We start from the raw sequence: 55,264 nt of genomic DNA, 5'->3' as shown, positions 1-55,264 counted from the left end.
ACCGCCACGTCCGTGGCGCCGTTGGCGCGCAGGTAGGCCGCCAGCAGCGCCACGATCTCGGGGGAGACGGTGTTGGAGCGGTCCCGCACCGAATAGCCGAGCGTGAACGCCGTCCGCACCGCCACCCGGCCGCCGGAGGCGCGCACGCGCTCGCCGAGCCCGGCGGCGTCCAGGATCCTCGTGAGCCGCTCGGCCAGCTCGCCGCCCTCGGCGACGTGCACGTCCCCGCCGGTGGCCACGCTGCCGCGGTGCGGCCCCGGACGGCGCGCGGCGGGCAGGAACCACGGGCTGACCGCCGCCAGGCGCGCCGCCAGCTCCTCCGGCGCGATCACGGGGGTCTCGTCGTGGGCGAAGGCATCGGTGAGCACCGCGAAGATCTCGCGGTGGCGGGCCTCGTCGGCGCGGATCCGGTCGAACTGGGCGCGCTCGGTCTCATCGGCGGCCAGTTCGACCAGCCGCTCGTAGCAGAGCTCGGCGCTGCGTTCCAGGGCGATGTTGAGGCGGCAGTAGCGGCCGAAGTCCTGGTACTCCAGCTCGTGGCGCAGCGCCGCCGGGACCTGCCCGGTGGCCCTCGCCGCGAGCGTCGCCGCCGAGGCGATCGCCCATCGCGCCGCCGCGCGCGCCGGCGTCCGGTGATGCCTGGTCGCCGCGACCCAGCCCGAGGCCACCCCCTGCGCCTGCCGCGCGAAGATCCGCAGCCGGTGGCCCTTGGCCGCCAGCAGCCGCCCGCGGACGTAGAGGGTGTGCAGCTCCTCGTCCTTCCACGCCCAGATCAGCGCGTGCCGCACCAGGTCCCGCACGGCCGGATCGACGCGCAGGCGCGCGACCCGCTCGACGATGAAGGCGTCGTCATAGGCGATCGCGGCGATCTGCTCGCGCTCCAGGGCCAGCAGCATCAGGCGCGAGCGCTCCCGGGCGGGCGGCATGCGGGACCACGCCGCGAGCATCGCGGCGGTCTCGGCTATGAGGGGGTGGTCGGCAGTGGGCATGGCGCCTTCCGGGGTCGGGCACCTGGATTCTTACACGGCCCGGCCACCCGCCGGGACGATCGGTGATCATCGTGCCCGACCCATCCCCCGACCCTCCACAATCGACTGACCCGGATGTGCCGTTTTCGCCCGGACGCACGCCTGGGTGAGATCCACCTGACGGTTTTGGGGTTCATTTCCAGTGTCAAATCCTGTACACAGATCGAGATGACTGTCTGACAGACAGGTACTCGGCCACCCCACCGTGAGCAGAGCATCTGAAAGAGAGGACATCGCCGTGTCTCCCCTCGACCGTTCCAGCGACCGCGCGATATACCGGCAGATAGCCGATGACCTGCGCGCCGACATCAGAACCGGGGCTTTCGGACCGGGAGACCGGCTGCCCTCGGAGAGCGACCTCGTGGCCCGGTACGGCGTCAACCGCCGCACCGTGCAGCACGCGTTCGGGCTGCTCATCGCCGAGGGACTCGTGTACTCAGAACACGGCAGCGGCAGATTCGTGCAGGGACGGCCGCCGGTGCGGAGGCTGGCGTCCGACCGGTTCGCGCGGCGGCACCGGCGGGCGGGGCAGGCGGCCTTCACCGTCGACATGGAGCAGGCGGGGCGGGTCTACGACCCCAGGAACGACGTGGAGATGCTCGATCTGCGCGTCGGGGCGCCACCGGACCGCATCGAGGACCGCATAGGCGACGGGCCGGTGCTGATCCGCTCGCGGCGCTACATCGTCGAGGGCCTGCCGTTACAGCTGGCGACCTCCTACGTCCCGCTGGACGTCGCGGAGGGCACCGCGATCATGTCGGCCGACACCGGGCCCGGCGGCATTTACGCGCGCATCGAGGAGAACGGGCACCGGCTCACCCGCATCACCGAGGACGTGACGGTCGAGGTCGCCGCCGAGGGCGTGCAGCGGCTGCTGCGGCTGCCGGTGGGCGCGCCGGTGATCCACCTGGTGCGCACCGCCTACGCGGGGGAGCGGGCGGTCGAGGTGTGCGACACGTTCATGAACGCCACCGCGTTCGAGCTGTCCTACGAGCTGCCCGCGCGTTAGAGGTACGCGTCGGGTGTGGTGAAGCCGTAGCCCGCCTTCTTGAGCGCCTCGATGACGCGGGGCAGCGCCGTGGCGTCCAGGGTCGAGCCGTCGTCGGGGTTGGCGCCCAGGTGCATCAGCACGATCTCGCCGGGCCGCAGCGCGTCCATGACGCGCTTGCGGATGGCGTCCTCGGTGACGCCGCCGGAGGTGCCCTTCCAGCCCAGGGAGTCGACCGTCCAGCGCACCGGCACGTACCCGGCGGTGTTGACCAGGTGCACGCACCGGTCGTCCCGGTCGCCGTAGGGGAAGCGGAACCACGGGTGCGGGTCGCCTCCGGCGGCGCCGATGGCGCGTTCGGCCGAGGCCAGCTCGGCGCGGATCTGCTCGTCGGACAGCTGCGTGAAGTGCGGGTGGGTCATCGAGTGCTGCCCGAGGGTGTGCCCGGCCAGGACGATGCGCCGGACCGCGTCGGGGTTGGCGCGGGCGAACTCGCCGGTCAGGAAGAACGTGGCGTGGATGCCCTCGTCGGCCAGGGTCCGCAGGATCGGGTCGAGGCCCTGCGCGCCCGCGCCGCCGTCGAAGGTGAGCGCGACCTTTTTATCGGTGGTCGGCAGGACGGTGAGGTCCTGCCCGGCCAGGGCGGGCGGGAACGGCGCGGCCGGTGGCCTGGACGAGCCCGGTGAGGCCGACGGTGACGGCGAGGGCGACGGGGACGCGGTGGGCGAGGGCGAGGCGGTCACCGGTGGCGCGGTACCGGACCCCGTCGAGGTCGGCGCCTGCGCGGCGGGCTCGGTGGGGCGGCCGCGCGCGACCAGGTAGATGAGCCCGGCCAGGGAGATGGCGATGACGGTCGCGACCACGGCGACGACCGTCCACTGTCGGCGGTTCATGGGGGCCGTCCCAGGGCGAGGGTGAGTTGCCGACTCCATTGGAGCACGGGGTGACCCCATGATCGCGGATCTTCCCACCTCGGCCGTTCGGACAGACCTTCGGTGACGTGTCATTCACCGGTTGACGTGCGCCGCCGTCGCTATCTAGCCTTGCTTGATATATCCCACCGGAGTACTAGACAATACCAGAGAGTGAGATCTCGATGAGCTCGCGCAGATACCGTCTCGGCGCGGTGATCGCCTCCGTCCTCCTCGCGGCGGTGGCCCTCACCGCCTGCGGTGGGAGCGACGACGCCGGGAGCGGCGCAGGCGGCGAGGCCGCCACCCTCAAACTCGGCTACTTCCCGAACATCACGCACGCGCCCGCCCTGGTCGGCGTGAAGAACGGGATCTTCGCCGAGAAGCTCGGCGCGAACACCAAGCTGGAGACCCTCACCTTCAACGCGGGACCCGCCGCGATCGAGGCCCTCTTCTCCGGCGCCATCGACGCCACCTTCATCGGCCCGAACCCCGCCATCAACGGCTGGTCGAAGTCGAAGGGCACCGCCCTGCGCATCATCGCCGGATCCACCTCCGGTGGCGCCGGGCTCGTCGTCCGCGAAGGCATCAACACCCCCGCCGACCTCAAGGGCAAGAAGCTCGCCACCCCCCAGCTCGGCAACACCCAGGACGTCGCCCTGCGCGCCTGGCTCAAGGCCAACGGCCTCACCGCCGACACCCAGGGCGGCGGCGACGTCTCCATCCAGCCCACCGCCAACGCCGACGCCGTCACCGCCTTCGCCTCCGGCAACATCGACGGCGCGTGGGTGCCCGAGCCCTACCTCTCCACCCTCGTGCTGAAGAACAAGGGCAAGGTCCTGGTCAACGAGAAGGACCTGTGGCCCGGCGGCCAGTTCGTCACCACCCACCTCATCGTCCGGGCCGAGTTCCTGGAGAAGTACCCCGAGACCGTCAAGAAGCTCCTCGACGGTCACATCGCCGCCGTCGACTACACCGTCAACAACCCCGCCGAGGCGCAGAAGGCCGCCTCCGCGCAGCTCGAAGCCCTGTCCGGCAAGAAGCCCGACGACGCCGTCATCGCCGCCGCCTGGCAGAACCTCACCTTCACCGTCGACCCCGTCGCCACCTCGCTCGCCACTTCGGCGCAGCACGCCCAGGACGTCGGCCTGCTCGACCCCGTCGACCTCAAGGGCATCTACGCCATCGACCTGCTGAACGAGCGCCTCAAGGCGGCGGGCAAACCCGAGATCAACGTGGGAGCCCTCGCGCCATGACCCTGACAATTCAGGGGACCGCCGGGACGGACGCCGCCTCCACCGAGGTGGCGGTCCGTCTCGACGGCGTCTCCAAACAGTACGGAAAAGGAGCCTCCGCGCTCCTCGCCCTCGACGACGTGTCCCTCTCGGTCGACCGGGGCTCGTTCGTCTCCATCCTCGGGGCCAGCGGCTGCGGCAAGTCCACGCTGCTGTCCCTCGTCGCCGGACTCGACCCGCTCACCTCCGGGACCATCGACACCGGCGGCCACCGCGTCTCCCTCATGTTCCAGGAGGCCGCGCTCTTCCCGTGGCTGACCGTGGCCGCCAACGTCGAGATCGCCCTGCGCATGCGCGGCGTCGGGCGCGCCGAGCGCAAGAAGCGCGCCGCCGAGCTGCTCGACGTCGTCCGCCTCGGCGGCTTCGGCAAGAAGCGGCCACACGAACTGTCCGGCGGGATGCGCCAGCGCGTCGCCCTGGCCCGCGCCCTCGCGCAGGACGCCGACGTCCTGCTCATGGACGAGCCCTTCGGCGCGCTGGACGCCATGACCCGCGACATCCTCCACGACGAGCTCGAACGCGTCTGGCGCGAGCAGCGCCTCACCGTCCTGTTCGTCACCCACAACGTGCGAGAGGCGGTACGGCTCGGAGACAGGGTCGTACTCCTCTCCAGCCGCCCCGGGCGCGTCATCGAGGAGTACCCCGTCGGACTGGCGCGCCCGCGCCGCATCGACTCCACCGAGGTCGCCGAACTCGCCGGGGCCATCACCGACCGCCTGCGAGAGGAGGTGTCCCGGCATGGCCGCGCATGACACCGTCACCGGGCTCGACGCCCTCGAACTCGGTCCCGCCCGCGACAGCGGCTTCGCCGACGCCGCCCGCCGCGTGTGGCGCGCGACCTGGCCGAAGGTCCTGGCCATCGCCCTCGTCATCGGCGTGTGGCAGATCGTCGTGCTCGCCGAGTGGCGGCCGATCTTCGTGCTCCCCGCGCCCCTGACGGTGTGGGAGGAACTGGTCGACGTGGTCCCCACCGGCGAGTTCTGGGACGCCGTGGCCCTCACCATGGGCCGCGCCGCCTACGGCTTCGCCATCGCCGTGGTCATCGGCATGCTCATCGGGGTCGCCGTGGCCCGCTTCGCGCCCCTGCGGGCGGCCATCGGCTCCCTCATCACCGGCATGCAGACGATGCCGTCGATCGTGTGGTTCCCCTTCGCGATCCTGCTGTTCAAGCTGAGCGAGGAGGCGATCCTCTTCGTGGTGATCCTGGGCGCCGCGCCCGCCATCGCCAACGGCCTGATCTCCGGCATCGACTACGTGCCGCCGACCTGGAAACGCGTCGGCCGCGTGCTGGGGATGCGCGGGTTCGCCCTCTACCGCCACCTGATCATCCCGGCGGCCCTGCCGTCCTTCGTGTCCGGCCTCAAACAGGGCTGGGCCTTCGCCTGGCGCAGCCTGATGGCCGGCGAACTGCTGGTGATCGTGCCGGGCGCGCTGTCCATCGGCGTCCGCCTCCAGACCGCGCGCGACCTCAACGACGCGCCCGGACTGCTCGCCTACATCATCATCGTGCTCTGCGTGGGCATCGCCGTCGACGTCATCTTCAACGTCGCCGACAAGTCCCTGCGCCGCCGCTGGGGCATGCTCCAAGCCTGAGACCGGGTCTGGTGAGCCGGGACCACCGGCTCACCAGCGCGGCTAGTCTCGGCCCATGGCCGGATACTCCCCGACGCCGCTGGAGCGCAAGCTCGGCGTCAAGGACGGCGCCACCGTCGCCCTGCCCCACCGGCCCGCGGGCTTCACCCTCGACCTGCCGCCCGGGGCGAGTGTGGTGACCTCCGGCGCCGACGTGACCGTGGCGTTCTACCGCGCGGCCGCCGAACTGCGCGCCGAGGCGCCCGGCCTGGTGACCGCGCTCGCCGACGCCGCGTCCCTGTGGATAGCGTGGCCGCGCAGGGCCGCCGGGCACGTCAGCGAGATCACCGAGAACCTGCTGCGCGAGGTGTTCCTGCCGCTCGGGGTGGTCGACGTGAAGGTCGCCGCGCTGGGCGAGGACTGGTCGGGGCTGAAGTTCGTGCGCCGCAGGGAGCTGCGCGCCTGATCAGCGCGGCTCCCAGGCCCCTTCGGAGCCGACCAGCCGCCGGACCCGCGCGGGCAGCCGCCCGGTGGCCACCTGCGCCAGCGTCACCTCGTCCAGGACGTTCCGCACGGCGGCGCGCACGGCGATCCACAGGTCCGGCAGGTGCGCCGAGGCGCCGTCGTAGGTGACCTCCTCGGGACGCTGCCCCCGCACGCCGGCCAAGGGCCCGTCGACCGCGCGCAGGACCGCGCCCACGCTGATCTCCCCGGGGTCGCGGGCCAGCCGGTAGCCGCCGTCGGCGCCCCGGACGCTGGTCACCACACCGCCCCGGCGCAGGTCGGCGAGCACGGCCTCCAGGAACTTGTGCGGCAGTCCCTCACCGTCGGCGAGGGACTGCGCCGACACCGTCGTGGGGTGCGTGGACGCCAGGGACACCGCCGCCCGGACGGCGTAGTCGCCGCGTGCCGAAACCTGCATGGTCCACATTCTGCCGTCGCGCGGGCGCGGATGTGGACGCGGTCAGGTCCCGAAGTGCGCCTCGGCCAGCGCCAGCTGCGGCGGGGACAGCGCGAGCCCGGCGAGTTCGGCGCGCGTGGCGAGGCGGCTGCGCGTCTCCCAGCCCTCGGTGTCGGTCCAGCCGGTGGGCTCCGGCGTCCCCGCCGGGAGCCGGGCGGAGTAGACGACCTGGAAGAAGTCGGGCGCCGGGTAGGCGTAATCGGCCGGTACCGGGGCCAGGTGCTCGAAGTGCAGGAAGCCCAGCCGGACCAGCGCGCCGGCGGTCACGATCCAGCCGGTCTCCTCGCGGACCTCGCGCACGGCGGTGTCCTCCAGCGACTCGCCGGGTTCGCGGCGCCCGCCGGGGGTGACGTGGACGTCCAGGGGCGTCTCGCACACCACGATCGCGTCCCCGACGCCCACCAGGCAGCGCACGGAGGTGATCAGGCCGTCGGGCGGTTCGGCGGTGGTCAGGTGCGCGGCGACGCGCAGGGGCAGGGGGACGCCGTGCCAGTCCCAGCGCGCCTCGGTGACGGCGGCGGGGGTGGACGCGGCGAGCAGGCGCGCGATCGGGGTCACCGCCGCACCCTAACCGGTCCCCGCGACGCGCCGGGGACCCCGCTAACTCCAGTATTCCTACTTGTTTTGTAGGATTGGTAAGTGCTCTGACCAGCCCTTTTCCGGCGCGTTACCGAACGGAGAACCCGATGACCCGCACCCTGCTCGATCTCGCCGACCTCGCCCGGGAGTACGCGGCGGGTCCCATCGAGCCCCGGTTCGACGCCGAGCGGCGCTGGTTCAGCAGACTCGCGGCCGAACCCGATCACGAGGTGTGGCTGCTGACCTGGCTGCCGGGGCAGGAGACCGAACTGCACGACCACGGCGGCTCCGGCGGGGTGTTCCTGGTCGCGGAGGGCGTGCTGAACGAGGAGATCGTGGTCGCCGACCGGGACGGCGTGGTGCTGACCGGGCGCGACTACGCGCGGGGCTCGGCGCGCCGGTTCGGCCCCAGGCACGTCCACCGCATCCGCAACACCGGCACGGTCCCGGCGGTCAGTGTGCACGTCTACGAGCCGCGCCTGACCGTGATGAACCGCTACGACGTGGCGGGTGGACGATTGATGGCGCTTGGCGCCGACGTAGAAGGAGTCTCGTGGTGACCGGACGCTCGATCGACGCCATCCTCGCCGAAGCCCGCACGCGCCTGCGCCGCCTCGGCCCGCACGAGTCGGCCGCCGCGCACCGCTCCGGTGCGCTGCTGGTCGACATCCGCCCGGTGGCGCAGCGCGCCGAGCACGGCGGCATTCCCGGCGCGCTGGTCATCGAGCGCAATGTCCTGGAGTGGCGGCTGGACCCGCGCGCCGACTCGCGCCTGCCGGAGGCCGATTTCGGGCTGCGCGTGATCGTCTACTGCCAGGAGGGCTACACCTCGTCCCTGGCCGCCGCCGCGCTCCAGGACCTGGGCCTGACCGAGGCCACCGACCTGGACGGCGGTTACGTCGCGTGGCGCGCGGCGGGACTGCCCACGCACGACGACGTGCGGCCCACCGTGGATCAGGCCGCGACGACCCCGCCGCCTCATCCGGCGCGGTGAGGCCGTAGGGCCGCCGATCAAGCCGAATTGATCTCACCTCCGCCTCCGCTGCGGTAAGAACAGCTTGGAGGTGGTACCGCATGAGGGCGTTCCAGCTGATCGAACCCGGCGTGGCCGAGCTGCGCGACGTCGACGTCCCGAGCCCCGGCCCCGGCGAGGTCCTCGTCAAGGTGGCCGGGGCGGGCGTCTGCCATTCGGACCTGCACATCCTGCACGCGCCGGCCTGGCGACCGCTGCCGATGACCATCGGCCACGAGATCTCCGGGCACGTCGCCGAACTCGGGCAGGGCGTGCAGGGCTGGGACATCGGAACGCCCGTGCTGGGCTACCTGTGCTGGGGCTGCGGGCAGTGCCGGACGTGCGCGGCGGGCTACGAGAACTACTGCGAGCGCTACGGGCGCGGCATCACGCCCGGTCCGGGGCTGGGTTTCCAGGGCTGCATGGCCGAGTACGTGGTGTTCCCGGCGCGGTTCCTGGTCGCGCTCGGCGACCTGCTCGATCCCATCGACGCCGCGCCGCTCACCGACGCCGCGCTGACCCCGTGGCACGCGGTGAACCTGGCGCGCGAGCACCTGGGCGCGTCGTCCACCGCGGTGGTCATCGGCGTCGGTGGCCTGGGGCACCTGGGCGTGCAGATCCTGGCGGCCACGACCGGCGCGCGCGTCATCGCCGTCGACCTCGACCCGGCGAAGCTGGAGCACGCCCGGCAACTGGGCGCCGAGGAGGTCATCACCTCCGACGAGGAGGCCGCCGCGGCCGTCCTCGAACTCACCCGGGGACGCGGCGCCGAGGCCGTCTTCGACTTCGTGGGCGCCGGGCCGACGCTGTCGCTGGCCGCCGAGGTCATCGCGCCCTTCGGCCGGATCGTGGTCGTCGGACTGGCTGCCGGGCGGCTGGACTTCGCCGCCGACGGCCCGCCGCGCGGCCTGCCGTGGGGCGCCTCGGTCGTCAAACCGTACGGCGGGACCCGCGCCGACCTGCACGACCTGCTGCGGCTGACCCAGCGGGGCGGGCTGAAGGTCACCGTCGAGCGGCACCCGCTTGAGGACGCCCGGAAGGTCCTGGAGCTGCTGGAGGCCGGGCGCGTGCCGGGCCGGGCGGTGCTGGTGCCCTTATCCACTGTGGACCGATGGGTCGACCCTATGTAGGGTTACGGCACACCTCCGGGAGGTCCACCTTGTTCGAGATCGATCCCCCGCGCCCGATGCGGGTCCTGCTCGTCCTGGCCGCTTTAGCCGGACTCGCGCTCGGCGCGATGGCCGGGTCCCGCGTCGCCGGGACCGACGAGCCGCTGCCGTCGAACGAGGAGATCGCCGCCCTGGCCGAGTTCACCTGGGGCGCGCGCGACTTCAGGCTGTCGGCGGAGTCCGGCTCGGTGGAAGACCGGGCGAGCCAGCGCGAGCACGAGGACTTCGGCGGCCTCCCCGGCTGGGCCCAGGTGCTCGTCGGCGATGACACCCAGGACCGTCGCGTGCACGTCGTATGGGGGCCACCGGCCGAGTACGTGGAGCCTTACGTCGACGCCCCGGAGACCGCCGAGGCCAACGCGTCGCGCCGCGAGGACGTGGCCGCGCGGTTCGCCGCCGACGGCTGGAAGGTCACCCGCACCTCGGATCACACCATCGAGTGCCGCAAGGACACCCTGCTCGTGGAATTCAACGCGTACGAGGTGTACACCCCCAGCCTCTCCGTCTCCCGCGTCCAGTCCGCCTCCTACCCGTGGTTCCTGCTCGGTGGCGCGCTGCTGGGCGGCCTGGGCGCGGTGATGGCGATCCGCGCCCTCGACCGGTTTCGGGCGCGCCACGGCGGTGGCGCCGGGCTCGTCCGCGCCGGCGTGGGCCTGCTCATGCTGAACACCGCGTTCGTGTTCGCGACCGTCTCCGACGACCTCACCGACGGCCACCTCGACGATCCACTGTGGCGCGCGGGCCGCTGGGTGCCCTTCGGGGCCACCATGAACCTCGCCCTGGTGCTGCTGACCCTCGCGGCGCTCGCCGTGTGGCGCCGGGCCCGCAGGTCCACGACCCCCTCGGAGGCGTGATGCCCGCGAAACGCCGTCCGTGGCTCCTGTTCGCCGCCGCCGTCATCGTGGGCGCCGCGCTCGGCTCGATGGTGGGCTCGCGCGTCGCCGGGACCGACGAGCCGCTGCCGCCGCATGAGGTCACCGTGGGGATCGCGCGGATGATCTGGCCCGAGCGCGAGATCCAGTTCTCCGAGGAGCCGGGGGCCTACGACGACCTGTCGAGCCAGGGCGAGCACGAGGACTTCGGCGGTTATCCCGGCTGGGTGCAGGTGATCCTCGGCGACGCCACACAGGACCGGGGCGACGGGGTCTCCTGGATGCACCCGCCCGGCTGGGTGGAGTCCCATGAGATGCCCTACGTCTTCCCCGAGACCCCCGCGGAGAACGCCCGCCGCCGCGACGACGCCGCCGCCCGCCTGGCCGCCGACGGCTGGGCGGTCACCCGGCCCTGGCCCGACCGGGTCGTGGGCCGCAAGGGCACCCTCGTCGTAGAGCTTTTCGCCGACGACGACGGCAACACCCCGAGCCTGGACCTGTACCGGGTGCCGCCGCCGTCCCACGGCCGGCTCGCCGCGGCCGGGGCGATCGTGGGCGCGCTGCTCGGCGCGGCCGGGGCCTTCGCCGTCACCCGCCACCGCCGCCGCTTCCCGGACGGGGAGGCGCCCAGGCTCGTGCACATCGCCCTGGGCCTGCTGATGCTGAACTCCGCCTTGGTGGCCCGGGCGGTCTACTTCGCCTTCGACAACGGCGATCGCCTGAACACTCCACTGTGGCGCTCGGGTCGCTTCATGCCCCTGGGCGCGTGCATGAACGTCGCGCTGCTGCTCCTGGTCGTCGGGGGCGTGCTCATGGTGCGCCGCTACCGGATGAACTCCAGTTCGCGCAGCTGAGCCCGCGCCGAGACGCCGACCTTCTGGAAGACCTTCGCCAGGTGGTAGCCGACCGTGCGCGGGCTGAGGAACATGCGCGCCCCGATCTCCCGGTTGGTCAGGCCCTCCGCCGCCAGCGTCGCCACCGCGTGCTCCTGCGGGGTCAGCGGATCGGCCACCGGGCGCAGCACGGCGTCCCCGGAGGCCCGCAGCTCGTCGCGCGCCAGCGCCGCCCACGGGACCGCGCCCAGCGCGTCGAAGGCGGCCACCGCCCGCCGCAGCGGCTCCCGGGCCGCCCGCGGACGCCTCGCGCGGCGCAGCAGGCGTCCCTCCGCCAGGTCTGCGCGCGCCTCGCCGTAGACGCCCTCCGGCGTCTCCTCGGCGGCCGCTTCGCCCCGCAGCAGCGCCGAGCGGGACAGCGCCAGCCGCGCCCGGTCCCCGGCGAGCCGGTTCCCCAGCGGGAGCGCCAGCGCCAGCGCGTCGGTCGCGTAGGACGACGCCTCGCCCCGGTCGGCGTCCACGAGCGCCAGCAGCGACAGCAGATCGGCCTCGGCGACCGGCTGCCCGGCGTCCCGCGCGAAGGCCAGGCCCTCGCGGGCGTGCGCGACGGCCTCGTCCCACATGCCCAGCCGGTGCTCCAGCTCGGCCAGCCACAGCAGCGGCGTGGCCACCAGCGCCAGCATCCCCGTGGACCGCAGCCGCTCGGTCGCCGTCAGCGCGAACTCGCGCGCCTCCCGCCCACCGCCCCGGGTGATGGCCATCGGCAGGATCCAGCGGTGCGCGCCCGAGCGCGCCACCGGCTCCGGGGCCGCGTCGTAGACCTCCCACGCGGTGGCCGGGACCGGTTTCCCGGCCGCCGAATCGGCCAGCCAGCGCCCGTATCGCCGGGTCGCCGGGTCGGGATGCGCCGCGGCGATGCCTTCGGCCACCGCGATCGCCTCGTCCGGCAGCCCGGCGTGCAGGGCGGCGTCCACGGCCATGAAGGACAGCTCGGCCGCCCGCTCCGGCGGCGAGGCCGCCGCCCCGCGCACCAGCGTGGCGAACGCGGTGGGCTGATGCCCGCCGTAGAGCTCGATGAGGCCGCGCAGCCGCACCGTCTCCCCGTCGTCCACGGTGGACGTCAGGGAGCGCGCCAGGTCCGTGTGCCCCGACTTCCAGGCCGCGTGCGCCGCCGAGGCCGTGCGCCGCGCGCGATCGCCCGGCGAGACCGACAGCCGCGCCGCGTGCAGCAGCGCCGAGACCGCCGCCGCCAGTCCGCCGCGCCCGGCGGCGTCCTTCGCGTCGCGCTCCAGCCCGTCGGCCAGCCGCGCGTCCGGGCGCGTGGCGGCCAGCGCGCGGTGCCGCCGGGCCCGCGCGTGCTCGCCGTACTCGTCCAGGACCCCCGCCAGCGCCAGGTGCGTCTGGCGGCGCTCACCGGGGTCGGCGCCGTGGTACACCGCCGCGCGCGACAGCGGCCGCGCCAGCAGCGCGTCGTCGACCTCCGCGAGCCCCATCCGCTCGCGGGCGGCGGCGACGATCTCGGGCCGCCGCGTGTCATCGGCGGCCGCCACCAGCAGCGCCCGCCGGTAGGGACCACCCAGCGCGGCCACCCGGGCGGCGTACAGCCCCGGCAGCGGGGGAGCCCCGGTGAGGAGCGCCCGCTCGGCGTCGGTGGCCTTCGCCAGCTCGACCAGCGCCAGCGGATTGCCCTCGGCGGTGTCCAGGATCAGCCGCCGCGTCCCCGGGTCCACCTCGCCCAGCAGCCGGACGGCGTCGGCCTCGGCCAGCCCGCCCAGGCGCAGCTCCGGCAGCCCGCGCGTGTCGGCGCCGTGCTCGCCGAGGGCGAGGAGGAAGCCGGTGCGGCCCGTGGCGCGGCGGGCGCAGAAGAGCAGCACGGCGAGGCTGGCCGGGTCCAGGGTGTCGGCGTCGTCCACGATCACCAGCGCGTCCAGCGCGGTCAGCAGATCGTGGACGGCGGCGCAGACCCGCAGGTCGGTGGCCGGTCCGTCGCCGTCGAGGGCCGCGCGCAGCGCCTCGGCGCGATGTCTGGGGAGGGCGTCGACGGCGTCGCGGACGGGCGCCAGCAGCCGGTGCAGGCCGCTGAACGCGATCCCGGTCTCGGCGCAGGATCCGGCCGCGCGCAGGACTCTGCCGTCCCGCGCGGCCCCGGTGAGCAGCGCAGTCTTTCCCGTCCCCGCCTCGCCCCGGATGACCAGCACCCCGCCGGAGGCGGCCACCGCGGCGATCGCCCGCCGCTCGGCCTCGCGTCCGTACATGCGATGACGGTAGGCCGACGTCACTGAGATGCGCCTGAGATCAGTGACCGGTCACGTTGACAGATGACGTATCCGGCGCCTCCGCCGAGGCTGGTGGCATGGATGAGACGAACGGGAAGACCCGCCGCCGCCTCCTCGTCGCCGGTGTCGGCGCGGCGGGCGTCGTGGCGGGAGCGGTGGGCGCGGTCGCGGCGATCCGGGGCGCGCAGGCCCCGGCGGTGGTGGAGCCGGGCGCGGCCCGCCGCTTCGAGAACAAGGTCGTGCTGGTCACCGGCGCGACCTCCGGGATCGGCCGGGCGGCGGCGAAGCTGTTCGCCCACGAGGGCGCCCGGGTCGCCTTCTGCGGCCGCCGCGAGGACCGGGGCCGGGCGGTGGAGAAGGAGATCCGCGACGCCGGCGGCGAGGCCACCTACATCCGCGCCGACGTGCGCGTCGAGGAGGACGTGCGGGCCTTCGTCGAGCAGGCGGTGTCCGTCTACGGTGGACTCGACGTGTGCCTGAACAACGCCGGGATCTCCATCGAGCGCCGCCTGCACGAGCTGTCGGCCGCCGAGTGGGACGACGTGATCGGCACCGACCTGCGCGGGGTGTTCCTGGCGATCAAATACCAGGCGCCGCACCTCATCGAGCGCGGCGGCGGGTCCATCGTGGTCACCTCGTCGTCGAACGCGGTGGTGACCTCGCCGGGCCGCGCCGCCTACGCCGCGGCCAAACGCGGCCTCATCGGGCTGGTCCAGGCCGCGGCCGCCGACTACGCCGAGGACGGGATCCGCGTCAACGCGCTCATCCCCGGCACCACCGACACCGAACTGGTCCGCCGCCTGGCCGGGGCCATCGACCTGCCGGACGCCGCCTGGGCGGTCATGCGCGACGCGTGGGGCACGTCGAACGTGCCCGGCATGGGCCGCATGGCCTCGGCCGAGGAGATCGCGGCGGGCGCGCTGCTACTGGCCTCGGGCGACCTGCCCTACATGACCGGCAACCAGCTCGTCCTGGACGGCGGCAAGACCGGGCGGGCGGCCTGAGCCGTGACCGGTCCCGCCGCCACGTACCCCCGTCGTACGTGGCAGCGGAAGGCGGCCGGGACAGGCCCTAGGCCTGCATGACCAGCCGGGCCCGCTCGAAGCGGCGCCCGGCCAGGTCGGCGCGGCGGATGAGCCAGTAGGCGACCCACTCATCGGCCTCGAACTGCGCGAGGAACGCCCATTCCGCGGCGGCCGCCTCGAACTCGGGACCACCCCAGCCCTCGCCGTCCTCGGCATGGGCGTCCTCGGCGACTAGGTCGTACTGCACCGCCTCCTGGAGCGGGACGGCGTGGCCGCCCACCTGGTGCCCGATGTAGGTGCGGTGCGCGGTGTAGGCCCGCCGGAACGGCCGCAGCGCGGCGGGCGTCTCGCGCGGCGAGGGCCACTCCTCCCGCGAGCCGAGCAGCGCCTCGCGGGAGGCGGGCAGCTCCAGCTCCGGCGCGCTGTCGTCGATCGCGGCGGTCAGCACCGCCTCGGGATCGTCCACGTCGACCTCACCCGGCACGTACAGGACCCGCGCGTCCGACATCTCCCAGTCGTCGCCGGGGAGGAAGAACAGCAGGCTGCCGGTGTCCGGGAAGTCCGCGAGCCCCAGGGCCGCGCACCGCACGGCCGCCGCCAGTGGCCCGGGCGGGGTGGGGACACCGTCGGGCAGCGCCGGCACCCCGCCGAGGACCCCGGCGACCGGCTCCTTCCCGGTCGCGGTGCGGAGGCGGGCGCAGGGACGCAGCAGCGCCCGCCACGGCCCGGCGAGCTCGCCGGGCAGCAGGTCGGCCATCTCGGTGTAGGTCACCCGGCGATTGTGCCTTCCGGGTGCGACAGCGCCTATCCGGCGAGCAGCTCCCGGAGCCGGGCCGCGAAGGCGTGCGGGCGGAACATGTCCCCGTTGTGGGCGCCCGGGACCCCCTGCCACGGCACGCCCAGCCGCGCGGCCAGCTCGACGGCGCAGACGCGCACCCACAGGTCCGCCGAGTTCACCCCGCTGACCGGGACGATGCGCGTCGGCGCGGCCTTGAGGGCCTCGACGTCGACGTGGTGGGCGGCGATGGCGGCGCACTCCTCGCCGAGGAAGTACTCCAGGTCGGCCATGCGCTCGCGCGGGTCCTCCAGCACGACGCCGTCCTCGCGGTCGCGCGGGTCGACGCCGGCGAAGGCGCCGAAGCGGGCCAGCCCGGCCATCGCGCCCGACTCCCGGAAGGCCCGGTCGGCGCCGAGCAGGTCGGCGTCGGCGCGTTCGCGCAGCGCGCCGTCCAGCAGGCCGGTGTCCGGCGGTTCGAGGGCGACGAGGGTGTGCACGAGTTCGGGATGGCGGGCGGTCAGCTCCAGCGCGATGAGCGCGCCGATGCTGGACCCGTAGACGGCGACCGGCACCTCGCCGAGCTCGCTGAGCAGGCGGGCGACGTCCTCGGCGTGTTCGGTGATGGACGCCGTCCCGCCGCTTCGCGGGCTGCGCGCCTGGCCGCGCCGGTCGTGGGTGAGGACGGTGTAGTGGGCGGCGAGCTCGTCCACGAGGGGGGCGAGGGTGTCGGCGTTGGCGTAGCCGCCGCCGAGCACCAGCAGCGGGGGACCGTCGCCGCGGAGCCGGTAGTGGATGGTGGCGCCCGGGACGTCCAGAGAATATTCCATATGAAAGATGATACATCGAAATCCTGATGCATCAAGATGTAGATGCGTCACCGGATGGTGACATCATGGGGGCATGAACGGGCTCGAACTGCTGCTCCTGGGACACAAGCTGAGCGCCATCGGCTTGGCCGCCATGCCCCACGGGCACCTCGCCTCGCTGCCCGTCAGCGCCCGCGCGATCCTGGTCGACATCTTCGACAACCCCGGCAGTGCCATCAAGGAGATCACCGCCCGCACCGGCTACCCGCAAAGCCTGGTGTCGGCCACGGTCGCCAAGTACAAGGGCATGGGGTTGCTCGTCACCGGCACCGACCCCGCCGACCGGCGGCGCACCATCGTCGCCCCCGCCCCCGGCGAACTCGAAGAGGGCTGGCGCGAGGCGGAAGAGACGAGCGTGGACGCCGCGCTGGCCGCCGCGCTGCCGGACGTCGGCGAGAGCGAGCTGGCGCGGATCCTGGCGGTACTGGAGACCCTGTCCGGCGGGCTGCTGAAGCCGCGCTAGTCGACCTCGGTGGCCAGCCTGCCCTCGCGGTGGTGCCGCAGCAGCAGCTCCAGCTGCGCCGCCGTGGTCCGCCCGATGGACAGCTCGGGCAGCTCGTCCAGCGCGAAGTGCCGCACGTCGGTCGTCTCGCCGTCGAGACCGGCGACCGGGTCGGCGTCATCGGTGCGCTCCACCAGGAACAGCAGCTTGTAGACGTGCCAGGGCCCGGTGTGGCCATTGTGGACGCTGCCGTCGTGCAGCGCGGCCAGCTTGGTGGTGCGCACCTTCAGCCCGGCCTCCTCGGCGAACTCGCGCTCGGCGGCCGCGTGCGGCAGGTCCAGGGCGTCCACCCAGCCGCCGGGCAGGCACCAGCGGCCGTCGCGGGCCTCGCGGACCAGCAGGACGCGGTCCTCGCCGTCGAAGAGGGCGGCGCGCACGTCCACCTTGGGCGTGGCGTGGCCCCGGTCCATCTGGATGTCGGCGAGCAGATCGGCGGCGTCGCGGTCGGCGATCAGGGCGAGGATCTCGGCGGTCATCTCCCGCATGCGGGTGTAGCGGGCGATCTCGTACTTGTCGGTGGCGTAGTAGAGGCCGTTCTGCACCATGGCGCCCAGTTCGATGGCCATGTCGTGGAGAGCGCGCACCGGATCCGTCATCAGGCGAGAGTAGCCAGCGGGATCGTTAGGAACACTGGCGGTGGCCATGTTGGATCCTCTGTGATTAAGTGTGAACACGGTGGAACTTCCCTCATTCTCGGAGCCGACCGCACCATGACTCACACGACCTCTCCCGTGGTCCTCACCGCCGGGCACACCTCGCTCGTGCTCGACCTCGACGGCCCCGGCCTGCCGCGCGTCCTGCACTGGGGCGCGCGCGTCGGCGCCGCCGTCGAAGGGCTGGCGCCGGGTACCAGCCTGCTGCCCTCCCAGCACGACAAGTGGATGGGCCGCCCGGCCCTGTCCGGGCACCGCGACGGCGCGCTCCCGCACCTGCGCCTGACCGTCGGCGCGCCACCGGCCGTCGTCCACGACCCCGCCGGCGGCGGCAGCGTCACCGTCGACGCGATGGACGACGCGGCCGGCGTCGACGTCCGCAGCGAGCTGCACCTGTCGCCCGAGGGCATGCTGCGGATGCGGCACACCGTGTGCAACACCGGGCGCGGCGTGTGGACCGCCGACGAGATCCTGTGCCTGCTGCCGGTGCCCGACGCCGCCCGCGAGGTCCTCGACACCACCGGCCACTGGGCCCGCGAGAAGCACCCCCAGCGGCTCGCCTTCGCGCGGTCCACGGTCGCCCACGAGTCCCGGCGCGGCCGGACCGGCTTCGGCTCGCCGCCCTTCTACGTGGCCGGGACCCCCGGCTTCGGCTTCCGGCACGGCGAGGTCTGGGGCGTCCACGTCGCCTGGAGCGGCAACCACCAGCACCTCGCCCAGCGACTCCCCGACGCCGAGGGCGTCCTGGGCGGCGGCGAGCTGCTCACCCCCGGCGAGGTCCGCCTCGAACCCGGGCAGACCTACCGGACCCCGTGGGTCCACTTCGCCTACTCGCCGCGTGGCCTGGACGGGCTGTCGGAGGCGTCCCACGCGTGGCTGCGCGCCCGTCCGCAGCACCCGCGCACCGCTCGTCCCTTCACCCTGAACGTGTGGGAGGCGGTCTACTTCGACCACGACCTCGCCCGCCTCACCGCCCTGGCCGACCGGGCCGCCGAGATCGGCGTCGAGCGCTACGTCCTCGACGACGGCTGGTTCCTGGGCCGCCGCGACGACACCGCCGGGCTCGGCGACTGGATCGTCGACCCCGACGTGTGGCCCGAGGGCCTGCACCCGCTGGTGGAGCACGTGCGCGGGATGGGCATGGAGTTCGGGCTCTGGTTCGAGCCGGAGATGATCAACCCGCGCTCGAAACTCGCCGAGGAGCACCCGGACTGGTTCCTGGCCGCGCCCGGCCGCCTGCCCGACCCCTCGCGCCACCAGCTCGTCCTGGACATCGCCCGCCCGGAGGCCTACACGCACATCCTGGAGCGGATGGACGCGCTGATCGCCGAGTACGCCCTCACCTACATCAAGTGGGACCACAACCGCGACCTGCACGAGGCCGTCCACAATGGAGCAGGCGGCGTCCGGGCGCAGACCCTGGCCGCCTACCGGCTCATCGACGAGCTCAAGCGCCGCCACCCGGGCCTGGAGATCGAGTCCTGCTCCTCCGGCGGCTCCCGGGCCGATCTGGGCGTCCTGGAGCGCACCGACCGGGTGTGGACCTCGGACAACACCGACCCCATCGAGCGCCAGACCATCCAGCGCTGGGCCGGGCTCCTGCTCCCGCCGGAGCTGACGGGCGCCCACGTGTCGGCCCCCGTCAACCACCAGACCGGCCGCGCCACCGGGCTGCGGATGCGCACCGTCACCGCGCTCCTGGCCCACGCCGGGATCGAATGGGACATCACCACCTGCGCGCCCGAGGAGCTGGCCGAGCTCACCGCGTTCATCGGCGCCTACAAGCGCCTGCGCGCCACCATCCACAGTGGAGTCACCGTCCGCGCCGACCACCCCGACCCCGCCGCCAACCTCTACGGGGTCGTGGCCCGGGACGCCTCGCACGCGATCTACGCCTACGCCCAGCTCACCACGAGCGACGGGACCGGCCCCGCCCGGCTCCGCCTGCCCGGCCTCGACCCGTCCGCCGCCTACGAGGTCCGCCTCGTACCCGAGATCCCCGCGCCCACCTGGCGCGGCGCCGAATGGCGGCCCGCGATCACCGCCACCGGCGGCGACCTGGCCGCGATGGGCCTCACCGCGCCCGTCCTGCGCCCCGGCGACGCCTACGCCCTCGAAGTCACCCGCGCATGACGACGGCGGGGGCGCGATGCGCGCCCCCGCCGTCCGTTCACTCCCGCTACTGCGCGATGCGCCACTTCTGGTTCGCCGCGCCCGTGCACGCCCACACGCCCAGCGCGCTGCCCGGGTTCTCACCCGTCAGGCAGCCGCCGTCGAAGGCGACGATCTTGTAGGTGCCGTCCCCATTGGACGTGATCCGCCACTTCTGGTTCGCGCCACCGCCGTAACCCCAGATCTGGGCGAAGTAGCTCGTCCCGTCCACCACCCGCGACCGGTCGGTGTTGGCGTCCAGCGCGCTGCCCGAGGCCAGCACCGGCGTGATCCGGTACGTCCCGTCGCCCAGCGCCGCCAGGTTCCAGCGCGAGGCGTCGTGCCCGTGCTCGCCCTCCAGCTTCACCTTCGTCCCATCGGCGGTCTGCGCGTAATCGACGTCGGCGACGTAGCCGTTGGCCGCGTTGGTGAAGTTCACCCGCGAGGTCGGCAGCCCCGGCGAACCGCCGCCGCCCCGGATCAGGAACAGGCTGTCGGCGATGTTCCAGTGCGAGGACAGGTAACCGCCGGCGCGCGGACGCGGATTGAAGTACGAGTCGTGATTGCAGTCGATCCAGCCCTCACCCGGGTTCGGGCAGTTGATCATCCGCCCCGGCGGGTTCGGGATGCCACCGTCGTCGTAGCACATCAGGTCGCCGTAGATGAAGCAGTGACCGTTGGTCGTGGCGTACGGGGCGTCCCGGTGCACCGCGCCCATCGTGTGCAGCAGCTCGTGGACGTCGGCGTCGGGATTGCCGAAGCAGCCGTTCAGGCCGACCATCGCCCAGCCCGAGTACCAGTTGTTCTCGTTGGCGTCGCCGGTGCGCTGATCGCCCCGGCCACCCCAGCCCAGACCGCAGACGGTGTTCTCCGTCCACACCACGTACTTCCGGTCGGCGCGGCCGTAACCCGCGGCCTCCACCGCGTCGCGGGCCTTCCCGGCGTCCGGGTCGTCCATCGCCGACTGCGGGATGACCACCCGCGTGATGGTCGGCGCGCACGAGGAGTCGTGCACGAAGCGGACCTCGCGGCGCTCGCCCATGGCCTCCGAGGTCTGCACGAAGCGCCCGTTGATGTTGTTCACGTGCTCCACGAACGTCGGGCGCAGCTGCTCCAGGCGGTCGGCCTGCCGGTCGCCGCGGACGTAGAGCAGCTGGACGCGCTTGCCGCTCTGGCCGTCCCCGTCGCAGCGCGGGGGAGTGTTGGTGGGCGCCGACAGCAGCCGGACGGCGGGCGCCGGCAGCTTCTCGTCGGCGATGACGCCGGGGCGGGCGGGCGCGGCTTGGGCCGTCCCGGCCGCGATCAGGGCCGCCAGCGTGGCGGCGGCCAGTGTCCATTGTGATGTGCGCTTGAGGAGTCGCATGCCGGGAAGCCTGCCGGGCGGCCGTGAACACGCTGTCAATGAAGCGTGGACGCCTCCGGCGTCAACCGGATGTCAATCCGTCCGCAACGGCCTGACGGCACACTCGCGGCCGGACCGTAGATCCAAGGGGGGAATCGATGGAATCCGATGGCATTCGCGTGGGCGTGCTCGGCCCGGTGCGCGCGTGGCGGGACGGCGTCCCGCTGCACCTGGGCGGGCCCAGACAGCGGGCCTTCCTGGCCATGCTGGTCTTCCGGCCGGGCTGGGTGCATCCGGCCGAGGAGCTGAGCGACGGGATCTGGGGGGATCTCGCGCCCGCCCGGGTGGGGCAGTCCCTGCGGACCTACGCCTCGCGCCTGCGCCGCGTCCTGTCCTGCGCCGACGTGCCCAACCCGCTGGTGTGCAGCGGCGGCGGTTACGCGCTGCGGCTGCCGGAGACGTCCACGGTGGACCTGTCGGAGTTCGGGGCGCTCACCCGCGCCGCCCGCGAGACGCCCGATCCGGGCGCGGCGGCCGTCCTGCTGCGGCGGGCCCTGGAGCTGGTGAAGGGGCAGGCGATGTCCGGTGTGGACGGACCTTTCGCCGAGCGCCGCCGGGCCGAGTGGGAGGAGCGGCGGCTGTCCACGGTGGAGGAGGTGCTGCGGCTGGATCTGGCCTGCGGCCGCCATCACGCGGCGGCGGCCGAGCTGACCGCGTTCTGCCGGGCGCATCCGTTCCGGGAGCGCGCCACCGGCTACCTGATGACCGCTCTCTACCGGGCCGGGCGGCAGGCCGACGCGCTGCGGGTCTACACCGGCGTCCGGCGGCGGCTGGCCGAGGAGTTCGGGGTCGACCCGGGTCCGGCGCTGCAGGAGACGTATCTGCGGATCGTGCGGGCGGATCCGGGGCTGCTGACGGCGTGCTCGGTCTGAGCCGCCGCCGTCCCAACAGGCGGAATTCCGTGACATGTCGGAACCGCAGCCGATGTCCGGCCGTCAAAGCCCAATCCGGCGTGCGGGACCGTTTCTCCCTGCGGCCTCGCGCTTTTAGGACCCCGCGCCCGACCGTGACGGCCGGGGGCGGGGTCCTGAGGGAACAGGTCTTTGGGGAGCCCGTCCTTACGCGTCCGCCTGCTTGATGGCGGAGACGTCGAACTCCAGGGTCACCTTCTCGGAGACGAGGACGCCCCCGGTCTCCAGGGCGGCGTTCCAGTTGACGCCCCAGTCCTTGCGGTTGATGACGGTCTTGCCCTCGAAGCCGGCGCGCAGGTTGCCGAACGGGTCGGTGGCGGTGCCGGTGTACTCGAACTCGACGGTGACGGGCTTGGTGACGCCCTTGATGGTCAGGTCGCCGGTGAGCTCGAAGGTGGTCTCGTCGATGACCTTCGCGCCGGTGGACTCGAAGGTGATCTGCGGGAAGCTCGGCGCGTCGAAGAAGTCGTTGGCGCGCAGGTGCCCGTCCCGCTGCTCGTTGCCCGTGTTGACGCTGGCGACGTCGACGGTGACCTTCGCGGTGGACTTCTCCGGCGCGGAGAAGTCGAGGAAACCGGTGCCCTCATACTTCTCGAAGAAGCCGCGCACCTTGGTGACCATCGCGTGGCGGGCGACGAAGCCGAGGCGGCTGTGGCTCGGGTCGAGGACGTAGGTGCCGGTCAGGGCGGGGTCGAGAACGATGCTCATTGGTGTCTCCCTCAGGAATCGCACGACTTGCTGTCGTGTCAGCAAACATAGCGGAAGGATGCTGATGCGTCAACATCAGGGGGTAGGATCACATCCATGACCCCCACGAACTGGCTGAACGAGCAGGAGCAGGCCGCCTGGCGCGGCTACCGAGAGATGTACCAGGTCCTGGCCGGGACATTGGAGAAACAACTGAATCGGGACTCCGGGCTCTCCGAGGCCGACTACACGCTCCTCGTCGTCCTGTCCGAGACCCCCGGCCAGCGCCTGCGCGCCCGCGAACTGCGCAACGAGGTCGGCTGGGATCGCAGCCGCCTCGCCCACCAGCTGCGCCGCATGGAGCAGCGCGGCCTCCTCGTCCGCACCGAATGCGAGACCGACGCCCGCGGCACCATGGTGGAGCTCACCGAGCAGGGCCGCACCGCGATCGTGGCCGCCGCCCCACCGCACGTGGAGGCCGTCCGCGCCTACTTCATCGACCTCCTCACCCCCGAGGAGATCGCCACCCTCACGTCCATCACCGGACGCGTGGTCGCCCGGATCCGCGCGGCCGGCGAATGCGACGAGTTCCTGAACTCCTGATCAAGCCCACCGCGTCCGGTGTCGTCCCCGGTGAGCCGAATGGGGAGTTAACCTCCGGACACGTGATTCCCCGGCGGTTGTTGGCTACCGTGCGAGGCGTGTCACTAGTTACGGCCGTCGCCTTCGCCCGCGCGGGCATGCTCGGCCCCTTCGTCCAGACCGCCGCCGAGGAGTACGAGGCGGCCCGCCCCGACGCGCCCCCGCGCTGCTGGGCGCTCCTGCTCGGCGACATCGACGGCGACACGGCGCACATCCACCGCATCCGCTTCGCCCGCAACGTCCGCGAGGATTCCCCCCTCGTCCTGGCCGAATTCGCCGAGACCATCGTCCCCTGCTTCGGCCCGGCCTACGCCAACACCCGCCGCGGCTACTGGTGCGACTCCCGCGACCTCCTCGCCGCCCACCGCGAAGCCGAAGAACAGGGCATGGAGATCCTCGGCTCCATCCACCTCCACCCCGACTGGCACCGCATCGGCCCACCCCACGAACGCGGCCAGCGCATCAGCGAACACCCCACCCCGATGGACGCGTACTTGTTCCATCGCACCGGCTGGCCCGTCAACCTGATCTGCTTCATATCCGCCCTCGGCGACCAGCCCCACTACGCACTGGGCGCGTGGAGCTCGCCGGTGGAAGAGGGCGAGGCGCCGCGGGGGCTTTCGGTGCATGTGCCGGTCGGGGTGTGACGCACCCGCGGGGGAGAGATCGACCGCGCCGGCCTACGGTGGCCCGGTGGCCGTGACCAGACCCGCCGGCGCGTCGAGCGAGGGCGTCCGCAAGAGCATGCGCTCCAACAAGAGTCGGGACACCAAGCCCGAACTGGCGCTGCGGCGGGCGGTGCACGCGATGGGACTGCGGTATCGCGTGTCGGTGCGGCCGCTGCCGAAGCTGCGCCGGACGGCCGACCTGGTCTTCACCCGGCGGAAGATCGCGGTGTTCATGGACGGCTGCTTCTGGCACGGCTGCCCCGAGCACCACACGAAGTCGGCGACGAACGCCGCCTACTGGGCCGACAAGATCGTGGTGAACCGGCGGCGGGACGCCGAGACCGACCGGGTCCTGGCCGAGCACGGCTGGACCGTCCTGCGGGTGTGGGAACACGAGGACACCGCCGAGGCGGCCGCGAAGGTCGCCGCCCTCGTCCGCACGCACTAGTCCGCCCCCGGCAACTCCACCACCACCACCAGCCCGCCCCCCTCCCCGGGCTCCGCCCGCACGTCCCCACCATGAGCGTGCGCCACCGCGCGCACGATCGACAGCCCCAGTCCGGCGCCCGGCGCCCGCACGCGGTCGGCCAGGCGGCGGAAGGGCTCGAAGAGCCCGGGGATCTCGTAGCGGGGCACGACGGGCCCGGTGTTGGTCACCTCCACCACCGCGCGGCCGTCGCGGGTCGCGCTGGTCACGTGGACGCGGCCGCCGGGTTCGTTGTTGCGGACGCCGTTCTCCACGAGGTTCTGCACGAGCCGTTCCAGGAGGACGGGGTTGCCGGTGGTGGCGGCCTCGGCGGTCGCGGTGGTGACCGTGACGTCCTCGGCGGGGGTGGTGGCGGCGATGTGCTCGACGATGTCGGCCATGTCCACGTAGGACCGTTCGTCGAGCTCGCGTTCGGAGGCCGCGAGCAGCAGCAGCCCGTCGATGAGGCGTTCGTGGCGGGCGTTGATGTCGAGGAGGGTCTCGCCGAGGAGGCGGACGTCGGTGCCCTGCGCGAGCGCGACCTCGATGAGCGCGCGGTTGAGGGTGAGGGGCGTGCGCAGTTCGTGAGACGCGTTGGCGATGAACCGGCGCTGCCCGTCGAAGGAGCCGTCGAGGCGCTCCAGCATCAGGTCGAAGGTGTCGGCGAGGTCCTTGACTTCGTCGCGGGGGCCGGACAGGGCGAGGCGCTCGTGGAGGCCGCGGTCGGCGGCGGGCGCGTCGGCGATGCGGCGGGCGGTCTCGGTGACGCGCTGGAGCGGCTGGAGGAGACGCCCGGACAGCAGGTAGCCGAAGGCGGTGGCGACCACGCCGACCAGTAGCAGCGCGATGGTCCCCTGGACCAGCAGCTGCCGCAGCGCGTCGCCCTGCGCCTCGACCACGCCTTGCGAGAAGGTGTCGCCGGTCATGAACGACGGGCCGGACGCGGCGGGCTCCGGCCCGTTGGTGATGGTGTTCTGCGGGCCGGGCCCCAGCAGCTGCTGCCGGACCAGGAAGTAGGTCAGCCCGAGCAGGACGCCGCCGGCCAGGAAGAACAGCCCGCCGTAGACCAGCGTCAGGCGGGCGCGGATCGTCAGGCGCCTCACGGGATCCGGTACCCCGCCCCGGGCTCGGTGCGGATGACGGCGGGCTCGCCGAGTTTGCGGCGCAGCTTCAGCACGGCCAGCCGCACGGCGTTGGTGAACGGGTCGGCGTGCTCGTCCCAGGCCTTCTCCAGCAGCCGTTCGGCCGAGACGACCGCTCCGTCGGCGCGCAGCAGCTCGGTGAGCACCGCGAATTCTTTGCGGGACAGGGGAACGTAGCGCCCGTCGCGGTAGACCTCGCGGCGGTTGGGGTCGAGGCGTATGCCCGCGCGTTGCAGGACGGGCGGCACCGCGGGCCGCGACCGGCGGCCCAGCGCGGTGACGCGGGCGGCCAGTTCGGCGAAGGCGAAGGGTTTGGCGAGGTAGTCGTCGGCGCCCAGGGACAGCCCGGCGACCCGGTCGTCCACAGTGGTCGACGCGGTCAGCATCAGGACGCGGGCGGGCTCCTCGGCGGCCACGATCGCGCGGCACACCTCGTCGCCGTGCACCAGCGGCAGATCGCGGTCCAGGACCACCACGTCGTATTCGTGGACGCCGACGCGCTCCAGCGCCGCCGCCCCGTCCAGCGCGACGTCGACGGCGTGCGCTTCGGCGCGCAGCCAGGACGCCACCGCCTCGGCCAGCACCGGTTCGTCCTCCACCACGAGAATCCGCATGGCCCCATGCTGCCGCAGCGGGCCGTTTCCGGCGCGTTTCCGTTTCCGCTAACGGCGGGGAAACCGCCCGGCGCGTTGGCTGAGCCGCGTCGGCCGGCGAGTGCCCGGCCGCGTTGGAGGACGATCATCATGCGATCGCGCATCGCGCTGGCCCTCGCCGTGCTCGCGGGCCTCATCCTGACCGGCTGCTCCCCGGGCGAGGGCGACACGCCCTCGGCGGAGAGCTCGCCCTCGATGTCCATTGAGGACACGATGGTCGCCTACGCCAGGTGCATGCGGGAGCACGGCATCGACATGCCCGATCCCGAGCCCGGGAAGGGAGTGGACCTGTCGGTGCCCGACGGCATGGACCCGCAGGTGGTGGAGGCGGCCAACCAGGAGTGCAAGAAGTTCATGCCGAACGGCGGCGAGCCGCCGAAACTGAGCGCGGAGCAGCTGGAGAAGAACCGCCAGTACGCCAAGTGCATGCGGGAGCACGGGCTGCCCGACTTCCCCGACCCCGATCCCGAGACCGGCGGGATCTCCCTGAGCGGCCGGCAGTTCGACCCGAACGACCCCGGCTTCCAGGCCGCCGACAAGACCTGCGGCGGGCCCGGCGGAACGCATTCGGAGAAGAACGGATGAGGGGCCGCCGCCGCAGGGGCGGCCGGATCGCCGTGATCGCCACCGCCGTGCTCGCGGTGGGCGCGGCCACCGCCGCCGCGACCGGCTTCGACCTGTTCACCGGGGACGATCCGGGCCAGGCCGCCCCGGACCTGCCCGCGAGTACCGCCACCGTCGACAAGGGCACGATCGTCGACTCCCGCAACGAGAACGGCACGCTCGGCTACGGCGACACCCTCACCCTCGGCGCGCGGCTGAGCGGCACCGTCACCGCCCTGCCGGACTCCGGGGCGATCGTGAAGCGCGGTCAGGCCCTCGCGTCCGTCGACAATGGACCGCTGGTGCTCATGTACGGCGACCTGCCCGCCTACCGCGCGCTGTCGGCGGGCACCAAGGGCGCCGACGTGAAGCAGTTCGAGCGGAACCTGGCCGCCCTCGGCTACGACGGCTTCACCGTGGACGAGACCTACTCCTGGCAGACCGCCCTCGCCGTCCGCGAGTGGCAGAAGGACCTCGGGCTCACCGGCACCGGCGTCGTCGAGCTCGGCCGGGTGGTCTTCGCCCACGGCGAAGTGCGGGTGGACGCGCTCAAGGCCGCGCCGGGCGACCAGTCGGGCCCCGGCACCGCGCTGCTCACCTACTCCGGCACCGAGCAGGTCGTCACCGTCGACCTCGACGTCGCGCAGCGGCGCCTGGCCGTGGCCGACGCCAAGGTCAAGGTGCGCCTCCCGAACGGCCGGACCGCCGCGGCCACCATCGCCGAGGTCCGCACCGTCATCGTCGCCGGGGAGACCGGCCAGGACCCCAAGACCAAGGTCCGGTTGCGGGTCACCGTCGACGATCCCAAGGACGTCGAGGGCCTGGACCAGGCCGCGGTGAAGGTCGGCTTCGCCGCCGAGAAGCACGAGAACGTGCTGACCGTCCCCATCGGAGCCCTCGTGGTGCTCGGCGACGGGCGCTACGGCGTCCAGGCCGTGGAGAACGGCGCGGTGCGCACGATCCCGGTGGAGACCGGCCTGTTCGCCGACGGCCGCGTGGAGGTCAGCGGCGACGGGCTCGCCGAGGGCATGACGGTGGGGGTGGCCGCGTGAGCGGGGTGATCGAGCTGGAGGGCGTCGGCAAGACCTATCCCGGTGGCGTGGCCGCGCTTCGGGACGTCTCGCTGACCATCGGGCACGGTGAGTTCGCCGCGATCGTCGGGCCCTCCGGCTCGGGCAAGTCGACGCTGCTGCACCTGATCGGGACGCTCGACCGGCCCTCCACGGGCGTCCTGCGCGTCGACGGGCACGACGTGTCGGCTCTGCCCGACCGCAAGCTGGCCGCGCTGCGGGCGCACCGGATCGGGTTCGTGTTCCAGCAGTTCCATCTCCACCCTGGACAGTCCGCCGTGGACAACGTCGCCGACGGCCTGCTCTACGGCGGCGTCCCGCTGCGGGAGCGGCGGAGGCTGGCCGCGGCCACGCTGACCCGGGTGGGCCTGGGGGAGCGCCTGGACCACCTGCCGGGCGAGCTGTCCGGCGGTGAGCGGCAGCGCGTCGCCATCGCCCGCGCGGTCGCCGGATCACCGGCGCTGCTGCTGGCCGACGAGCCGACCGGGAACCTGGACTCGGTCTCCGGCGAGGGCGTGATGGCGCTGCTCACCGGGCTCAATGACACCGGCACGACCGTGGTGGTCATCACCCACGACCGGGAGATCGCCGCGCGCCTGCCCCGCTCGATCGCGCTGCGCGACGGGGAGGTGGTCTGAGGTGGACGACTCCAGGCTCCGCCCGGCCGACGTGCTCCGGGTCGGCGGCGCGGGACTGCGCACACGGCCGCTGCGGGTGTTCCTGTCGGCGCTGGGGATCGCCATCGGGATCGCGGCGATGATCGGCGTGGTCGGCATCTCCGCCTCCGGGCGCGCCGAGCTGGACCGGACGCTGGCCGCGCTGGGCACCAACCTGCTCACCGTCGCACCCGGCAGCACGGTCATGGGCGGGACGGCGACGCTGCCGAAGGAGTCGGTGGCGATGATCGGGCGCATCCCGAGCGTCCTGGGCGTCACCGCCGTGGGCCGGGTGAGCGGCGCGAAGGTCTACCGCAACGACCGGATCCCGGCTGCCGAGACCGGCGGGATCTCGGTGCAGGCGGCCAGGCTGGACCTGCCGGAGGGGATCGGGTCCACGATGGACAGCGGGACGTGGCTGAACGCGGCCACCGAGGGCTATCCGGCGGTGGTGCTGGGCGCGCAGGCGGCCCGGCGGCTCGGGATCGGTGCCGCGGGCGAGGGAGTGCAGGTCTACCTGGGCGGCCAGTGGTTCGCGGTGGTCGGCGTGCTGGAGCCGGTGGCGCTGGCACCCGAGCTGGACTCCGCCGCGCTGGTCGGCTGGCCGTCCGCCGAGTCCTATCTGGGCTTCGACGGCTCACCGACGACCGTGTACACCCGGGCCGAGGACGACGCCGTGGAGGCGGTCTGGTCGCTGCTGGCGGCCACCGCCAATCCGATGTCCCCCAACGAGGTCAAGGTCTCGCGGCCCTCCGACGCGCTGGCCGCCAAGCAGGCGACCGACGCCGCCTTCACCGGGCTGCTGCTGGGCCTGGGCGGTGTGGCGCTGCTGGTCGGCGGCGTCGGCGTGGCCAACACGATGGTGATCTCGGTGCTGGAGCGGCGCTCGGAGATCGGGCTGCGCCGGGCGCTGGGCGCCACCCGCGGGCACATCCGCCTGCAGTTCCTGGCCGAATCGCTGCTGCTGTCGGCCCTCGGCGGCGTCGGGGGCGCGGTCCTGGGCATCGCCGTCACGGGCCTGTACGCCGGGACGCAGGACTGGCCGATGGTCGTCCCGGCGTGGGCGAGCGCCGGGGGAGTGGGCGTGACATTGCTCATCGGGGCCGTCGCCGGGCTGTATCCGGCGATCCGGGCGGCCCGGCTGGCACCCACCGAGGCCCTCGCGACCACCTGAAACATTGCCGGTGCGGCCGAACCGGGCCGCACCGGCGCGAACCGTCCATTGTGTACATGATCATGCGGTTGAGTAAACCTGCGATCACGATGAGTTGGTTCACAGTCCGACTTGCGCGGTTATCACCCTTGCCTGTTCACTTGGCCCCCGCAGACTTCGCTCGTCCCATTTGATCAACAGATCAGAAGGAGCACGATGCGATACATCAAGACCGGCGCCGCCACCGCGGCCGCCGCGACCCTGGCGCTGATCGGGCTGGCCACGAACCCGGCCGCGGCGGCGCCTTCCTGGCACGACCCGTCCTGCGCGTCGGTGAGCGGCCCGGGCGCGATCACCTTCAGCAAGGACGACGGCGCGACGCTGGCCCCGGCCACCCGTCCCGGGCCGGTGGTCTACACCAACGGGCTCGCCGCGCTTGAGACGCCGGACACTCTCGTCGCGGTGCAGGAGGTGACGGCCTGGCCCGGGGGCGGGACGACCGTCACCGTCCACCGCTCGACCGACGCCGGATGCTCGTGGTCGCCGGTGGCGACCCTCCCGAGTGGACAGAACGTGCGCGCCACCGCCGCGGGCGGATCGCGGGCCTACCTGTGGTCCGACAGCCCCGTCCGGGGCCTGTACCGGCTCGACGGCACGACCGTCACCACCCTCACCGACCCGACCCCGGCCGGCGCCACCGGCCTGACGGCCGACCCGTACGACCCCGACCACGTCGTGATCGGCGACAACGCCGGGCGGCTCTACGAGACCTGGGACGGCGGCGCGGTCTGGGGCACCCTGGGCGGCAACGCCGGGGGCATCGGCGTCCACTCCGGCTACGACACCACAGTGGACCCCGGAGACCTCGCCCACGCGGTCGTCGGGGCCTCCGGCGCCGCCTACGTCACCTTCGACGGCGGCGTGAACTGGACCCGGTCGGCCGGACTGGACCTCACCCCCGGCGGGCGCTTCGGCGTCAACGTCTTCAGCGTCGCCGTCTCCCCTGTGGACGGTGACGTGGTCTACGCCGCCGCGCTCGACATCGACCAGAACGACGCCCACGACCCCACCGACGGCCGCCACATCTACCGCTCCACCGACGGCGGGCGCACCTTCGCGCCCATCGCCGACCAGGGCGGCGACATCACCATCTACAACGGGCCCAACCTGTTCCCGAGCCCGGTGGACGCCGGAACCCTCTACTTCGAGTTCGGCTCGAACTACGCCGGCACCGGCACGTTCGTGTACAAGTACAGCGCCACCACCGGCGTGGTCACCTTCACCCACAACGACTACCACGGCCTGGGCGCGCTCGCCTTCAACCCGGCGAACCCGGCCACCCTCTACCTCGGCCTCGCCGTCGAGCCGTAGGGATCGCACCAGGACGGCCCGCCCTCACGAGGGGCGGGCCGTCCGCCGTCTCAGCCGAGGACGACCGGAAGCGCGGCCAGCCGCAGCGTCCCCGGATCCGGCAGCCAGTGCGCCGGCGTGTCCGCCGCGCGGGTCTTCGGGAACCGCCGCAGCAGCGCCCGCAGCGCCTCCTCGGTCTGCACCCTGGCCAGCGGCGCGCCCAGGCAGAAGTGCGGGCCGTGCGCGTAGCCCAGGTGCGGGCAGGACTCCCGGCGCAGGTCCAGCCGCTCCGGCTCGGCGAAGACGCGCGGATCCCGGTTGGCGGCGGCGATCGAGACCGTCACCATCGAGCCCGCCGGGATCGTGACCCCGCCGACCTCGACGTCCTCGCGGGCGAAGCGCGGGAACGTCATGAGCTGCGGCCCGCACCAGCGCGTGAGTTCCTCGACCGCGCCCGGCAGCAGCGACTCGTCGTCCCGCAGCGTCTCCCACGCGCCGGGCGTGGTGAGCAGGACGCGCACCGCGTTGGCGATGAGGTTGGTGGGCGTCTGCCCGCCCAGCAGCAGCTGCCAGACCAGCGCGGCCAGCTCGGTGCCGTCGAGTCCACTGTGGGCGAGTGCGGTCAGCACGCCCTCGTGGTGGACGGCCCGCCGCGCGGCGTCCACGATGCCGGGGATCGCGGCGGCGAACGCCGGGCCGTGCCCGATGGAGACCGCCGCGCCCCACTCCCGCCACTGTGGACGGTCGGTGGCCGGGACCCCGACCAGCTCGGCGATCACGTCCGAGGGCAGCGGCCGTGCGAAGGCCGCCAGCAGGTCGGTCTCGCCGGACAGGCCGTCCAGCAGCTCGCCGGCCAGCCGCGCGGCCCGCTCGCGGAAGTCCTCGGCGGCACCGCGCGTGAACGCCGGTGCCACCGCCCGCCGCAGCCGGGCGTGCTCCTCGCCCTCCACCTCCTGCATGGAGCGCATGTAGGGACGGCAGTGCTCGGGGACGTCCGGGCGCATCGCGAAGCTGGCCGGGCGCATCTCCAGCCGCGCGTCGGCCAGGGCGGCCCGGCCCTCGGCGTGCCGGGTCACCGTCCACATCGGAGGCATGCCGGGCGCGTCGAGGGTGACGACCGGGGACAGCTCACGGGCGCGCCCGTGAGCGGCGAACGGGTCGGCGAGCACGCCGGGATCGGTCAGATCGATCGAGGGGAGCAAGCGGGATACTCCAATCACATGATGAGGTCATCTGAATGGCGACGGTATCTTGGACGGGACGCGTCCGCAACCGATGGGAGACCGATGGGCCGCCTGAGCCGCGCCGAGCAGCAGGAGCGCAACCGCGAGCGCGTCCTGTCCGCCGCGCTGGAGGAGTTCGCGCGCCTGGGCTACCGGGAGGCGAAGATCGACGCGATCGCCGAGCGCGCCGAGCTGACCCGCGGCGCGGTCTACTCGAACTTCCCCGGCAAGCGCGCGCTCTACTTCGCGGTCCTGGCCGACCTCGCCGAACGCGTCCCCGACCCGCCCTCCCCGCCGCCGGACGCCACCGTCCGCGACGCCCTCGGCGCCGTCGCCCGCGCCCGCCTGGCCGGCACGCCCGTCCTCGCGCCCGAACGCCTGCGCGCCGACCTGATCCCCGAGGTCCTCGCCGACGAGCGCACCCGCCTGCCCTTCGCGCAGCTGCTCAGGCTGGAGGCGATCCTCCTGGGGCTGACCCTGGAGAACCTCCCGCCCCGCGCGCCCCGCCGCGTCCGCCTCGCCGAGACCCTCCTGGCGACCCTGCACGGCGCCGTGCAGCTGACGGCCGCCCCCGGCTTCATCGAGCCCTTCGACATCGTCTCCGCCTGCGAGCAGATGGCCGGTTTCGTGCTCACCGACCAGCTCGACCCCCCGGTCTGGGCCGAGTTCGCGCCCAAGGCCCTCCCCGCCGACCAGCCCACCGCCCACGAGGACGGCATCGTCGCCGTCCTCGGCCTCCACCGCCTCGAAGCCGTCGAGGACGCCTTCCGCGCCGCCCCCCGCGGCACCGAGGTCACCGTCCTGATCGTCACCGGAGACCCCGGCGAACTCGGCCAGCTCGCCCGCCTCCACCTCGCCGAGCTCCGCACCACCCTCCTCACCGCCGCCCACCCCAAGGCCTTCCCGCCCGTCCGCCTCATCCTGGACCCCGAAGGCCGCCGCGCCACCGAACTCGGCGCCACCGCCGTCAGCGACGCCACCGAGATCGCCGCCCGCGTCCACCACGGCCGCATCGTGTCGATCGCGGAGGGGCGGGGGGCGGTGTGGGCGGTGGCGGCGGGGTGAGCCTCACCCCAGCTCCCGCGGCGCCACCTGATCGGTCGCCCACGCCGCCAGGCGGTCGCGGTCGATGAGCACGACCTCCATCAGGGCCGCGTCGCGCCGGGCGGGCGCGGTGAAGCGGGTGGTGGCGATCAGGACGGCCAGTTCGGCCTTGTGGATCTTGTGCGCGGGACCGGCGAAGGTCTGGACGGCGGGTGAGCCCAGTGGGCGGCCGGGGTGGTGGCGTTTGCACTGGACGACGGTCCAGCGCCCGTCGGGGGCGCGGGCGGTGATGTCGGCGCCCTGGTCACCGGCGCCGCCGCGGACGGTCACCGAGCGGAAGCCGGTCCGGCGCATGAGGCGGGCGACCCACTCCTCGAAGTCGGGGCCGCGCAGGCCGTCGGTGGTGGCGATGTTGCGTTCGCGCTCGGCGAGCCGTTCGGCGGTCAGGCGGCGTTCGCGCAGGACGAGGTAGCCGATGAGGCCGCCGAGCGCGCACACCGCGGCGGCGACCGCGGCGGCCGTCCCGGGGTGCTCGCGCACCCAGCGCGTGGCGGTCGTCAGGACGAGGGCGGCGAGGACCCCTAAGCCCAGGAGCTGGAGTCCTCCGCCGCCGCGTTTGCGTCGTGCCATGACCGGAACGCTATCGGCGGGATGCGACAAAAAGCCGGTTCACGGCAGTGTGCGCCAGTAATCCCAGAACTCCACGCCGATCAGCGCGATGATCACCAGGTACCACAGCACCAGGACGGCCGAGTGCGCGCGCGTGAGCGCGTCGGCCACCGTCCGCAGTGGACGCGGCAGCGGGACGCGCCCGAGGGTGTCGAGGGTGGTGTACCAGAAGATCGGGATCGTCACCGTCCACACGACCATGCAGTACGGGCACAGGGCGCCGATGCGGTACAGGCTCTGGAAGATCAGCCAGTGCACGAAGACCACGCCGAACGTGGCGCCGGCCTGCAGGCCCAGGTGGAACCAGCGCGGCAGGCGCGTCCCGGTCAGCAGGACCACGCCGACGGTCGTCACCACGGCGAACCCGGCGATGCCCATGAGCGGGTTGGGGAACCCGAGGGCCTCCGCCTGCTCCGTCTTCATCACCGAACCGCAGGACAGTACGGGGTTGAGGCTGCAACTGGGCCGGTAGGACGGGTCCTTCAGCAGCGCGATCTTCTCGACGGTCAGGACGAAGGCGGCGACCAGGCCGATCAGGCCGCCGATCGTCAGGACCCACGGCAGCGGGCGCCTCATGAGGCCAGGGCCGCGTCGACGGCGGACTTGAGGGACGCGTAGGACGGCTCCTTGACGTGCTCGCCGTTGAAGTAGACCGTCGGTGTGCGGTCGACGCCGAGGGACCGGCCGTCGGCCATGTCCTTGGCGACGCGCTCGGCGGTGGCGGGGTCGGCGAGCTTCGCCTGGAACGCGGCCATGTCGAGGCCCATCGCGCGGGCGTAGTCCAGGAACAGCGCCTCCTGCGGGGACCCCTGCTCGCCCCACTCGCCCTGCGTCTCGTACAGCTTCTGGTACATGGCCTCGAACTTCCCCTGCGCGGCCGCCGACTCGACCACGCGCGCGGCCAGCTCGCCGTTGGCGTGACTGGGCAGCGGGAAGTAGCGGACGACGAAGGTGATCCGCCCGTCGTACTCCTTCCGCAGCTTCTCCATCGCCGGGTAGAGCGCGCGGCAGGCCTCGCACTCGAAGTCGAGGAACTCCACCAGCGTCGCCTTCCCGTCGGTGGCGGAGGTGAGCTTGTGGCTGTCGGGGCGGACGAGAAGCTCGTTCGACACCACCGGCTCGTCCCCGGCGTTGGCGATCGCGACGATGCCGACGGAGGCGAGGACGGCGAAGACGATCAGGCCGATGGTGATCCTCAGGTTGGTGCTCATGCCGTGGGACCGCGCCGCGGCGACGGGCCCCTTCTTCGCGGCCGGGCGGGTCTTCTTGCCGCCGGCGGGACGGTTCTGCTGCTTCTTGGACATGCGAGATCCCTGCTCAAGGCTGTGGGCGCGCGAAGGCGCGCGGGGACGGGAGACCGGGCGAAGGGCCGTGAGACGACCCGGGCTCGGCTCCTACGTCCGCCAGACGCAGAGCTCGGCGAGCAGCCGGGAGACACCGGCGCCCACCACGGGACGCGAAGACCGGACCGTCTTCGCGGGGCCGATCGCCGGGACCGGCGCCGAGGCGCGCGAGCAGAACTCGCTCAGCTGGACCGCGCCGGTGCTCACACCGCGCGAGGCCTGCTCGGGCCCGTGGTCGGCCGGGGCGCACGGCCCGTCCCCACCACCGGGCGGCGCGATGGCCACCGCCGCGCGACCGGCGTCCGGACCCGCCGCGGCCAGCGCCAGCTGCTCGGCGCAGAAGATCCCCAGCAGCATCGCCGCGATGACGGCGACGGTGAGCAGCGCACGCCGAAGCGCGGTCCGGGGGACCGGTGCGGCGGCGTGAAGGAGGCTCACAAGGCGAGACTGTACCGGGCGGAGCCGTGAGAGCGAAGCCCCGAAGCGACGCCGATCACTGTCCATTGAGGATCCGGGGCCGAGCGCCTACCTTGATTCTACGTATTGTAGAACCATCTGGAGGTCCGATGCGCATCCTCATCGCCGGAGCGGGCATCGCCGGAGCCGCCGCCGCCCGCGCGCTGCTCGCCGACGGGCACGACGTCACCGTCCTGGAGCGCTCGCCCGAGCCCCGCGTCATCGGCGGCGCCATCACCCTCTGGCCCGGCGGCCTGCTGATCCTGGACGAACTCGGCGCCGACCTCACCGGCCTCGGGCAGCGCATCACCGCCGTCGAGACCCGCACCGCCGCCGGACGCGTCGTCGCCACCGCCGACGTCACGCACATGGAGGCGCGCTTCGGCGCGGGCGCGCTGGTCATCCCCCGCGGCGACCTGCTCACCACACTCCTCGACGGCGTGGCCCCCGTCCACTACGGCGCCAGGGTCGCCACCGTCGAGGAGACCGGCAAAGAGGTGCGAGTGACGACCGAGGACGGCGCCGCCCACACCGCCGACCTCCTCATCGGCGCCGACGGCGTCGGCTCGGCCGTCCGGGCCGCGCTCTGGGGACCCGCGCCCCGCCCGGAGACCGGCGTGGCCAGCTGGCAGGGACTCATCCCGTCCCCCGTCGACCTCGGCAGCACCGCGCTGATGATCGTCGGCCGCGACGGCTATCTCGGCCTCAGCCCCGCCGGGAACGGCCTCACCCAGTGGTTCATGGACGCCCCCTGGCCCGCACCGCCCGGCGACCCCCTCGCCCTCCTCGAAGCCCGCTACGGGCACTGGGCCGCACCCGTCCCGGAGCTCTTCACCGCCCTCCGCGACGCCGACGTCCGCCCCTACGCCCACCACCGCCACCACATCGCCCGCATCTGGGGAGCCGGGCGCAGCGTCCTGATCGGCGACGCCGCCCACGCCATGCCCCCCTCCCTGGCCCTCGGCACCAACCAGGCCCTGGAGGACATCTGGGTCCTGCGCCGCGCCCTCCGCGACGACCCCCGCACCGCCCTCGGCCTGTACTCCCTGCGCCGCCGCGCGAGCGCGAAGCGAGCCTCCCGCCTGGCACGCTGGAGCATGTCGGTCTCGGGACCGCTCACGCTGATGCAGAGCGAGACGCAGATGCGGATGGCGGCACGCGGCCCGAAGAACGCGATGACGAAGATGGTGGCGGCGCTGCACAGGGGGATCAGCGAGCGGCTGAAGGCGGGCGAGCCGGCCGAGGTGCGGGTGTGAGAGACCCCGCCCGGTCAACGAAAAACGCCCCGGCCAACGGCCGAGGCGAGAAGCTCCCACCAGCGCAACCACGGGCAGAGGGGGAGTTTGAGGGTGGTGCCGTGGTCGGGGTTCCCCCACCTAGCCAAGGTGGGAGGCGTCAGAATGACGTTTATGCAGCTCAGGGGGAAGCGGGGGGTCATCTTCGCGCGTCAGTCGGACACCGAACCCGGGTCCACGAGCATTGACGCGCAGATTGATGACGGGCATGCCCTCGCCGCGAAGCTGGGTATCGAGGTGGTGGGGGTCGCCGCCGACCCGAACACCTCGGCGACGGAGATCAGCATCCTTGACCGGCCTCAGGCGGGGAAGTGGACGACCCCTGAGGGTATGGCCGCTTACGACGTGGCCATCTGCCGCAAGCTCGACCGGATGTCCCGCAGGGACGATGACGCCGGTTGGCTGACGCACCATTTCAAGCGTCAGGGCAAGCTGTTCGTCACCACGCAGGGCGAGCGGGTCTATGACCCCACCGACCCGTCTACGCGGGTGCTGCTGGCGATCGAAAACGTCCAGTCGGTCAACTACGCCGACGCCACTGCCGCCAACATCCGGCAGGGCCGACGCAAGGGCCGCGAGCTTGGACGCTGGCGGGGCGGTCCGCCGCCGATGGGTTTCAAGACGGCTCCGGTGACGGTGTGGGCCGACCGGGGGCGCGTCCTGGTCCGCGATGACGAGATGGCCGACTACCGGCTTGAGGCGATGGCCTACGCCATCGGTGACCACCCCGACCAGACCGGCGGGCCGTGGTCGTTCGGAGCCATCACCAGGTGGCTCAACCGCAAGAAGATTCCCACCAACGCAGACCGTTCCCTGATCCTGCAAGGCAAGGAACCCAAGGGCACCTTGTGGGATGCCAAGACCACGCGGGAGATGCTGGCCAGCCGCTCCGTCCTCGGACAGCTCATGCACGACGGGGCGGTCATCCGGGGCGAGGACGGCCTACCGATCCAGTTCGCCGAACCGCTGACCAGCATGGAACGGTTCGCCAAGCTGCAAGAGGCCGTAGCCAAGCGCAAGACCGCCTACGGCGACAAGACACAGGTAGCTACGAACGTGTCGGGGCTGGTGAAGTGCCCCGAGTGTGGGGGGCCGGTCAACTCCACCGGCGCGGCCGGACCGGGCAAGCCCCGCCGGTACAAGTGTCACAACTCCACTGGGAAACGCGGGGTGCGCTACTGCTGGTCGGGGCAGGTCCAAGAGGCATGGCTCATGGAGCGGTTCGAATCCACGTTCCTCGACTACTTCGGGGATGACCACATGCCGGAGATCGTGCAGCCGACGACGGTTGACCCCTCGGCGGAGATCGCCGACCTTGAGCGGCAGCTAGACGACCTGCTGGAGCGCTCGGCCGGTAAGCCCGAGATCGTGAAAGCCAGGTACGACAAGCAGATCACGGCCGTAGAGGCCCGCCTCACCGTCCTCGCCGAACAGGCCACGACCTACAGGCCCGGCCCCCGCCGCGTCCTCTCCACGGTGACGTACCGCGAATGGTGGGAGGCTCACCCGTCGTGGGATGAGCGCCGCGCGAAGATCAAGGAAGTCGGCATCACCGCTTGGCTCATCACCAGCGACACAGGGCTCATGCACTGGCTCGCCGACTCAGACCCGAACGTCCTTGCCACCTACCAGCCCGGCACGTACACGATGCCGATCCTCGCCATGAACATCACCGGTGAACCCGCCGAACCCGTATGGGAGATCCGGGACGGACTACCCCACGTCATCGCCACCGGCAAGCCGGTCGAGTGGGCATCCGACCTGGACGGCATCCCCGATGACGACGACCGCACGCCGGAGGAGATCGCGGCCTCGATCGCTGAAAGCATCCGCCAGCGCACGGCCTTACCTGCGTAGATGTGATCTACGCCATTCGCCGGCTGAGGTAGTGGCGTGAGACACGAAGCGGCCCCGGGGATGTTCCCGGGGCCGTCGTCCTTACTTGCTTGCTCGGATGGCGCGGTCTATCGCGCCCCAATCGAACCCGCGCAAGATCTCATCCGTCTTCGCGGTCCGTGCTCCGCCCGCCTTGCCCTTGACGGTCGTCAGCAACTCCCGTCGGCGGGCTTCCTTCAGGTGGCCCCGGATCGTCTCCGGGCGCTTCCCCGCCATGTCGGCAAGTTCCGGCGTCGGGGCGTGGTTCCCCCGCGCTACCGCCTGCTGATACTCGAAAGCCAGCAACGCTAGGTAGCGGTCCGTGACGCCTTCCTTGAGTAGCCATTGCAGCCGCTCAGCGTGTCGCTGACGGCGTTTGTCCGTCATGCCCTCAGCCTTGGGCTGAGCCTTCCGGAACAGCTCTCCGGCGCGTTGGAAGTCCACCCGCCGGAGCACCGTCGAAGACAGGCCGCCGGGGGCCGTCTCGCCCTCGCGGAGACGGAACGACACGGACGCCGGACCCTGCCCAGGGTCGGCCCCCTGAGACCACGTAAGCCACGCCTGCCACGGGCCGATGGCCTGCTTGACGTTCACCTCTCCGTTCATCGGGTTGACGTGCACGGTCATCTCTTCCATGTGATCTACCGTACCAGGCCACGCCTAGGGTAGCCCACCCGGGTTGACAGACCTAGGTGTGTCTCGCCAGGGTGGAGCCATGAACACAACGACCACGGCCCGCCGGAGTCCGGCGACCATGCCGACACACCAGCCGCGCCGCTACGTGCGCACGCTTGAGGGCAAGATGCGCCACCAGGCCCGGCAGCAGCTCGCCGCAGACATCCGACTTGCGGAACGGATCGCTTTCGGGGGTTGGGCGAAATGATCGGGGGTCACACCCGCGAATGCAACGTCAACCCTTTCGAGCTGGATTCCTGTACCTGCAAGCCGAAACTCAAGGCAGAGGCGGAGACTAAACCGGCTCCCCGGTCGGTGGTCGAGTACGAATGGCGGCGAGAGCTATTCAACTGTCCAGAGGTCCCCGGGAACTACAAAGGCGTTCTGCTGGCGCTGGCGTTCTTTGCGACGTTCGATTCCGGCCGGGATGCGCGTGCTTCTCAAGTGTTGCTTGCGGAGTGCTCCGGGCACTCTCGGCGGACCGTACAGCGGGCTATCGCTTTCGGCCGTGAAGAGGGGTGGCTCTATCTGGCCTCGCCCTCAACGGGCGAGGGGACTTGTGACGTCCATTGGCTGACACTCCCGCGCCATGGTCACGGCCATGACCTAGAGGACGCCAAGAGGAGGGCACGGGCGTCAGGGTGACGCACTACCAAGTGTGTTCTTACCCAGTGCGGCCCCACCAAGGGCCGCTTAACCAAGTGAGTTCAAACCAAGAGAGATCTCGGCGGGTCGATTAAGGCCCGTCGAAGACTCCGCCAAGGGGCTACGTCTCCGCCGAGTGAGAGAGGAGAACCGTCGTGTACGACGGCATGGATTACGAGTGGGAAGCCACCGACCTTTGGGAGTCGGCGGAAGTTGCCGAAAGTGTGGAGCACGTTTCCGAGATAGGGGAGCTTGCTCCCTGGGGCGGACCTCCGGGATATGTATCCGCCCCGCCGAGTGTTTACGGTCGGCCAGTCGTGTGCGTTATCTGCCGAGTGTTCCTGCCGCCCCGTGAGCCGGTCTGTGACGAGCTAACGGCCCTGGTCTGTGTTCAGCCCTCGGAGGCCGCTACGTGGCTGCCTACGGCTGCTATGGGGCCTGGGAGGGATCGGGAGGTGTGTAGCTCTCGGGAGTGCTTCAAGGCGCTCCGGGCGAGGCAGGCTCGCCGCCGTCGGGCGGCTCGCCGTCCTGGTGTCCGCAAGGTTGGCTACCGCCAGTTGCCAGACGTGAGGCTTGGTCCGTTCACCATCCGGCAGGGGAGCCCCGGCGAGTGGGATCACGAGCGGGAGGTGAAGGCCCCTCCGGGTGCGCGGGTGTTCAAACCGGCAGACCACAAGCTCACTCCTGATCAGCGCGTGGAGCTGTACCCGTGGGAATGGTCCGGTGACGGGGGTGAATGGGATGAGGTGACGGACCCGGATACGGGGAAGTCGGCAGCGGACTACGGTGTGTCTTGCTATGCGGCTGAGGTTGGAAAGACTGTGACTCGTTCCACTATTCTTGATGTGCCTGTCCGTGCGGTCAACGGAGCGGTTGTGTAGCCTTTATCAGCCTATGTATGGAGGGGTACGGCCGAAGCGGTCCCCGGTTCCTCTCCGCTCCCTAGGGATGCCCCCCCGACTTTGAGTCGGGGGTTTCTCTATGCCCTCTTTAACCATTTAACAGGCTCCCCGGGTTCTCTCTCCTTCCCCGGGGCTTGAGTGCGGCTCCCGGTTTGGTTCCCGGTCGCAGCGCCTCACGGAGCCCCGTTCCGCTCATAACGGGGCTCCCCTAACTGTCCGCCGACCAACGGCGGTAATCGAGATGATTGGAAGATCCGAGATGGATAAGAACATCCCCAACCCTCTGTCTCTCATCCCAGATGAGAACATCCGAGCCGTTGCCGACAGCTTCATGCGCTCCTGGGCTGCGACGAAAGCTGACCTTGAATCGCTCCGGGCTGAGCTTTCCCGCGTCCGCTCGGAGTGCGCTCGACGTCGCCACACGATCCGTGAGCTTAGGGCCGAACTGGAGAGCCGTCAGTGTTCGTGCGAGTAGCGACGGTGGCGGGAGCCCCCGTCTATGAATGGCGCGGCTCCTCCTTCCATGAGCCGATGGAGCCGAGAGAGGGCACCATGAGCCCGCTCCGGATGCCACACCGCCCTAAGGCGCTGGCGGACCGTCCTCGGCGATGTGGCGGGAAGTCGTGACCGCCAACCAGTACAGGCCCTATGAGCCGTACACGTACACGCCTCAGCCGCTTACCGACGCTGAGGTGATGGCCTACGCCGCCCAACGACGTAGGCCCCCCATGCCGACCCTGACCACCAACGACATGGAGTTCTACCGCTCCGTTGGCACGTTCTTGATTGAGGAGACCACCAGCATGACCACCGAAGAGTTTGACCCTGTGACCGTCGAAGAGTTCCGGGCCGCCGCGATCGCGGAGGCAGAGAAGTTCAAGGCGGAAACCGCTCAGGACGACGCGGCCCCCACTGGGCTTCCCCCGGTGACCGGTGAGCCGTCAGAGGCCGTTTCAGCGGCCCCGGAGGAGGACTCCGGCGAGGATGAGCAGAACCCGAACCGTGAGGCTGCCAGGTACCGCACCCGGCTTCGTGACGCTGAGGCCCGGATTGCTGAGCTTGAGTCCGGCAACGCCTCCCGCGCCATGACGGACGCACTGAGCGAGGTCCTTCCGAGGCACGGCGCTGTGACGGTTGACGACGTGATCGCAGCACTCCCCGAGGGGGTGACCACCGAGGCCGCCGTGTCCCTGGTCAAGGTGATCGGTGAGGCTCACCGGAACCCGCTTCTGACCAAGCCTGTCGAGGCCCTTCATAGCGGGGCTGGCCCTGTTGGCGGTCCTGCCTACTACGGCAACGTTTCCCAAGCTTCCGAGATCGAGCGTCACATGTGGTGAACGGCAGCCGGCCGTTCCTCTGTGGACACTCCTTCTCGATTCGATGGCTCCTGACCCTGAGGGTCGGGGGCCGTCTTCGTTAGAGCCCCGTGGGCTCACCTTAGGCCGCTCCTGCGGGGCGGACATGCATGTAACACGCTCTCTACTTTCTCTGACACCTAAGGAATCCGAACCAAATGTCTGTTACCACCACTCCCTCTCAGATCGGCATCAACGACGTTGTTGCCGCCACCCTGACCGCGATCCGCAAGCGCGTCGTGCTCCCGAACCTGATGTACCGCGAGGCTCAGTCCGGCGCGGGTACCGGTGACACCGTGTACGTCCGCAAGCCGTCCGTCTTCAAGGCCAACGACCTTGCGCGCGGCGAGGACATCAAGCCCAACCGCCTCAAGGAAGAGCTGATCCCCGTCAAGCTCGACGTGCACGCGGAGTCGTCGGTCATCCTCGACACGATCGAGCAGTCCACGGAGCTGTCCGTGTTCGCCTCGCAGGTGCTTACCCCGATCGTGAACGCCGTAGTTGACCGGGCCGAGACCCGCTCCGCCGTTGAGATCAACAAGGCGCTTAAGGCGACCGGCGAGAACAAACCGGTTGAGCTGAAGGCGGACGCGGCCATGTCGACGGTGCTGCTCGACGTTGACGAGAAGTTCCAGACCCGCAGCATCACCGAAGGCGTGCGCCTGGTCGTGTCCCCGGCTGGCCGCAAGGCCATCCTGTCCGACCCTCAGTTCATTTCGGCGGAGAAGTTCGGCAACGCCATGCCCGTGCAGCGCGGACAGATCGGCTCCATCCTCGGCATGCCCGTGTTCACCTCCCCGTACGTGGAGGGTCTGGGCGTGGCCTTCACCCGCGAGTACGCCGCGCTGGCCAACGTCATCCCTGCCGCGATGCTCGGCAACGCAGAGTCGGAGGCCCGTCGTGAAGACGGCTACGGCATCCGGGTCTCCATGGGCGAGGTCTTCATGAAGCTCTCTTCCATCGTTGCCGCTGACGTGCTCATCGGCGGGACCGTCCTGGACCCGGCCCGCGCGGTCGGCATCGTCGCCGCCAAGTAGTCCCCTCGCCCCCGCTGGCCTTCCCGGTCGGCGGGGGCTTTCTTTCGTTTGGAGCGACATGGATCTACCGCCGGAGTGCTGCAAGGCCGACCCGGATGGCATCTGCGAGGAACACGCCTACCGGGCGTGGCAGGCCACGGGGAGGAACGTAGCCCCCCACCCGTGCATGCATACCCACTTCTTCTATCCCTGCGACGGATCAACGGCCTACCCTGACTGACGCAACCCGACCGGTCGGCAACCAGCACGGTTGCCGCAGAGGGCAGGCGCTGCTGGGGCGGAGTGACGTGGGCTAGATGCGGGAGCCGATGACTCCCCCTCACTCATTCCCGAACTGGCCCGCACCCCTATTTGCAGAATATGAGTAACCTTGCCTGAGAATTGGGTAAACGCATCAAAGAATCCGACCATTCACTCATTTCTCGACCATTCATGAATGGTTACGAGTCGTCATGAATTGCATTGGTGAATGCGATCACAAGTGATGTGAGGCAATGACTTGGAGCACAAAGGAGGGGGGTGGGGGTGTGACGTGTCCGGCTCGACGGCAGGGGCAAAGCAGACCTGGCGATGTACGGGTTTTCAGATCTCAGCAGCGCTCCTCGTGACGTACGATTTAGGGGCTTGACCTGTGAAAACGCTTCCATGCGACTTCTCGTGTCGTGGCCTCGATCACACCCGAGGCTCGTCCCGGTGATGACGCAACGGCTACTGTGCGTCGCCCTGGTCGTGGGGGTCGGGACCGAGCCATGCGAGTTGTACCGCGTTGGGGTCGTCGTCGTTCTCAGGGTAGGTCAGGACCATTTCCCAGTACTCGACGCCTGCCAGTGGCGGAGTCAGGCCCATGGATAGGGCGTGCCGGGCTAGCTCGTCGGAGTCGATCTCATCGGCGAGGGCGAGGAGTTCGTTTAGCTGCTCGGGTGTGGCTTCGACGGCGTACAGGCCGTCATCGCTGGTTTGACTGGTCACTCTTTCAGTGCCTTTCCTGTCCCCGTGACGCGCTGGCGGAACGTGCGCCCGTTCTCCTGAATGACGTAGACGTAGACGACCGTACCGGCCTTGAGCGTGTGCCGGAAGTTCTCCGTGCATCCCTTGGGGTCGGGTCGTGGGCGGGTGTCGGAGACCCCGCCGCACCTCCGGATGTTCAGGTACACCGCCGCTCGTGTCAGCCCCGAGTCACGGATGGCCTTGGCCATGCGGCCCTCTACGTGCCATGACGTTGTGGTGTTCTCCGGGTTGTTCCACTCCGGTTTGAGGTCGTCCCAGTGGGGGTGATCGTCGGGTGTGTCGGGGGTGTAGGTGTCGCCCATGCGGTTGCCGTGCTCGTCGTAGAGGTGAGCCCTCGCCGAGGTGTTGCCGACGCTGTTGCGCGGCCACCCCACACGGCGGATCGCTTCCTTTGCTTCGGGGTGCTCCCTTTCGGCCCGGAAGTCCCTGAGCTGCAACGGTTCTGGCTCGGGTGCCACCGCAGCCGGCCGTTCCCCAGTGGACGGAGGTTCAGAGGCTCCCAGGGCGGCCCCGGCCCCGATGTCCGTCAAGTACTCCGCGAACGTCTCACGGCCCGCGATGCCGTGTGTCAGCCCCTCTGCGAGGGCTTCCCCCACCTGCTCAAGCCGAGACAGCGACGCGTCTATACGAGCGTTCCCCGTGCCCTCCGTCGCGGAGGACAACTCCGCGCGCGCCAGCCCGTTCTTCTCCTGCGCAGCCCGCAGTAACCCGAACGCCTCAGCGAGGGTTTCCAGCCCACGCCGCGCCTTGCCCATGAATTCCTCAAACGGCCCCACGATCACGCACCCTACGGCCTCTCGGCGACATCTTCGGGCCACAACGGGAAGTGCTGCCCGGCCTCAGGGCACGGCCAGTGTTTCCAGCACACGACGCAGAACAGACCCGACCAGGTGGGCCGGTGCTCGTCATCGTCGGGGACGGGTTCCCGGTCGCCCTCACCCTGCCCCATTCCCGTTCCCTGTCGGCAAGACGGCCTCAGACCTCAGCACCGCGTACGGGTCGATCCCAAGCCCTAGAAGACCCGCTTCGCTGGTCTGGCGGTCCGTACACGGCCAGCCCTCCCGACACTCCGGGTCGGTACACACCATGTAGCCCGCCGACCCGGGCAGCTTCGCATGATCAAGCCACACCCCGTACAACACAGCCGCGTCGCCCAGCCCGCCGTTCACGCCGCGACCCCCACGACCGGAGGGACGACAGGCACCCGCACGTCGGCCCGCTCCACAGCGCACGGCCACGGCTCGCCGTCGTTGGCGCACACATGCCGCCAATGCCCGCCCTCCCCGACGAACCCCACCGGCTCGTGCGGCTTGGCCTCTATCGGGCCGTAGGCATCTCTAGCCGCTGATGAACCTTCCACGGGCCCTCACCCCTCCGTCGTCGGCGTCAGGGGCGACCATGGGCGTCCCCTTGGTGGGGCCGCCCCGCCCGCGCCAGTGAAAGGGGGAAGATCGGCAAGGCGGACAGGGCAGCCCCGTTCGGGTACTCCGGTGTCGTCGGGGCCTTCCGGGAGGGACGACCACTCCGCGTGACGGTGCCGGGTACAGCACGGACGCTAGGGACGGTGTGACGCTGCCGCTATGAGCCATTCCGTGTGTCGTGGTGTCCCATCCTGCCTATCCCAATATGGGAGAGTGCGCGTCTCTGGCTTGGGGCACAAGGGAAGTGTCTGGGTCGGGCATCCTGTGTCGATGTCTGGACCGAACCTCACACGGCGGCAACTAGGCCGACGTCTGCGCACCCTCCGCGAACAGTCCGGGATCTCTCCGGGGGCGATCGCGTCGGAGCCCATCGAACTGATGAGCACTAGCAAGCTCTACCGGCTGGAGAACGGGCAGCAACCCAAGCCCCACTACCCGGACGTGAAAGAGCTGTGCGAGCTGTACGGGCATGGTCCGGCCTCAGAGATCACCAAGGAGCTTGTGAGGATGGCGAAAGCCTGCCTACAGGCCGGGTGGTGGGAGCCGTTCGGGAGCGGCGTACCGGCGTGGTTCCAGCTCTACCTAGAGCTTGAGCAGATCACGCACACCATCCGCGTGTACGAAGTCGCGTACGTGACGGGGCTCTTGCAGACAGAGGCGACGATGCGCGCTCTGTTGGCCGCTAACCCGGCTCTCGACCCGGACACCGTAGAACAGACTGTGGAGGCTCGCCTACGGCGACAACGGCACTTCACCGCCCGCAACCCCGCACCCCGCCTTGAGCTGGCCATTGACGAGGGAGCCCTACGCCGCGTCGTCGGCGGGCCGGACGCCCATGCCGAACAACTCGCCCACCTGCGAGAGGCGAACGCACGCCCGAACATCAGTGTCCACGTGCTTCCCGCCGCGTCTGGCGCGTACGCCGGGCAGGGCCAGCCGTTCACGCTGATGGAGTTCCCCGACCCGCTTGACCCGAGTGTGGTCTACTCCGAAGCGGCGACCGGAGCGCATTACGATGAGTCGGCCGGAGCTTTTGGCCGTAGGCTGGCTACTTTCGGAAGCATGATCGGGCAAGCTGTGCCACTTGAGGAGTTCCAACTATGAAGCCTGGACCATGGCGCAAGAGCAGCCGGAGCGGCGGCAATCAAGGGCAGTGCGTAGAGGCACGTACCGACGTTGTGACCGTTGACGTTCGTGACAGCAAGCTTGGCGACGCGTCCCCCATCCTGGCCGTGGCCCCCGCCGACTGGCGCGGCTTCCTGGCCACCGTCACCCGCTGACCACAGCCACCCAAGCAACCGCCCTCGGCACGAAGCCGGGGGCGTTTCACGTTCTTGATAGGCTTGACCAGCCAAAACAGTTCAGGGTCGCCGTGTGGCAGCCCTGAGGGGGAAGTCTGACTCCGGGTGGAGACGCAGTCTCCCCCTCAAGAAAGAGGAGTGCCCCCGGCAGGATTCGAACCTGCGCACCCGCCTCCGGAGGGCGGTGCTCTATCCCCTGAGCTACGGGGGCTCGGGACTAGACGAGATTACCAGTCGGCCGCCGGGGTTCGCCGCTGGGTATACGTAGCTACGTATACCCAGGACGACGTGGCGCCGTAGTCGTCGTACTTCTCCTTCTCCGACTTGTCGCGCAGCCAGTTGAGGCCCCAGAGGACGGCGGCGACGAAGAGGGCGACGGCGAGGATGGCGATGACGGTGGCGGCGACGCCTTTGCGGGTGATGTGGCCGGTGTAGGCGTGTTTGCGGCGGATGGAGCCGGTGGGTTCGTGCGGCGGTGCGGGGTCTTCGGCGGGTGGGACCGTGTCGCGGGGGGCGTCGTCGTAGCGCGGACGCTCCTCGAAGCGGGACGGCTCCTCGTACCGCGCGTGGTCGTCGTACCCCGCGGGCTCCTCGTACTGCTGCGGCTGCGGCGGCGGTGCCGGGGTGTCCCAGTAGCTGTGCGGTGTCTCCTCCCGGGCCGGTGGGGGTGTCCACTGCCGGGGGATCGCGGGTGCCTGGAGCTGGGGTAGCTCTTCGGTCGCGGATTCGACCGGGGGGCGACGAGGGGGCCAGTCGCCGGGGGGTGAGGGGTGGCTCATGTCGTCTCCTAGGAGGCGGCCGACTGGAGCCTGGTCAGCTGGGCCTCAAGGTCCTGGATTTCACTCCGCTGCCCGTCCTTCATAGCCTGTGCGAGGGAGGTCACGCGGGGATCGTCCGTTCGCTTGAGGATGGCATCGGCCATATGGACACCGCCCTGGTGGTGGGCGATCATGAGCTGCGTGAACAGGACGTCGGCGTCGCGGCCGGTGGCCGCGCGGAGCCGGTCGAGGTCCTCCTTGGTGGCCATGCCGGGCATGAGGCCGTTCTGGAGGCTCATCTCGCCGTCCATCCACTTCATGGCCGGCTCGGAGCCGGTGGGGGACAGACCCCAGTCGGAGAGCCAGGTCTCCATCATGCCGCGCTGGGCCTGCTGGGTCATCGCGATGTCGTAGCCGAAACCGCGGGCGACCTCGTCGCCGCCGTTGCGGAACTCCGTCATGCCCATGTCCACCGCCTGGGAGTGGTGGACGAGCATGTCGCGGGCGAAACCGGCCTCGGGGGAGTCCTCGCCGGGTGCCGTCTCTCTCATGAGGGCGACGCCGACGGCCAGGCCGAGGGTGAGGGCCACCACCGCCGACAGGAGCAGGACGGTCAGCGGGCGGCGCCGCAGAAGGTCTCGCATGGGGGTCCTCTCGTATCGCGTCGCGGCCCCGAGAATAGCGCGGATAACATGACCGGGTGACTCCCGAGATGCTCGCCGAACACGTCCTCACCGCTGCTCAGGCGGCCTTTGCCGCCCTGGAGCTCGACGCCGCCGCGCTGCCGGCGTCCACGACGGTCGAGCGACCCAGGCAGCCCGAGCACGGAGACTACGCCTCGACGCTGTGCCTCCAGCTCGCCAAGAAGGTCGGGCGGAACCCGCGTGAGCTGGCCGAGACGGTGGCCGCCGAGCTGCGCGAGGTCGACGGGGTGTCGGCCGTCGACATCGCCGGGCCCGGTTTCCTGAACATCCGCCTCGACTCCGGCGCCACCGGCAGCATCGCCGGTTCGGTCGTGGCCGCCGGGGACGCCTACGGGCGCGGCGAGGCCTTCGCCGGGCAGAAGTGGAACCTGGAGTTCGTCTCGGCCAACCCGACCGGCCCGGTGCACATCGGCGGCGTCCGGTGGGCCGCGGTCGGCGACGCGCTCGGCCGCGTCCTCGACTTCACCGGAGCCGACGTCACCACCGAGTACTACTTCAACGACGCCGGCACCCAGATCGACCACTTCTCCGCCTCGCTGCTGGCCGCCGCTAAGGGCGAGCCCACGCCGGAGAACGGCTACCAGGGCGAGTACATCGCCGAGATCGCCGCCGAGGTCCTCAAGAAGCACCCGGACGCCCTCAGCTCCGCCGACCCGCGCGAGCTGTTCCGCGTCGAGGGCATCGAGCTGATGTTCGCCGACATCCGGCGCTCGCTGGCCGAGTTCGGCGTGCACTTCGACGTCTACTTCAATGAGCGCGACCTGCACGAGCAGGGCGCCCTCGACGCCGCGCTGGCCCGGCTGCGCGAGCAGGGCAACATCTACGAGCAGGACGGCGCGGTCTGGCTGCGCACCACCGACCACGGCGACGACAAGGACCGCGTCCTGGTCCGCTCCAACGGCTCCTGGACCTACTTCGCCGCCGACTGCGCCTACTACCTGAACAAGCGCGAGCGCGGCTTCGACAAGGTCGTCATCATGCTCGGCGCCGACCACCACGGCTACATCGGCCGCATGAAGGCCATGGTCGCCTGCTTCGGCGACGACCCGGCGGTCACGCTGGAGATCCTCATCGGCCAGATGGTGAACCTGGTCCGCGACGGCAAGCCCGTCAAGCTCTCCAAGCGCGCCGGGACGATCGTCACCCTGGAGGACATGGTCGACGCCATCGGCGTGGACGCCTCCCGCTACGCCCTCGCGCGCTACTCCTCCGACTCCACCATCGAGCTCGACCTCGACCTGTGGGCGCGGCGGACCAACGACAACCCGGTCTACTACGTCCAGTACGCTCACGCCCGCCTCGCCTCGCTGCTGCGGAACGCCGCCGAGCTCGGCGCGGAGCTGACGGACAGCTATGACGCGGCTCTCCTCTCCCACCCGCGAGAGGGCGATCTGCTCAAGGCGCTCGGCGAGTTCCCGAACGTGGTCACCACCGCCGCCGAGCTGCGCGAACCCCACCGGATCGCCCGCTACCTGGAAGAGCTCGCCGGGGCCTACCACCGCTTCTACGACGCCTGCCGGGTCCTGCCGCAGGGCGACGAGGAGTTCACCGAGACCGGGCGCGCCCGCCTCTGGCTGGTCGCCGCCACGCGCGTGGTCATCGCCAACGGCCTGCGCCTGCTCGGCGTCTCGGCCCCGGAACGGATGTAGCCGGACCGCGTCCGGACCCCCAAGAGGAGACCCATGAGGGCACATGAGGCCGGTGTGCTGCACGCCGAGGCGGGCCAGGCCGTCCCGTCCTGGCTGCGCGAACCCGAAGACGTCAACCTGATGCTCCCGCAGCTGTGGGCGCGGACGGTCGAGCGCCGCGAGGACGGCGTCGTCGCCGTCGGCGGCGTACCCGTCACCGAGATCGCCGCCGAGTTCGGCACGCCCGCCTACGTCCTGGACGAGGACGACTTCCGGGCCCGCGCCCGCGAGTACCGCGACGCCTTCGCCGGCGCCGACGTGTTCTACGCCGGGAAGTCCTTCCTGTGCAAGGCCGTCGTGCGCTGGATCCACGAGGAGGGCCTGCACCTGGACGTGTGCACCGGCGGCGAGCTGGCCGTCGCGCTGGCCGCCGGGTTCCCCCCGGAGCGGATGGGCCTGCACGGCAACAACAAGTCCGTCACCGAGCTGACCCGCGCGGTGGAGGCCGGTGTCGGCCGCATCGTGCTGGACTCCTTCGACGAGCTGGACCGGCTCACCGCGATCGCCCGCGAGCTGGGCGCGCGTCCCAAGGTGATGATCCGCACCAAGGTCGGCGTCGAGGCGCACACGCACGCCTACATCGCCACCGCCCACGAGGACCAGAAGTTCGGCCTGGGCCTGGACGAGGCCGCGGTGATGGCCGCGCGCGTTCTCGACGAAGACGTCCTGGAGCTGCTCGGCTTCCACTCGCACATCGGCTCGCAGATCTTCGACGCCTCCGCCTTCGAGGTCGCCGCCCGCCGCGTCCTGGGCCTGCAGGCCAAGATCCGCGACGAGCGGGGCGTCGAGCTGCCCGAACTGGACCTCGGCGGCGGCTACGGCATGGCCTACACCACCCAGGACGACCCGATCCCGGTGCCGGAGCTGGCCGAGCGGCTGCGCAAGATCATGGAGCACGAGTGCGCCGGGTACGGGCTGAGCGAGCCGCGGCTGTCGGTGGAGCCGGGCCGCGCGATCTGCGGTCCCACGACCTTCACCCTCTACGAGGTCGGGACCGTCAAGCAGGTGCCCCTCGACTACGGCGCCTCCCGCGCCTACGTGAGCGTCGACGGGGGGATGAGCGACAACATCCGGCCCGCGCTGTACGACGCGTCTTATTCCGCGACCATCGCCTCCCGTGCCTCGTCGGCGGCCCCTGTGCTCGCCCGCGTGGTGGGAAAACATTGCGAGTCCGGAGACATTGTTGTTAAGGATGAGTTCCTGCCGGCCGACGTCTCACCGGGGGATCTTCTCGCGGTGCCCGGAACCGGGGCGTACGCGCGGAGCATGGCCAGCAACTACAACCACGTCCCGCGGCCACCGGTGCTCGCGGTGGCCGACGGCACGGTGCGCGTCATCGTGCGGCGGGAGACCGAAGACGATCTGCTCCGCCTCGACGTCGGCTGAGCACCGGATGAACATGGACGGAGTGAAGCGGTGAAGATTGCCCTGCTCGGTTGCGGCAACGTGGGTACCGAAGTGGTGCGCCTGCTGCACGAACAGTCGGCGGACCTCGCCGCGCGCATCGGCGAGCCCCTGGAGCTGGCCGGCATCGCCGTCCGCCGCCCCGACAAGGCCCGCGACCTGCCGGTGCCGCGCGAACTGTTCACCGCCGACGCCCTCGGCCTGGTGAACCGGCCCGACGTCGACATCGTCGTGGAACTGGTCGGCGGCATCGAGCCCGCGCGCGGCTGGATCACCACGGCCATGGCGCAGGGCAAGAGCGTGGTGACCGGGAACAAGGCGCTGCTGGCCGAGGACGGCGGGACGCTGCACGACGCGGCCGCCGCCTCCGGCGTGGACCTCTACTACGAGGCCGCGGTCGCGGCGGCGATCCCGCTGCTGCGCCCGCTGCGGGAGTCCCTGCACGGCGACCGCATCACCAAGGTCACCGGCATCGTGAACGGGACGACGAACTTCATCCTGTCGCGCATGACCGAGACCGGCGCCGGGTTCAGCGAGGCCCTGTCCGAGGCGCAGGACCTCGGTTACGCCGAGGCCGACCCGACCGCCGACATCGAGGGCTTCGACGCCGCCGCCAAGGCCGCGATCCTGGCCGGGCTGGCGTTCCACACCCGCGTCACCGCCTCCGACGTCTACCGCGAGGGCATCACCTCGGTCAGCGCCTCCGACATCGCCTCGGCCGCGCAGATGGGCTGCGTCGTGAAGCTCCTGTGCATCGCCTCCCGCGACGGCGACGACGTCACCGTCCGCGTCCACCCCGCGATGATCCCCACCAGCCACCCCCTGGCCTCGGTCAACGGCGCCTACAACGCGGTGTTCGTGGAGGCCGAGGCCGCCGGGCGGCTCATGTTCTACGGCGCCGGAGCCGGTGGCGCGCCCACCGCCTCGGCCGTCCTCGGCGACCTCGTCGCCGTGGCCCGCAACCGCCGCTCCGGCGCCCGCGCGGCCAGCGAGTCCACCTACGCCGACCTCTCCGTCCGGCACATGGGCGAGGTCACCACCAGGTACCACATCTCCCTCGACGTCGACGATCAGGCGGGCGTGCTGGCCGCGGCCGCGCAGGTCTTCGCCGACCACCGGGTGAGCATCCAGACGGTGCGGCAGGACGGGCGCGGCGACGACGCGCTGCTCGTCGTCGTCACCCACAAGGCGACCGACGCCGCGCTCGCGGCGACGGTGGAGGAACTCGCGAAGCTGCCCGCCGTACGGCAGGTGGCCAGCGTGATGCGCGTAGAAGGCGGGTAGAAACCAGTGACACGAGTGTGGCGAGGGCTGATCGAGGAGTTCCGGGACCGGCTGCCGGTCACCGCTGACACGCCCGTGATCACGCTGTACGAGGGCGGGACGCCGCTCCTGCCCGCGCCGGCGCTCTCCGAGCGCACCGGCTGCGAGGTGTACCTCAAGGTCGAGGGCGCCAACCCCACCGGCTCCTTCAAGGACCGGGGCATGACCCTGGCGGTGTCCAAGGCCGTGCAGGACGGCGCCAAGGCCGTCATCTGCGCGTCCACGGGCAACACCTCGGCCTCGGCGGCCGCCTACGCCGCCCGCGCCGGGATCACGTGCGCGGTCCTGGTCCCGCAGGGCAAGATCGCCATGGGCAAGCTCGGGCAGGCCCTGGCGCACGGCGCGCGGCTGCTCCAGGTCGACGGGAACTTCGACGACTGCCTCGCGCTGGCCACGAAGCTGTCCATCGACTACCCCGTCTCGCTGGTCAACTCGGTCAACCCCGACCGGCTGGCCGGGCAGAAGACGGCCTCCTTCGAGATCGTCGCCGCCCTCGGCGACGCCCCCGACTTCCACTGCCTGCCGGTGGGCAACGCCGGCAACATCACCGCCTACTGGATGGGCTACACCGAGGACCTCGCGGCGGGCAACGCCACGAAGACCCCGGCGATGATCGGCGTGCAGGCCGAGGGCGCGTCCCCGCTGGTGCGCGGCGAGGTCGTCCGCGAGCCGCAGACGATCGCCACCGCGATCCGCATCGGCAACCCGGCCAGCTGGACGCAGGCCCTGGAGGCCCGCGACGCCTCCGGCGGGGTCATCCGCGCGGTCACCGACCGGGAGATCCTGACCACCTACCGGACGCTGCCGCGCACCGACGGCGTCTTCGTCGAGCCGGCCAGCGCCGCCAGCGTCGCCGGGATGCTCGCCTCGGTCGAGGACGGCACCATCCCGCGCGGCTCGCGGGTCGTGTGCACCGTCACCGGGCACGGCCTGAAGGACCCCGACTGGGCCGTGGCGATCGGCCCGTCCCCCGAGACGATCGGCGTGGACGTCCTGGCCGCCGCCCGCTCCCTGGGGCTGTAAGCAACGGCGAGGGACCCGGGCGATGCGCCCGGGTCCCTCTTTGTGTCAGCCCACCTTCTCCAGTGATGGAGCGGCCGCGGGCCGCGGTGTTCTGTCCAGGAGCGCGAAGAGCACTCCCGCCACCGCGAAGGAGGCCGCGTACCCGACGTCCACGTCACCCAGGAGACGGGACAGCGGCCCGGTGTACAGGGGCGTGCTCGACCCGAGCAGCCCCACCGCCACGCCCACCGCGAACGCGATGAGCGCGAGGGGGTTGACGCCCCCGGAGTACCAGTACCGGCCCCGGCTCTCCGGTGTGGCGTAGGAGTGCAGGTCCTCGGCCCGGTACTCGCCCTTGAAGCGGATGTAGCCGACCGTCATGATCGCCGACCAGGGCGCCACGAAGGTCAGCAGCAGCGTCACGAACGCCGTCATCGCGTCGGTCGCCTCGAACACCACCGCGCCCAGGTACACCAGCGCGACCCCGACCAGCGAGACCAGGAACGTCACCAGCGCCCGCGAGGCGCGCCAGAAGATCGACTGCGCCGACAGCCCGGCCGCGTAGACGCACAGGCCGCCCTGCGGGAACGAACCGACCAGCCCGAACACGATCACCACGCCCGCGAACCACGGCGGCGTCACCTCCGTGATCCCCTGCAACCAGGGCAGGGCCGGGTTGGTGAGCGTGGTCGTGGCGAACGCCCCCACCAGCATCGCGATGACGCACGACAGGAACAGCGAACCGCTGTTCCACAGCATCACCGGACGGTCCGGCGGGCGCATGTAGCGGCTGTAGTCGCCCTGGAAGGTCGCGTACGACATCGGCACCGACACCGCCACGCCCGCTGCGAGCAGCCACGTGTGGATCGGGGACGAGAGTGCGAGCTCGCCCCCCGCGTAGGCGGCGTCGAAGCGGGGCGCGAGGACCACGACCAGCGCGGCCAGCACGATCCCGCCCACGACGGCGGTGACGCGGTATGTCACGAGCAGTGCCCGCTGCCCGTACACGGCCACGAGGATCACCGCCACGGCCACCGCCGGCATCGCCACCGCGAGCGCGCCACGCCCGGTCGGCGTCCCGAACAGCTTCGCCGAGGCCACCATCATCGCCGTGCCGCCGGTCCACACCGTGATGGCGAAGAAGCCGAGGGCCACACCGATGGTGATGAGGTTGCCCGCCACGCGGCCCCGGACGCCGAAGTGCGCGCCCGAGGCCACCGGGTTGTTCGTGCCGGTGCGCAGCCCGAAGCGGACCAGCGGCA

The 55,264-nt window shown here is 71.4% G+C and carries 56 protein-coding genes and 1 tRNA gene (2 of these 57 only partly in view); 33 read left to right on the top strand and 24 right to left on the bottom strand.

Annotated elements, in window-relative coordinates:
- Nucleotides 1-989, bottom strand: partial view of a DUF362 domain-containing protein gene (locus QSK10_RS04050; protein ID WP_285661210.1) — the 5' portion only. It extends 805 nt beyond the left edge of the window; 989 of the gene's 1,794 nt are visible here — the first part of the coding sequence; its start codon is at nt 987-989; the stop codon falls past the left edge of the window.
- A gap of 277 nt (nt 990-1,266) precedes the next feature.
- Here QSK10_RS04050 and QSK10_RS04045 point away from each other — a divergent pair, with 277 nt between their 5' ends.
- The gene (locus tag QSK10_RS04045) at nt 1,267-2,037 is read left to right on the top strand and encodes a GntR family transcriptional regulator (RefSeq protein WP_285661209.1); all 771 of its coding nucleotides are present in this window, start codon (nt 1,267-1,269) and stop codon (nt 2,035-2,037) included.
- Here QSK10_RS04045 and QSK10_RS04040 read toward each other — a convergent pair.
- Nucleotides 2,034-2,909, bottom strand: coding sequence for a polysaccharide deacetylase family protein (locus tag QSK10_RS04040; protein ID WP_285661208.1), 876 nt, complete (start codon nt 2,907-2,909; stop codon nt 2,034-2,036). The two genes, QSK10_RS04045 and QSK10_RS04040, sit on opposite strands and share 4 nt — an antisense overlap.
- A gap of 203 nt (nt 2,910-3,112) precedes the next feature.
- Here QSK10_RS04040 and QSK10_RS04035 point away from each other — a divergent pair, with 203 nt between their 5' ends.
- From QSK10_RS04035 to QSK10_RS04020, 4 genes are read left to right on the top strand one after another with little or no spacing between them, the layout of a single operon-like run.
- Nucleotides 3,113-4,183, top strand: coding sequence for an ABC transporter substrate-binding protein (locus QSK10_RS04035; protein WP_285661207.1), 1,071 nt, complete (start codon nt 3,113-3,115; stop codon nt 4,181-4,183).
- Nucleotides 4,180-4,974, top strand: coding sequence for an ABC transporter ATP-binding protein (locus QSK10_RS04030; RefSeq protein ID WP_285661206.1), 795 nt, complete (start codon nt 4,180-4,182; stop codon nt 4,972-4,974). Before QSK10_RS04035 ends, QSK10_RS04030 begins: the two co-directional genes overlap by 4 nt.
- Entirely contained in the window at nt 4,961-5,815 is an 855-nt protein-coding gene (locus QSK10_RS04025) for an ABC transporter permease (RefSeq protein WP_285661205.1), read from the top strand. The genes QSK10_RS04030 and QSK10_RS04025 overlap by 14 nt, the downstream gene beginning before the upstream one ends.
- A gap of 55 nt (nt 5,816-5,870) precedes the next feature.
- A complete protein-coding gene (locus QSK10_RS04020; RefSeq protein WP_285661204.1) occupies nt 5,871-6,260 on the top strand; it encodes a DUF3052 domain-containing protein in 390 nt (129 codons plus the stop codon).
- On the opposite strand, the gene QSK10_RS04015 is transcribed toward QSK10_RS04020, so the two are convergent.
- Nucleotides 6,261-6,716 (bottom strand): RrF2 family transcriptional regulator, encoded by a 456-nt coding sequence (locus QSK10_RS04015; protein WP_285661203.1) that lies wholly within the window; start codon nt 6,714-6,716, stop codon nt 6,261-6,263. It abuts the gene before it with no gap.
- A gap of 42 nt (nt 6,717-6,758) precedes the next feature.
- Nucleotides 6,759-7,313: an NUDIX domain-containing protein gene (locus QSK10_RS04010; RefSeq protein ID WP_285661202.1), complete on the bottom strand. Its 555-nt coding sequence runs from the start codon at nt 7,311-7,313 to the stop codon at nt 6,759-6,761.
- A 128-nt stretch (nt 7,314-7,441) separates the two neighbouring features.
- Here QSK10_RS04010 and QSK10_RS04005 point away from each other — a divergent pair, with 128 nt between their 5' ends.
- The 5 genes from QSK10_RS04005 (at nt 7,442) to QSK10_RS03985 (ending at nt 11,241) form a co-directional block, all read left to right on the top strand.
- Nucleotides 7,442-7,894, top strand: coding sequence for a cysteine dioxygenase (locus tag QSK10_RS04005; RefSeq protein ID WP_285661201.1), 453 nt, complete (start codon nt 7,442-7,444; stop codon nt 7,892-7,894).
- Nucleotides 7,891-8,328 carry a rhodanese-like domain-containing protein gene (locus tag QSK10_RS04000; RefSeq protein WP_285661200.1) on the top strand — a complete coding sequence of 146 codons (438 nt, stop codon included), beginning with the start codon at nt 7,891-7,893 and terminating at the stop codon, nt 8,326-8,328. Before QSK10_RS04005 ends, QSK10_RS04000 begins: the two co-directional genes overlap by 4 nt.
- Before the next feature lie 80 nt (nt 8,329-8,408).
- The gene (locus QSK10_RS03995; protein ID WP_285661199.1) at nt 8,409-9,476 is read left to right on the top strand and encodes an NAD(P)-dependent alcohol dehydrogenase; all 1,068 of its coding nucleotides are present in this window, start codon (nt 8,409-8,411) and stop codon (nt 9,474-9,476) included.
- 29 nt (nt 9,477-9,505) lie between these two features.
- Nucleotides 9,506-10,369: a hypothetical protein gene (locus QSK10_RS03990; RefSeq protein WP_285661198.1), complete on the top strand. Its 864-nt coding sequence runs from the start codon at nt 9,506-9,508 to the stop codon at nt 10,367-10,369.
- Nucleotides 10,369-11,241, top strand: coding sequence for a hypothetical protein (locus QSK10_RS03985; protein ID WP_285661197.1), 873 nt, complete (start codon nt 10,369-10,371; stop codon nt 11,239-11,241). Before QSK10_RS03990 ends, QSK10_RS03985 begins: the two co-directional genes overlap by 1 nt.
- Here the strand turns inward: QSK10_RS03985 and QSK10_RS03980 are convergent.
- Nucleotides 11,211-13,475 carry a helix-turn-helix transcriptional regulator gene (locus tag QSK10_RS03980; RefSeq protein ID WP_285661196.1) on the bottom strand — a complete coding sequence of 755 codons (2,265 nt, stop codon included), beginning with the start codon at nt 13,473-13,475 and terminating at the stop codon, nt 11,211-11,213. The genes QSK10_RS03985 and QSK10_RS03980 overlap by 31 nt on opposite strands.
- Before the next feature lie 98 nt (nt 13,476-13,573).
- Here QSK10_RS03980 and QSK10_RS03975 point away from each other — a divergent pair, with 98 nt between their 5' ends.
- Nucleotides 13,574-14,500: an SDR family NAD(P)-dependent oxidoreductase gene (locus QSK10_RS03975; protein ID WP_285661195.1), complete on the top strand. Its 927-nt coding sequence runs from the start codon at nt 13,574-13,576 to the stop codon at nt 14,498-14,500.
- A gap of 67 nt (nt 14,501-14,567) precedes the next feature.
- Here QSK10_RS03975 and QSK10_RS03970 read toward each other — a convergent pair whose 3' ends face one another.
- Nucleotides 14,568-15,293: a DUF1963 domain-containing protein gene (locus QSK10_RS03970; RefSeq protein WP_285661194.1), complete on the bottom strand. Its 726-nt coding sequence runs from the start codon at nt 15,291-15,293 to the stop codon at nt 14,568-14,570.
- Between the two features lie 32 nt (nt 15,294-15,325).
- Nucleotides 15,326-16,126: an alpha/beta fold hydrolase gene (locus tag QSK10_RS03965; protein WP_285661193.1), complete on the bottom strand. Its 801-nt coding sequence runs from the start codon at nt 16,124-16,126 to the stop codon at nt 15,326-15,328.
- Nucleotides 16,127-16,199: 73 nt separating this feature from the next.
- On the opposite strand from QSK10_RS03965, the gene QSK10_RS03960 reads away from it, so the two are divergent.
- Nucleotides 16,200-16,628, top strand: coding sequence for a MarR family transcriptional regulator (locus tag QSK10_RS03960; RefSeq protein ID WP_285661192.1), 429 nt, complete (start codon nt 16,200-16,202; stop codon nt 16,626-16,628).
- Here the strand turns inward: QSK10_RS03960 and QSK10_RS03955 are convergent.
- On the bottom strand, nt 16,625-17,263 hold the full coding sequence (locus QSK10_RS03955; protein WP_285661191.1) for an NUDIX hydrolase N-terminal domain-containing protein: 639 nt from the start codon (nt 17,261-17,263) through the stop codon (nt 16,625-16,627). The genes QSK10_RS03960 and QSK10_RS03955 overlap by 4 nt on opposite strands.
- A 114-nt stretch (nt 17,264-17,377) precedes the next feature.
- Between QSK10_RS03955 and QSK10_RS03950 the strand changes: the two genes are divergently transcribed.
- Nucleotides 17,378-19,453 (top strand): alpha-galactosidase, encoded by a 2,076-nt coding sequence (locus tag QSK10_RS03950; protein ID WP_285661190.1) that lies wholly within the window; start codon nt 17,378-17,380, stop codon nt 19,451-19,453.
- 46 nt (nt 19,454-19,499) lie between these two features.
- Here the strand turns inward: QSK10_RS03950 and QSK10_RS03945 are convergent, their stop codons facing one another.
- Entirely contained in the window at nt 19,500-20,834 is a 1,335-nt protein-coding gene (locus tag QSK10_RS03945) for an RICIN domain-containing protein (RefSeq protein WP_285661189.1), read from the bottom strand.
- Nucleotides 20,835-20,971: 137 nt separating this feature from the next.
- On the opposite strand from QSK10_RS03945, the gene QSK10_RS03940 reads away from it, so the two are divergent.
- Nucleotides 20,972-21,745 carry an AfsR/SARP family transcriptional regulator gene (locus QSK10_RS03940; protein ID WP_285661188.1) on the top strand — a complete coding sequence of 258 codons (774 nt, stop codon included), beginning with the start codon at nt 20,972-20,974 and terminating at the stop codon, nt 21,743-21,745.
- Nucleotides 21,746-21,931: 186 nt separating this feature from the next.
- Here QSK10_RS03940 and QSK10_RS03935 read toward each other — a convergent pair whose 3' ends face one another.
- Nucleotides 21,932-22,492 carry a YceI family protein gene (locus QSK10_RS03935; RefSeq protein WP_285661187.1) on the bottom strand — a complete coding sequence of 187 codons (561 nt, stop codon included), beginning with the start codon at nt 22,490-22,492 and terminating at the stop codon, nt 21,932-21,934.
- A gap of 96 nt (nt 22,493-22,588) precedes the next feature.
- On the opposite strand from QSK10_RS03935, the gene QSK10_RS03930 reads away from it, so the two are divergent.
- The 3 genes from QSK10_RS03930 to QSK10_RS03920 all read left to right on the top strand — a co-directional run bounded on the left by QSK10_RS03930 (nt 22,589) and on the right by QSK10_RS03920 (nt 24,229).
- Nucleotides 22,589-23,074: a MarR family winged helix-turn-helix transcriptional regulator gene (locus tag QSK10_RS03930; protein WP_285661186.1), complete on the top strand. Its 486-nt coding sequence runs from the start codon at nt 22,589-22,591 to the stop codon at nt 23,072-23,074.
- A 98-nt stretch (nt 23,075-23,172) separates the two neighbouring features.
- Nucleotides 23,173-23,760, top strand: coding sequence for an MPN domain-containing protein (locus QSK10_RS03925; protein WP_285661185.1), 588 nt, complete (start codon nt 23,173-23,175; stop codon nt 23,758-23,760).
- A 52-nt stretch (nt 23,761-23,812) separates the two neighbouring features.
- Nucleotides 23,813-24,229, top strand: coding sequence for a very short patch repair endonuclease (locus QSK10_RS03920; protein ID WP_285661184.1), 417 nt, complete (start codon nt 23,813-23,815; stop codon nt 24,227-24,229).
- Here QSK10_RS03920 and QSK10_RS03915 read toward each other — a convergent pair.
- Entirely contained in the window at nt 24,226-25,350 is a 1,125-nt protein-coding gene (locus tag QSK10_RS03915) for a sensor histidine kinase (protein ID WP_285661183.1), read from the bottom strand. The two genes, QSK10_RS03920 and QSK10_RS03915, sit on opposite strands and share 4 nt — an antisense overlap.
- The gene (locus QSK10_RS03910) at nt 25,347-26,003 is read right to left on the bottom strand and encodes a response regulator transcription factor (protein WP_285661182.1); all 657 of its coding nucleotides are present in this window, start codon (nt 26,001-26,003) and stop codon (nt 25,347-25,349) included. The genes QSK10_RS03915 and QSK10_RS03910 overlap by 4 nt, the downstream gene beginning before the upstream one ends.
- Nucleotides 26,004-26,132: 129 nt before the next feature.
- On the opposite strand from QSK10_RS03910, the gene QSK10_RS03905 reads away from it, so the two are divergent.
- The 5 genes from QSK10_RS03905 to QSK10_RS03885 all read left to right on the top strand — a co-directional run bounded on the left by QSK10_RS03905 (nt 26,133) and on the right by QSK10_RS03885 (nt 30,895).
- Entirely contained in the window at nt 26,133-26,627 is a 495-nt protein-coding gene (locus QSK10_RS03905) for a hypothetical protein (RefSeq protein ID WP_285661181.1), read from the top strand.
- Nucleotides 26,624-27,697: an efflux RND transporter periplasmic adaptor subunit gene (locus QSK10_RS03900; protein ID WP_285661180.1), complete on the top strand. Its 1,074-nt coding sequence runs from the start codon at nt 26,624-26,626 to the stop codon at nt 27,695-27,697. The genes QSK10_RS03905 and QSK10_RS03900 overlap by 4 nt, the downstream gene beginning before the upstream one ends.
- Nucleotides 27,698-27,702: 5 nt before the next feature.
- Nucleotides 27,703-28,353, top strand: coding sequence for an ABC transporter ATP-binding protein (locus QSK10_RS03895; protein ID WP_285662915.1), 651 nt, complete (start codon nt 27,703-27,705; stop codon nt 28,351-28,353).
- Between the two features lies 1 nt (nt 28,354).
- Nucleotides 28,355-29,545: an ABC transporter permease gene (locus tag QSK10_RS03890; protein ID WP_285661179.1), complete on the top strand. Its 1,191-nt coding sequence runs from the start codon at nt 28,355-28,357 to the stop codon at nt 29,543-29,545.
- A 195-nt stretch (nt 29,546-29,740) separates the two neighbouring features.
- Entirely contained in the window at nt 29,741-30,895 is a 1,155-nt protein-coding gene (locus QSK10_RS03885) for a sialidase family protein (protein WP_285661178.1), read from the top strand.
- 50 nt (nt 30,896-30,945) lie between these two features.
- Here QSK10_RS03885 and QSK10_RS03880 read toward each other — a convergent pair whose 3' ends face one another.
- Nucleotides 30,946-32,076 carry a cytochrome P450 gene (locus QSK10_RS03880; protein ID WP_285661177.1) on the bottom strand — a complete coding sequence of 377 codons (1,131 nt, stop codon included), beginning with the start codon at nt 32,074-32,076 and terminating at the stop codon, nt 30,946-30,948.
- Between the two features lie 84 nt (nt 32,077-32,160).
- Here QSK10_RS03880 and QSK10_RS03875 point away from each other — a divergent pair, with 84 nt between their 5' ends.
- Nucleotides 32,161-33,162, top strand: a complete 1,002-nt coding sequence (locus QSK10_RS03875; protein ID WP_285661176.1) for a TetR/AcrR family transcriptional regulator — start codon at nt 32,161-32,163, stop codon at nt 33,160-33,162.
- Nucleotides 33,163-33,165: 3 nt separating this feature from the next.
- Here QSK10_RS03875 and QSK10_RS03870 read toward each other — a convergent pair whose 3' ends face one another.
- The 4 genes from QSK10_RS03870 to QSK10_RS03855 form a co-directional block, all read right to left on the bottom strand.
- On the bottom strand, nt 33,166-33,771 hold the full coding sequence (locus QSK10_RS03870) for a restriction endonuclease (RefSeq protein ID WP_285661175.1): 606 nt from the start codon (nt 33,769-33,771) through the stop codon (nt 33,166-33,168).
- A gap of 39 nt (nt 33,772-33,810) precedes the next feature.
- A complete protein-coding gene (locus QSK10_RS03865) occupies nt 33,811-34,386 on the bottom strand; it encodes a vitamin K epoxide reductase family protein (protein ID WP_285661174.1) in 576 nt (191 codons plus the stop codon).
- Nucleotides 34,383-35,021 (bottom strand): thioredoxin domain-containing protein, encoded by a 639-nt coding sequence (locus tag QSK10_RS03860; RefSeq protein ID WP_285662914.1) that lies wholly within the window; start codon nt 35,019-35,021, stop codon nt 34,383-34,385. The genes QSK10_RS03865 and QSK10_RS03860 overlap by 4 nt, the downstream gene beginning before the upstream one ends.
- Nucleotides 35,022-35,204: 183 nt before the next feature.
- Nucleotides 35,205-35,591, bottom strand: a complete 387-nt coding sequence (locus tag QSK10_RS03855; protein ID WP_285661173.1) for a hypothetical protein — start codon at nt 35,589-35,591, stop codon at nt 35,205-35,207.
- Between the two features lie 128 nt (nt 35,592-35,719).
- Here QSK10_RS03855 and QSK10_RS03850 point away from each other — a divergent pair, with 128 nt between their 5' ends.
- The gene (locus QSK10_RS03850) at nt 35,720-36,865 is read left to right on the top strand and encodes an FAD-dependent oxidoreductase (protein WP_285661172.1); all 1,146 of its coding nucleotides are present in this window, start codon (nt 35,720-35,722) and stop codon (nt 36,863-36,865) included.
- Between the two features lie 144 nt (nt 36,866-37,009).
- Nucleotides 37,010-38,761, top strand: a complete 1,752-nt coding sequence (locus QSK10_RS03845; protein WP_285661171.1) for a recombinase family protein — start codon at nt 37,010-37,012, stop codon at nt 38,759-38,761.
- Between the two features lie 81 nt (nt 38,762-38,842).
- On the opposite strand, the gene QSK10_RS03840 is transcribed toward QSK10_RS03845, so the two are convergent.
- The gene (locus QSK10_RS03840; RefSeq protein ID WP_285661170.1) at nt 38,843-39,415 is read right to left on the bottom strand and encodes a hypothetical protein; all 573 of its coding nucleotides are present in this window, start codon (nt 39,413-39,415) and stop codon (nt 38,843-38,845) included.
- Nucleotides 39,416-41,624: 2,209 nt separating this feature from the next.
- Between QSK10_RS03840 and QSK10_RS03835 the strand changes: the two genes are divergently transcribed.
- Both QSK10_RS03835 and QSK10_RS03830 read left to right on the top strand, forming a co-directional pair.
- Nucleotides 41,625-42,338: a hypothetical protein gene (locus QSK10_RS03835; RefSeq protein ID WP_285661169.1), complete on the top strand. Its 714-nt coding sequence runs from the start codon at nt 41,625-41,627 to the stop codon at nt 42,336-42,338.
- A gap of 176 nt (nt 42,339-42,514) precedes the next feature.
- Nucleotides 42,515-43,393 carry a major capsid protein gene (locus QSK10_RS03830; RefSeq protein WP_285661168.1) on the top strand — a complete coding sequence of 293 codons (879 nt, stop codon included), beginning with the start codon at nt 42,515-42,517 and terminating at the stop codon, nt 43,391-43,393.
- Between the two features lie 708 nt (nt 43,394-44,101).
- Here the strand turns inward: QSK10_RS03830 and QSK10_RS03825 are convergent.
- Together QSK10_RS03825 and QSK10_RS03820 are read right to left on the bottom strand one after the other, a co-directional pair.
- Nucleotides 44,102-44,362 carry a hypothetical protein gene (locus QSK10_RS03825; RefSeq protein WP_285661167.1) on the bottom strand — a complete coding sequence of 87 codons (261 nt, stop codon included), beginning with the start codon at nt 44,360-44,362 and terminating at the stop codon, nt 44,102-44,104.
- On the bottom strand, nt 44,359-45,177 hold the full coding sequence (locus tag QSK10_RS03820; protein ID WP_285661166.1) for a DddA-like double-stranded DNA deaminase toxin: 819 nt from the start codon (nt 45,175-45,177) through the stop codon (nt 44,359-44,361). Before QSK10_RS03820 ends, QSK10_RS03825 begins: the two co-directional genes overlap by 4 nt.
- An 804-nt stretch (nt 45,178-45,981) precedes the next feature.
- Between QSK10_RS03820 and QSK10_RS03815 the strand changes: the two genes are divergently transcribed.
- Together QSK10_RS03815 and QSK10_RS03810 are read left to right on the top strand one after the other, a co-directional pair.
- The gene (locus QSK10_RS03815; RefSeq protein ID WP_349497672.1) at nt 45,982-46,926 is read left to right on the top strand and encodes a helix-turn-helix domain-containing protein; all 945 of its coding nucleotides are present in this window, start codon (nt 45,982-45,984) and stop codon (nt 46,924-46,926) included.
- Nucleotides 46,923-47,102 (top strand): DUF397 domain-containing protein, encoded by a 180-nt coding sequence (locus tag QSK10_RS03810; RefSeq protein WP_285661164.1) that lies wholly within the window; start codon nt 46,923-46,925, stop codon nt 47,100-47,102. The genes QSK10_RS03815 and QSK10_RS03810 overlap by 4 nt, the downstream gene beginning before the upstream one ends.
- A 160-nt stretch (nt 47,103-47,262) precedes the next feature.
- Here QSK10_RS03810 and QSK10_RS03805 read toward each other — a convergent pair.
- The 3 genes from QSK10_RS03805 to QSK10_RS03795 all read right to left on the bottom strand — a co-directional run bounded on the left by QSK10_RS03805 (nt 47,263) and on the right by QSK10_RS03795 (nt 48,525).
- Nucleotides 47,263-47,334, bottom strand: a tRNA-Arg gene (locus QSK10_RS03805).
- A gap of 16 nt (nt 47,335-47,350) precedes the next feature.
- Nucleotides 47,351-47,902 (bottom strand): hypothetical protein, encoded by a 552-nt coding sequence (locus tag QSK10_RS03800; protein ID WP_285661163.1) that lies wholly within the window; start codon nt 47,900-47,902, stop codon nt 47,351-47,353.
- An 8-nt stretch (nt 47,903-47,910) separates the two neighbouring features.
- Nucleotides 47,911-48,525, bottom strand: a complete 615-nt coding sequence (locus QSK10_RS03795) for a DUF305 domain-containing protein (protein ID WP_285661162.1) — start codon at nt 48,523-48,525, stop codon at nt 47,911-47,913.
- A gap of 56 nt (nt 48,526-48,581) precedes the next feature.
- On the opposite strand from QSK10_RS03795, the gene argS reads away from it, so the two are divergent.
- From argS to thrC, 4 genes are read left to right on the top strand one after another with little or no spacing between them, the layout of a single operon-like run.
- On the top strand, nt 48,582-50,234 hold the full coding sequence (argS, locus tag QSK10_RS03790; protein ID WP_285661161.1) for an arginine--tRNA ligase: 1,653 nt from the start codon (nt 48,582-48,584) through the stop codon (nt 50,232-50,234).
- A 33-nt stretch (nt 50,235-50,267) separates the two neighbouring features.
- Nucleotides 50,268-51,659: a diaminopimelate decarboxylase gene (gene lysA, locus QSK10_RS03785; RefSeq protein ID WP_285661160.1), complete on the top strand. Its 1,392-nt coding sequence runs from the start codon at nt 50,268-50,270 to the stop codon at nt 51,657-51,659.
- Between the two features lie 36 nt (nt 51,660-51,695).
- Nucleotides 51,696-52,961, top strand: coding sequence for a homoserine dehydrogenase (locus QSK10_RS03780; protein ID WP_285662913.1), 1,266 nt, complete (start codon nt 51,696-51,698; stop codon nt 52,959-52,961).
- A 15-nt stretch (nt 52,962-52,976) separates the two neighbouring features.
- Nucleotides 52,977-54,023: a threonine synthase gene (thrC, locus tag QSK10_RS03775; RefSeq protein ID WP_285662912.1), complete on the top strand. Its 1,047-nt coding sequence runs from the start codon at nt 52,977-52,979 to the stop codon at nt 54,021-54,023.
- A gap of 45 nt (nt 54,024-54,068) precedes the next feature.
- Here the strand turns inward: thrC and QSK10_RS03770 are convergent, their stop codons facing one another.
- Nucleotides 54,069-55,264, bottom strand: partial view of a purine-cytosine permease family protein gene (locus QSK10_RS03770; RefSeq protein ID WP_285661159.1) — the 3' portion only. 208 nt of this gene lie beyond the right edge of the window; 1,196 of the gene's 1,404 nt are visible here — the last part of the coding sequence; the start codon falls outside the window, past its right edge — the gene reads right to left on this strand; its stop codon occupies nt 54,069-54,071.

Source organism: Actinorhabdospora filicis (genome assembly GCF_030269765.1).
Classification (GTDB): domain Bacteria; phylum Actinomycetota; class Actinomycetes; order Mycobacteriales; family Micromonosporaceae; genus Actinorhabdospora; species Actinorhabdospora filicis.
This window is presented reverse-complemented; position numbering and strand designations above follow the sequence as displayed.

Excerpts from the sequence above, each read along its gene's own strand:
- QSK10_RS03995 (WP_285661199.1), top strand. The coding sequence starts at position 8,409 with ATGAGGGCGTTCCAGCTGATCGAACCCGGCGTGGCCGAGCTGCGCGAC.
- QSK10_RS04015 (WP_285661203.1), bottom strand. The coding sequence starts at position 6,716 with ATGCAGGTTTCGGCACGCGGCGACTACGCCGTCCGGGCGGCGGTGTCC.
- QSK10_RS03810 (WP_285661164.1), top strand. The coding sequence starts at position 46,923 with ATGAAGCCTGGACCATGGCGCAAGAGCAGCCGGAGCGGCGGCAATCAA.
- QSK10_RS03870 (WP_285661175.1), bottom strand. The coding sequence starts at position 33,771 with ATGGCACGACGCAAACGCGGCGGCGGAGGACTCCAGCTCCTGGGCTTA.
- QSK10_RS03965 (WP_285661193.1), bottom strand. The coding sequence starts at position 16,126 with ATGGAATATTCTCTGGACGTCCCGGGCGCCACCATCCACTACCGGCTC.
- QSK10_RS04020 (WP_285661204.1), top strand. The coding sequence starts at position 5,871 with ATGGCCGGATACTCCCCGACGCCGCTGGAGCGCAAGCTCGGCGTCAAG.
- QSK10_RS03865 (WP_285661174.1), bottom strand. The coding sequence starts at position 34,386 with ATGAGGCGCCCGCTGCCGTGGGTCCTGACGATCGGCGGCCTGATCGGC.
- QSK10_RS03885 (WP_285661178.1), top strand. The coding sequence starts at position 29,741 with ATGCGATACATCAAGACCGGCGCCGCCACCGCGGCCGCCGCGACCCTG.
- QSK10_RS03910 (WP_285661182.1), bottom strand. The coding sequence starts at position 26,003 with ATGCGGATTCTCGTGGTGGAGGACGAACCGGTGCTGGCCGAGGCGGTG.
- QSK10_RS03945 (WP_285661189.1), bottom strand. The coding sequence starts at position 20,834 with ATGCGACTCCTCAAGCGCACATCACAATGGACACTGGCCGCCGCCACG.
- QSK10_RS03795 (WP_285661162.1), bottom strand. The coding sequence starts at position 48,525 with ATGCGAGACCTTCTGCGGCGCCGCCCGCTGACCGTCCTGCTCCTGTCG.
- QSK10_RS03875 (WP_285661176.1), top strand. The coding sequence starts at position 32,161 with ATGGGCCGCCTGAGCCGCGCCGAGCAGCAGGAGCGCAACCGCGAGCGC.
- QSK10_RS03845 (WP_285661171.1), top strand. The coding sequence starts at position 37,010 with ATGACGTTTATGCAGCTCAGGGGGAAGCGGGGGGTCATCTTCGCGCGT.
- QSK10_RS03960 (WP_285661192.1), top strand. The coding sequence starts at position 16,200 with ATGAACGGGCTCGAACTGCTGCTCCTGGGACACAAGCTGAGCGCCATC.
- QSK10_RS03800 (WP_285661163.1), bottom strand. The coding sequence starts at position 47,902 with ATGAGCCACCCCTCACCCCCCGGCGACTGGCCCCCTCGTCGCCCCCCG.
- QSK10_RS03850 (WP_285661172.1), top strand. The coding sequence starts at position 35,720 with ATGCGCATCCTCATCGCCGGAGCGGGCATCGCCGGAGCCGCCGCCGCC.
- QSK10_RS03980 (WP_285661196.1), bottom strand. The coding sequence starts at position 13,475 with ATGTACGGACGCGAGGCCGAGCGGCGGGCGATCGCCGCGGTGGCCGCC.
- QSK10_RS03940 (WP_285661188.1), top strand. The coding sequence starts at position 20,972 with ATGGAATCCGATGGCATTCGCGTGGGCGTGCTCGGCCCGGTGCGCGCG.
- QSK10_RS03930 (WP_285661186.1), top strand. The coding sequence starts at position 22,589 with ATGACCCCCACGAACTGGCTGAACGAGCAGGAGCAGGCCGCCTGGCGC.
- QSK10_RS03985 (WP_285661197.1), top strand. The coding sequence starts at position 10,369 with ATGCCCGCGAAACGCCGTCCGTGGCTCCTGTTCGCCGCCGCCGTCATC.
- QSK10_RS03815 (WP_349497672.1), top strand. The coding sequence starts at position 45,982 with ATGAGCCATTCCGTGTGTCGTGGTGTCCCATCCTGCCTATCCCAATAT.
- QSK10_RS04040 (WP_285661208.1), bottom strand. The coding sequence starts at position 2,909 with ATGAACCGCCGACAGTGGACGGTCGTCGCCGTGGTCGCGACCGTCATC.
- QSK10_RS03860 (WP_285662914.1), bottom strand. The coding sequence starts at position 35,021 with ATGAGCACCAACCTGAGGATCACCATCGGCCTGATCGTCTTCGCCGTC.
- QSK10_RS03900 (WP_285661180.1), top strand. The coding sequence starts at position 26,624 with ATGAGGGGCCGCCGCCGCAGGGGCGGCCGGATCGCCGTGATCGCCACC.
- QSK10_RS03905 (WP_285661181.1), top strand. The coding sequence starts at position 26,133 with ATGCGATCGCGCATCGCGCTGGCCCTCGCCGTGCTCGCGGGCCTCATC.
- lysA (WP_285661160.1), top strand. The coding sequence starts at position 50,268 with ATGAGGGCACATGAGGCCGGTGTGCTGCACGCCGAGGCGGGCCAGGCC.
- QSK10_RS04035 (WP_285661207.1), top strand. The coding sequence starts at position 3,113 with ATGAGCTCGCGCAGATACCGTCTCGGCGCGGTGATCGCCTCCGTCCTC.
- QSK10_RS04005 (WP_285661201.1), top strand. The coding sequence starts at position 7,442 with ATGACCCGCACCCTGCTCGATCTCGCCGACCTCGCCCGGGAGTACGCG.
- QSK10_RS03950 (WP_285661190.1), top strand. The coding sequence starts at position 17,378 with ATGACTCACACGACCTCTCCCGTGGTCCTCACCGCCGGGCACACCTCG.
- QSK10_RS03830 (WP_285661168.1), top strand. The coding sequence starts at position 42,515 with ATGTCTGTTACCACCACTCCCTCTCAGATCGGCATCAACGACGTTGTT.
- QSK10_RS03955 (WP_285661191.1), bottom strand. The coding sequence starts at position 17,263 with ATGACGGATCCGGTGCGCGCTCTCCACGACATGGCCATCGAACTGGGC.
- QSK10_RS03840 (WP_285661170.1), bottom strand. The coding sequence starts at position 39,415 with ATGGAAGAGATGACCGTGCACGTCAACCCGATGAACGGAGAGGTGAAC.
- QSK10_RS04025 (WP_285661205.1), top strand. The coding sequence starts at position 4,961 with ATGGCCGCGCATGACACCGTCACCGGGCTCGACGCCCTCGAACTCGGT.
- QSK10_RS04030 (WP_285661206.1), top strand. The coding sequence starts at position 4,180 with ATGACCCTGACAATTCAGGGGACCGCCGGGACGGACGCCGCCTCCACC.
- QSK10_RS03975 (WP_285661195.1), top strand. The coding sequence starts at position 13,574 with ATGGATGAGACGAACGGGAAGACCCGCCGCCGCCTCCTCGTCGCCGGT.
- QSK10_RS03935 (WP_285661187.1), bottom strand. The coding sequence starts at position 22,492 with ATGAGCATCGTTCTCGACCCCGCCCTGACCGGCACCTACGTCCTCGAC.